We start from the raw sequence: 56,959 nt of genomic DNA, 5'->3' as shown, positions 1-56,959 counted from the left end.
GGCGCGCGGCATCGCCCATGCGCAGCGCGACGCGGCGCAGTTCGGCCTGGGCCGCCGCCAGGTCGGGGCGGCCGGCGGCCCAGCGCATGGCCAGCACCTGCTGCTGGTGGCGGCGCGCGGCCACGGTGTCGCGCAGCGCGCTGCGCAGGTGCCGCATCAGGTTGTCGACCTGCAGGCGGCGCTCCTGCAACTGCGCCTGCGGGCTGCGCAGGCGGCGCGCCAGCCAGTCCAGGCCCTGGGCGCGGCGGTCGAGCTGGCGCTGCATGCACTGGGCCAGCGCGTTGCGCGCGCGCAGGGCCTGCATCAGCATGTGGGCGCGGTCGGGGCTGACCAGCTCGGCGGCGCCGGTGGGGGTGGGCGCGCGCACGTCGGCGACGAAATCGGCGATGGTGAAATCGGTCTCGTGGCCCACGCCCGACACCAGCGGCACGGCGCAGCGCGCGATGGCCTGCGCCACGCATTCCTCGTTGAACGACCACAGGTCTTCGATGCTGCCGCCGCCGCGGCACAGGATCAGCACGTCGCATTCGTTGCGCGCGCTGGCGGTGTCGATCATCGCGGCGATCTTCTCGGCGGCGCCCGCGCCCTGCACCGGCACCGGATAGACCACCACCGGCACGTGCGGCGCGCGCCGGCGCAGGGTGCTGAGCACGTCGCGCAGCGCGGCGGCCTGCAGCGACGTCACCACGCCGATGGCGCGCGGATGGGCCGGCACCGGGCGCTTGCGCTCGGGCGCGAACAGGCCGGCCTGCGCGAGTTTCTCCTTCAGGCGCAGGAAGGCTTCGTAGAGATTGCCGAGGCCCGCGCGGCGCATGGCTTCCACGCCGAGCTGCAGCTCGCCGCGCGCCTCGTACATCGACACCAGCGCCCGGACTTCCACCGCCTCGCCCTCGCGCGGCACGAACCCGACATGCTGGTTGCGCCCGCGGAACATCACGCAGCGGATCTGCGCGCGCGCATCCTTGAGCGAAAAGTACCAGTGCCCGCTGGCGGCGCGGGTGAAATTGGAGATTTCTCCCCTTACCCAGAGCAGCGGGAAATTGCGTTCGAGCACCTGGGAAATGGCGTGGTTGAGCTCGCCGACGGGGATGGCTTCGCGGCCGCCCGCGGGCGCCGCAGGCTGGGATTCACGCGAAAAGTTCAGCGATTCAGACATGGGCGCAGCCGGGCATGCGGCGTGGAATTGACATGTCCACAGCATAACCGCTCTGTCAAGTCTCTTGGCGGGGGGCGGCCCGTCGACCCGCAAAGCCGCATGACTTGACACAAGCCTTTGATTCTTATGTAGTTTCTGCTGTCTTATTTTTTGAGCAATGTAAGCAAACCCCTTATGCGTCAACGACTTACCGGCTGCGCCCCCGGCTTGTTCACAAAGTTATCCACAGGAACTCTGGACAACCTTGCCGGACGGCCCGTGCCTGTGGATAGATTGGCGGCCGCCCGTCCGCCGGCTGTGGGTAAACCGTAAACACGATGTAAAGACCATCAAAAGTGGTGCATAAACCATATTCACTCGGAATCGCGCCGGGCACCCCGGAAACCGGCCTGCCCGGCTGCTGCCCATTTTTTGGGCATGCCGGATTCCGGCCTTTGTTATCAATGACTTAGCTCGCTTCTCCGGCAGTTGTCCACAACCCGTCCACAAGACTGTCCCGGACGAATGTGGAAAGCGGTCGACATGGCGGAAGTTTTTCGGATTCCTCCCCCTGACGGCGCGCCCAAGTGCTGCCGGGCTCTCTCTGCCCGTTTTTTGAGCAGCCACGGGAAGCCGCTGCCGAATCAATGACTTAGCTGTGTTTTCAGGCAACTGTCCACAACCGCTCCACAACACTGTCCTGCCTTTATGTGGACAGCCCGAAACCTGGCCGCGCGTGCCGGCGCGGCGCCGGCGGGTCGCCGGCGTCACAGGCGCGCTGCCCGTTTTTTAGGCTGGCGATTGTTTTCCCTTTCGAATCAAGACGTTGACCGGCTTGTCAGATAGCTGTCCACAATCCATCCACAACGCTGTCCCTGTCCTGTGTGGACATCCCGCGCGGCGCGGCGATGCGCCGCCGAGACACCGCGGCATGGCGTCTTGCCGCGCCGCCATGCCGCGGGTTAGAGTGGCGCCTGATTTTTCAATACAGAGCCAGCGCGCGTGCGGCTGCGGCGGCTGGCGTGCAGACAAGCCGTCGAATTTCGGGGTTCCACGTGTTTTCCATCATTCAAGCGGCCGGCTGGCCGATCTGGCCCTTGCTGATCGCCTCGGTCATCGCCCTGGCGCTGATCGTCGAGCGCTTCCTGAGCCTCAAGCGCAGCAAGGTGCTGCCGCCCAAGCTGTACGAGGAAGCGCTGACGGTGGCGCACCAGCGCCGCGCCACGCCCGAGGTGGTGAGCACCCTGGAGCAGAACTCGCCGCTGGGCCGCGTGCTGGCGGCCGGCCTGCGCCACGTCGTGCTGCAGCCCCACACCTCGCGCGACGCCGCCAAGGAAGTGGTCGAAGAAGCCGGCCGCGCGGTGGCGCACGAGCTGGAGCGCTATCTCAACGCGCTCGGCACCATCGCCTCGGTGGCGCCGCTGATGGGCCTGCTGGGCACGGTGATCGGCATGATCGAGATCTTCGGCAGCCAGGGCGGCGCCGGCGCCAGCCCCGAGCAGCTCGCGCACGGCATCTCGGTGGCGCTGTACAACACCGCCTTCGGCCTGATCATCGCGATTCCGGCGCTGATCTTCTGGCGCTATTTCCGCCGCCGCGTGGACGACTACGTGGCCGAGCTGGAATTCCGCGCCACGGCGTTCCTCGACGCCATCCTGCCGCAGCGCCGCGCCTGACGCCCGCCATGCACTTCCGTTCCCGCCAGCGACGCGAAGAGCCGGAGATCAACCTGATCCCGCTGATCGACGTGCTGCTCGTGATCCTGATCTTCCTGATGATCACGACCACGTATTCGCGCTACACCGAGCTGCAGATCCAGTTGCCGACCGCCGACGCCGAGAAGGCCCAGCAGCGCCCGGGCGAGATCGTGGTGTCGGTCTCGGCCAAGGGCGTCTACGCCGTCAACAAGCAGGTCATGGAGCAGCAGGACGTGACCAGCCTGGCCGCGCGCCTGCGCGAGGTGGCCGGCGGCGGCGAGGGCCAGCCGCCCGTGCTGATCGTCAACGCCGACGCGCAGGCCAGCCACCAGTCGGTCATCAACGTGATGGAAGCGGCGCGCCTGGCCGGCCTGCCGCGCCTGACCTTCGCCACGCAGAGCTCGCAGGCGCGCTGAGGCGACGCCGGAGCTCGCCGCGGCGCACGGCGGCCCGGGCCAGCCCCGGCTTGCCGCGGGCGCCGGAAGGTGCCCATAATGATCGGATAAGGCGGCCTCGCCGCGCCCGGCCCGCACCGGCCGGCCGCGGCAGTTGCCCCGCTCGTTGCGCGCCGTTCCCGGCGCGCTCCCGTATCCTTCGCCACCGTCCGCCGCTTTCCTGACGCTTTCCTGACGCCCCCCTCCGACGCTTCCCCAGACCCTCCCCCGACGCCCATGCCCGCTCCCCGCCACGCCCTCGCCGACTTCGTGACCGCCCAGTGGCAGCGCCGCAGCTGGTTCGCCTGGCTGATGCTGCCGCTTTCGTGGCTCTTCGGCCTGGTCAGCGGCTGGCGCCGGCTGGCCTACCGGCGCGGCTGGTACAAGTCCACGCGGCTACCGATGCCGGTGGTGGTGGTGGGCAACGTGACCGTGGGCGGCACCGGCAAGACGCCGGCCGTGATCGCGCTCGCGCACGCGCTGGCCGAGGCCGGCCTGCGCCCGGGCGTGGTCTCGCGCGGCTATGGCGTCACGCTGAAGCACCCGCGCCGGGTCAAGCCGACCTCGGAGGCGCGCGACGTCGGCGACGAGCCGCTGCTGATCGCGCGCGCGGCCGACGTGCCGGTGTGGGTCTTCCCCGACCGCGCGCTGTGCGCGCAGACCATGCTGGTGTCGCACCCCGGCGTCAACGTGCTGCTGCTCGACGACGGCCTGCAGCACTACAAGCTCCAGCGCGACTTCGAGATCGTGATGTTCGACACGCGCATGGGCGGCAACGGCTTCCTGCTGCCGGCCGGCCCGCTGCGCGAGCCGCTCTCGCGCCAGCGCGACGCCACCCTCATCAACGACCCGGACTTCCACGCCAGCCCCGCGCGGCCGGACGTCTACGGCATGCGCCTGGAACTGCAGGACGCCTGGCAACTGGCCGACCCTGCCCTGGCCAGGCCGCTGTCGGCGTTCGCCGGGCAGCGCGTGCTGGCCGCGGCCGGCATCGGCAACCCCGAGCGCTTCTTCGCCAGCCTGCGCGGCGCCGGCCTGCAGCCCGACACCATGCCGCTGCCGGACCACTACGACTTCGCCGAAGACCCGTTCGCCGACGATCCCGTCGCGCGCGCCGCCGACGCCATCCTGATCACCGAGAAGGATGCCGTAAAATGCGAGCGCCTGAGCGACCCGCTCGATCCGCGGATCTGGGTCGTCCCCACCCTGCCCGTGATCGACGCGGGCCTGATCGACAAGATTCGCCGCGCCGTCGCCGCGCACGCCCAGTCCGCGCCCGGCGCGGCGGGCGCCGCGGCCGCGGCCGGCCACACCAAGGAAACCCGAGATGGACAACCGGCTGCTTGAAATCCTGGTCTGCCCGCTGTGCAAGAGCAAGCTGGAATACGACCGCGCCGCCCAGGAACTGATCTGCCAGGTCGACAAGCTGGCCTACCCGATCCGCGACGGCATCCCCGTGATGCTGGCCGACGAGGCCCGCCAGACCGTGCCGGGCCGCCTGGTCTCGCCGGACTGACCCACGCATACCGAGCCCGCATCATGTCCCTGCCCGCCTTTACCGTGGTCATCCCGGCGCGCCTGGCCTCGACCCGCCTGCCCGACAAGCCGCTGGCCGACATCGGCGGCAAGCCCATGATCGTGCGCGTGGCCGAGCGCGCCCACGCCAGCTCGGCGCGGCGCACGGTGGTCGCCACCGACGCCGCCGAGGTCGCCGCGGCCTGCGCCGCGCACGGCATCGAGGCGGTGCTCACGCGCGCCGACCACCCGTCCGGCACCGACCGCCTGGCCGAGGTGGCCACGCTGCTGGGCCTGGCCGACGACGCCATCGTGGTCAACGTGCAGGGCGACGAGCCGCTGATCGAGCCGGGCCTGATCGACGAAGTGGCGCTGCACCTGGCGCGCCACGCCGACTGCGCCATCGCCACCGCCGCCCACCCGATCGGCGCGATCGCCGAGGTCTTCAACCCCAACGTGGTGAAGGTGGTGTGCGACGCGGCCGGCCGCGCGCTGTATTTCTCGCGCGCGCCGATCCCGTGGGCGCGCGACGCCTGGGCCGGCGTGCCGGCCCGCCCCGCGGCCGACGCGCGGGCGGCGCTGCCGGACATGCCGGTGCTGCGCCACATCGGCCTGTACGCCTACCGCGCGGCGTTCCTGCGGCGCTTTCCCACGCTGGCGGCGGCGCCGCTGGAACAGACCGAGGCGCTCGAGCAGTTGCGCGCGATGTGGCACGGCGAGCGCATCGGCGTGCTGCAGACCACCGCCGCGCCCGCGCCGGGCGTCGACACGCCGGCCGACCTGGAGCGCGTGCGCGCGCTGTGGGCACAAGGCATGGCGCAGGAAGGCCCCTGACGCCACCCCGGCGCGCGGTGCCGCGGTGCGCGCGCGCATCACCGGCACGGCTGTCATGACAGTTGTCACCGTGCCGGCAAGCCGGTTTTACGCCGCCTCATGGCATAATGCTTGACGATACAGAGCCGTCGGGCGTTCAGACGCCCGGCCAAGGCTCGGTGGGGAGATGAAAAGAGTGAGCCCGTCCGGTATCCGGGTCGCCGCCATCGGCAGCGAGCCGCGGCATGCCGGCCGTCGACAGACCAGACTCCGATCCGAGGCGCGCCGCCCCCGCGGCGCGGTAAGCCTCGCGTCAAGTTTCGGCGTTACCCTCCTTCCATCCCCCGCCTTACCAGATTCAAAACTCTGAGGACCCGTAAATGCGTTTGATCCTGTTGGGCGCGCCCGGCGCCGGCAAAGGCACGCAAGCCCAGTTCATCTGCGAGAAGTTCGGCATTCCGCAAATCTCCACCGGCGACATGCTGCGCGCCGCGGTGAAGGCGGGCACGCCGCTCGGCGTGGCGGCCAAGAAGGTGATGGACGCAGGCGGCCTGGTGTCGGACGACATCATCATCGGCCTGGTCAAGGACCGCCTGCAGGCGGCCGACTGCAAGGGCGGCTACCTGTTCGACGGCTTCCCGCGCACCATCCCGCAGGCCGAGGCCATGAAGGAAGCGGGCGTGGCGATCGATTTCGTGCTGGAAATCGACGTGCCGTTCGATGCCATCATCGAGCGCATGAGCGGACGCCGCGTGCACGTGGCGTCGGGCCGCACCTACCACGTCAAGTACAACCCGCCCAAGGCCGAAGGCCTGGACGACGTCACCGGCGAGGCGCTGATCCAGCGCGAGGACGACAAGGAAGAAACCGTCAAGAAGCGCCTGGACGTCTATTCCCAGCAGACCCGTCCGCTGGTGGACTACTACTCCAAGTGGGCCACCGAGGGCGACGCCAGCGCCAAGGTCGCGCCGCCGCAGTACCGCAAGATCGCGGGCGTGGGCAGCGTGGAAGACATCACGGCGCGCGTGTTCGGCGCGTTGAAGTAAGCGGCATTTGAATCAGCGACCGCGGCGGCAACGCCGCGCGGCGCACGCGAAAGGCGGCCTTCGGGCCGCTTTTTTCGTTTTGGGACCGGGGCGGAAGCCGCCCGCGCTGATCGGCCACTGATTGACGTTTACGTAAACGTTATGCCAACATGCCGATCCAACGGCAGCGCCGGTCCGGCATGCCCGCATCCCGGGGCAAGCATCCCGAAACGAGCATCCCGAAATCAAAGGAGAGAGACAAAGATGGAAATCCGCGACAACGTATTCATCGTCACCGGCGGCGCGTCGGGCCTGGGCGAGGGCAGCGCCCGCATGCTGGCCGCGGCGGGCGGCAAGGTGGTGATCGCCGACCTCAACGAGGCCGCCGGCGCGGCGCTGGCGGCCGAGCTGGGCGGGCGCTTCGTGCGCTGCGACGTCACCAGCGAGACCGACGGCCAGGCGGTGGTGGCCGCCGCCACGGCGCTGGGCCGCCTGGCCGGGCTGGTCAACTGCGCCGGCATCGCCACCGCCAGCAAGACCGTCGGCAAGAACGGCCCGCACCCGCTCGATGCGTTCGACAAGACCATCCGCGTCAACCTGATCGGCACCTTCAACATGATCCGGCTGGCCGCCGCGGCGATGGTGCAGAACACGCCCGACGCCGAGGGCGAGCGCGGCGTGATCGTCAACACCGCCTCGGTGGCGGCCTTCGACGGGCAGATCGGCCAGGCCGCCTACGCCGCCTCCAAGGGCGGCGTGGTGGCCATGACCCTGGCCATCGCGCGCGACCTGTCGCGCGACGGCGTGCGCTGCATGACCATCGCGCCGGGCATCTTCGAGACGCCGATGCTGCTGGGCATGCCGCAGGAAGTGCAGGACGCGCTCGGCCGGATGGTGCCGTTCCCGCCGCGCCTGGGCCGCCCGGCCGAATATGCCAAGATGGTCGCCGCCATCATCGGCAACACCATGCTCAACGGCGAGGTGATCCGCCTGGACGGCGCCATCCGCATGCAGCCCAAGTAAGCTCAGCCGCCGGCGCGCTGCGCCGGCATCAGCATCACCAGCGTCAGCCCCGGCGCGGCCGCCGGCACCAGCGTGAGCTGCTCGAAATGCAGCAGCCCGCGCCGCGGATGGCGAAAGCCGCGCCGGCCGCCCTGGCGCTCCTCCACGTCCTGCGACAGCCAGTCGGCGCGGAAGGCCGGGCTCTCGGCCAGCAGACCCTCGACCAGCGCGCGCGTGGGCGGGTCCTCGGCATGGCGGATGCTGTGCGCGCGGAATTCCGCCACCAGCCGCGCCGCCCGGTGCGGCCAGTCTTCCACCAGCGCCTGCAGGCCCGGCGACAGGAACATGCTGCGCAGCAGGTTGCGCTCGCTGCTGGCGCCGTCGAGCCAGCCCACGAACAGGTCCGCCGCCGCCGCGTTCCACGCCAGCGCGTTCCATTGCCGGTCGAGCAGGTAGGCCGGCCCGGCGATCGCTTCCACGCTCGCCATCACGGTGGCCGGCACGTGGCCGTCCTGCGCCTGCATCGGGTCGCGCCGGCCCGCCAGCTCGAACAGGTAGGCGCGCTCGGCGCGCGACAGCCGCAGCGCGCCGGCCAGCCCGGCCAGCGCGCGCGCGGACAGCGCCACCGGGCGGCCCTGCTCCAGCCACGTCACCCAGGTCGCGCTCAACCCCGCCAGTTGCGCCAGTTCCTCGCGCCGCAGGCCCGGCGTGCGCCGCCGGCGGCCCGGCGCGAGGCCGACCTCGGCCGGCGCCAGCCGCTCGCGGTGCGCGCGCAGGAAACGGCCGAGCACGGCTTCGCGGGTCAGTTCGTGCTCACTGGGGGTGTCGTTCGGGGCAGCGGTGGCGGCAAGGGGCGCGGCGTCGGTCATGTGCAATGGGCGGGCGGTGGCTCCCGGCCTGCCCAGCGGCGAAAACTGGTGCGTTTTATACCAGGATAAAACGGTGACTTGTACCGGGAAAACAGGCTGCTACAGTACGTCGAAGCCGGCGGGCGGGCAAGCCCCCCCGCCGCCCCGTCCCCTCACCAGAACCCACCGGCGGCGCGTGCCGCCAGGAGAGAGCCATATGCAGCAACAAGAACTCGTCGCCGCCCAGTTCGGCGCGACGGCCAGCGCCTACCTCACCAGCGCGGTCCACGCCCAGGGCGCCGACCTCCAGCAGCTCGCGCAGGCGCTGTCCGGCATCCCGAACGCCCGCGTGCTCGACCTGGGCTGCGGCGCCGGCCACGCCAGCTTCGCGGCGGCGAAGGTCGCGGCCGAAGTGACGGCTTACGATCTGTCGGCCGAGATGCTGGCCGTGGTGGACGCGGCCGCGCGCGACAAGGGCCTCGGCAACATCGTCACGCGCCAGGGCGCCGCGGAAGTGCTGCCGTTCGCCGATGCCGGCTTCGACGCCGTGATCTCGCGCATGAGCGCCCACCACTGGCGCAACGTGCCGGCCGCGCTGGCGGAAATGCGCCGCGTGCTCAAGCCGGGCGGCAAGGTGGTGCTGATCGACATCGCGGGCTCCGAGGACCCGCTGCTCGACACCTGGCTGCAATCGGTGGAGCTGCTGCGCGATCCGTCCCATATCCGCGACTACACCGGCCGCGCGTGGCTGGCAATGCTGGCGGCGGCCGGCTTCACGGCCAGCGTGTCGCCGGTGTGGCGCATCGAGCTGGAGTTCGCCACCTGGGTGCAGCGCATGCGCACGCCCGAGGTGGCGGTGGCCGCCATCCGCCACCTGTGGCAGCTGGCGCCGGCGGAAGTCCGCGACCACTATCTGGTGCAGGCCGACGGCAGCTTCGCGCTGGAGGCGGTGATGGTGACGGCGGCGCGCGCCTGAGCGTCCGCGGCGCCTACGGCATGGCCGGCTCGGCCGGCAGCGGCAGGCTGCGCACCATCTGCCAGACCGCCGCCGCCGACGGCGACAGCGAGCGGTCCTCGCGGCACACCATGACGATGCGCCGCTCCTCGCGCGGCGTGAGCGGGCGCCACACCAGCGGCGAGGCGGCCGGCAGCGGCAGCGAGAACGACGGCAGCACCGAGGCGCCGATGCCGGCCTCGACCATGCCGAACACGCTGGCCGAGTGGCCGAGCTCCTGCACCACGCTCGGCGTCACGCCGTGGCTGGCGAAGATGCGGTCGATCAGCGGCCGGCTGCCCGAGGCGAAATCCAGCAGCACCAGCGGCATGCCGTCCAGCGCGCGCCACGGCACCGACTCGGCGCCGGCCAGCGGATGGTCGCGCCGGCACACGAAGCAGAACGGGTCGGTGGCCAGCGGCGCGATGGTCAGCCCCTCGCGCGCGAGCGGGTCGATCAGCACGCCGAAATCCACCGCGCCGGCGCGGATCTGCTCCAGCCCGTCGGCCTGCACGTTGTCGCGCACGCTCAGGCGGATGTCCGGATACTGGCGCGCGCAGGTGGAGACGTAGAGCGGCATCAGCCGCGCCGAGATCGTGGGTGCGCTGGCAATCACAACGCGGCCGCGATAGCGCTCGCCCAGCTGGCGCGTCTCTTCCAGCGTGTCGTCGAGCTGGCCGAGCAGCCGCTCGATGGCCGGCGCCAGCGCCTGCCCCGCCTCGGTGACGAGCACCTCGCGCGTGGTGCGGTCGAGCAGGCGCACGCCAAGTGCCTCTTCCAGCTCCGCCACGCCGCGGCTCACGGCGGGCTGGGTCAGCCCCACGGCATCGGCGGCGCGGCTGAAACTGCCATGCCCGACCACGGCGAGAAAGACGCGCAACTGGCGCAAGGTGTAATTCATGCGTCTATGAGATCAATGGATGCGATAAATGAATTTGCATTCTAGGCTGGCGTAGCGTCCAATACTAGGCGAAACCCTAATCCAACCTGCTGTCATGTCCGCCATCCTCTCACCGTTCAAGAAACTCTACGACTTGATCGACGGCTTCGTCCTCATCATGCTCTCCGCCATCGGCATCTCGCTGCTGGCGCCCCAGATCGGCGCCGGCGACGGTCCGCTGCACCTCGGCATCGTCACCAACCTGGGCGTGGCGCTGGTGTTCTTCCTGCACGGCGCGGCGCTGTCGCGCGACCGGCTGGTGGCCGGCGCGCGCCACTGGCGCCTGCACGCCTTCGTGCAGAGCTTCACCTATATCGTGTTCCCGGTGGTCGGCCTGGCGCTGATGTTCGGCCTGCGCCATATGCTGCCCGCCGAGCTGCTGCTGGGCGTGTTCTACCTGTGCGCGCTGCCGTCCACGGTGTCGTCGTCGGTGGCCATGACCTCGATGGCGCGCGGCAACGTGCCCGGCGCGATCTTCAACGCCACCATCTCCGGGCTGATCGGCATGGCCGCCACGCCGCTGCTGATGGGGCTGGTGATCAGCGCCAGCGGCGCCTCCATGCCGCTGGGCAAGGCGCTCATGGGCGTGGCGCTGCAACTGCTGCTGCCGTTCGCGCTGGGCCAGGCGGCCCGCCCGCTGATCGGCAACTGGCTGGTCAAGAACAAGCAGATCACCAACAAGATCGACCGCGGCGTGATCGTGCTGATCGTGTATTCCTCGTTCTGCGACGCCACCGCCGCCGGCCTCTGGCACAAGTACAGCTGGGAGACCATCGGCGCGGTGATGGCGCTGGCCGCCGTGCTGCTGCTGGTGATCCTGGCCACCACCACCTTCACCGCGCGCCGCCTCGGCTTCTCGGTGGAAGACGAGATCACGGCGGTGTTCTGCGGCTCCAAGAAGAGCCTGGCCAACGGCATCCCGATGGCCAAGATCCTGTTCGCCGGCCACCCGGCGCTGGGCCTGCTGGTGCTGCCGCTGATGGTCTACCACCAGTTGCAGCTGATCGTCTGCTCGGTGATCGCCTCGCGCTACGCCAACCGCGACACGCTGCCCGGCACGGCCACCGCGCGCGCGTAAGCACCGCGCTCGATGCAGAACGGCCGGCATTTGCCGGCCGTTCTGCTTTGTGCTGCTGGTGTTCTCCCCTGTCAGGACATGGCGCAGCCTTGGGAGTCGCCGGGCGGTTCCTTATCAATGACTTCCGCCATACTCAGGTGCTGCAGGACGCGCGCCATCTCTTTCGTGTTCCGGCCCGTGTGCAAATACAGCCGCCAGCGGGGCGAAGGTCCGAAGTGCTGCAATGCCTTGAGTACCAGTTGCGCGCACTCACGTGCCGGGCGGCGGATGGTCATGGGCCAGTCGTAGATCGCATGGCGGTAGTGGAAGGTCCGTATCGTCATTGAGGCCGCCGCAAATGGCAGGAAATGAGGAGGCTCAAGGCCACGGATAGCGCTTCCAAATCGCTGGCATAGATCCGCACCTGGTCCTCGGTGAGCACCGCTAGTGCATCGGCGCCCGAGTCCCTTTCATGCCCGCGAAAGGTCGAGGCATACGCTAGAGCCTTCATCGCCAACGCGATGTATCCCTGCGCGCCGTTGGCGTTGTCGATAACGCGCAGAGCACGGTCGGCGGGATTGGATTGCGCTGGCACGCGCCCGATCCGGCCTGCTACCGTCTCCAACTGGTGCCGTATGAGCCAGACGTAGTACTGGGGGCGGCTCGCAACCGGTAGCGGCGGCGACACCCCACCCGGTGCGTAAGAAGCGAAGCGCCGTGCATCCGCCTCGCGCACAGTCGGCAATCTGGCCTTCAGCCGCAACGCACCTTTCACAATTTCAGCGGCACCACTGCTGATGACGCGGGCACAGAGTGCGGCTTCCTTTTCCGTCGAAGCGTTCGGTGCCGCATGCGAGAGTGACACGCACAGTACCGCGAGTACTGCCGCAGCTCCGATCCTCCCTGCGACCTTCATCATGCGCCTCCGCGCTTGGCCTTGCCTTTGTTCTTGACCGCAGGCGACGGCGCGACCACGGCAGCGCCATTCTTGCCGACCAGAAAAATGCGTGGTGCCACCTGCAGCCCCGGCAGCGCGAGCATGTCCAGCGGACCGGCGCCGGCCTCGGCGCGAATCAAGAACCGCATCATGAGAGGCTTGCGCTGTGGCAGGTCGGATTTGTCGTCCGGGTTGGCGCGCGTGTCAAGCACCGCCGGCCAACTGATCTGGTACGTCGCCGCATCAACCCGCTCGACGTCGCCGCGCGCCAGCATGCGCAAGAATGCGAAGCGCCCGTAATATTCGTAGTTCTTGTTGGTGCCGGCCGTCAGGGTCTGCCACTGCAGGATCGTGCCCGGCTCCTGCAGGGTGTTGGCGGGCCACGTCATGCGTTGCCAGGTTTCACGCTGGTTGTAATAGTGCAGCTTCTGTCCGTCGATGGTCAGCTTCGTATCGGTGAGTCCCGGCGTCGCGATCGGTTTGACTTCGAAGTGGTACTGCGGATCACCCTGAACCAGCATGTGGGTGGCGACATGTTGCAGCGCATTGAGGAACTTGAGGAACTGAGGATCGAAGGTGACCCCGTGCGCGCCGGCGGCAGGCACCCACTCATTACCCCGCAACTCCAGCACCCCCGCGAGTTCAGTAGCCAGGAAGGCAGGAATAACGCCGCCCTGCGGACGCATGAACCGCGCGAATTCTGGCAACGAGGCGTCGTTAGCCGTGTTGGCGAACGGATAGCGGCCCGCAAACGTCCTGTCCCAGTCTGGCACCACGAAGCGCTGCCAGGCCTCGTTCAGACTCGCCTGCGCGGGCAGCACGATAGTCTGCGTGGCCTGCACGACCGGCTGCACGAACAGCGCTTCGCCCATGTTCGCCCACTCCGCGCCGAGGCTAGCCGAGACCAATTGCCCGTAGGCTTGCGTGTCGGCCAGATCGGAACTCTTACCCTGGAACAGCGTCTGCGCCATCTGCCGCGCCTGCTCGGCCCCATCGGCGCCACTGTTGACTTGCTGCAGGTGCAGCCGCAAGGCGGTGATGCGGTCGAGATAGCGCTGCAGGCTCAGATCGCTGTTGCCGCCTTGCCCCGCTTGGGCAGCCTGTCCCATCAGGCGCAGCACCGGACCAAACGCCGCATCCAGCGGGGCAAGCGGGGCGGCCTTGGTGCTGTCGGGGGTGTCGTCCTTCTTGCCTAGGATATCCTTGGCCTTGTTCGCCAGCGTATCCGACAGCGAAGCCTTCTGCACCCCGGCGGCGCCCTGATAAGCAAGCGACTTCATCAGCGCGATCACCGGCGACTGGCGCGCGTCGGCCAACAGCCTGAGCTGGTCAATGGCGGCGGGCAAAGTGCCTGCCGATTCCCACTGCAGGTTGTTCATGAAGTCCTGCCAGCGCTGGGCGTAGTCGGCGAAGTACTGCTCGGTCAGGGCTGCGTGCAGCTCGGCGGCGGACTTGTCGGGGGCGGCGCTGGCCGCCTTGCCGCCAGCCAGTACCCAATCGGTGGACACGTCGCGACGCTTGGCGGCAGCGTCAATCGCATCGGCGACATAGCCCTCATAGGCCTGGCGTGTGAAGATGCCCGGCACCACCGTCGAGGACCGCAGCAGCCCACGCGCCTCCGTGCCAGCCGTGAGTGACGGCAGCGTCAAGTCGGGGTACTTGTTGCCAGCACCATTCACGATGCCCTGGTACAGCGTATCCTGCGCGTTGCGCGCACCGATCACCGCCAGCAGCGTCTGGCGTGCCCCGGCCACTAGCGCGGGGCGGGGCTCAATCCTCCAGTCCGGGTGGTCCTTCAGGTGCTGCGCGTAGAACTTGAACAGACGCTCGGCCAGGTCCTGTTTCTCTCCCCGCGTGATATGGGCCTCGGTGGACCAGTCCTGCGGAAGGCGCTTGGCAAGGAAACCGGGCTCAACCCGCTCCGGGTGGGCAAGCATCAGGTAGGCCTTGAGACCATCCCGCCCGGCAAGCGCCCACTGGCTGGTCTTGTCATCCAGCGTTGTGGTCTGCAACCGCGCGAGGTCCACCAGCGACGCTTCCTGATTCTGTTGGATCGGGATAATCAGTAGCCGGCGGGAGGCCTGCGCGTAGGGCTCCCACAGGGCGGCGAGTACTTCGGCGTCACGGTTCGGGCCGAAGCGGGTCAGCCACGGCGCGTGGTGCTGCGTGCGGTATTCATAGCGCTCTATCTGCTTCTGCAGGGCCAGCAATGCATGCAGACCCTGGGCAGGTTTGGTTGCCGTCTGGATGGCGTGAATCGCTTGCTGAGCCTCACTCAGGTCCGCACTATTGCGCAGACCGGACACGACCATGCCTGCGGTCCACAAACCAATCGATACGAAAGCCAGCACCGTCAGCACTAGCACCGGATGAATGCCAACCCGACGACTGCGATACTGGCCGGCATGCTCGCCAATCTGCCGCCAGGCGGGCAGTACCGATGCCGGCAGCAGGTGGTGAGCTTCCGATGCGTGCATAGCGACCGCCGAAGGCGCGGGCTCACCGGGCGCATCCTCGGCGGGCTCGGGCATCGGCAGGACGGCCCCGGCATAGATGGGGGCGAACATCACGCCGGCCAGCGGGCCGCGCCGCCAGTGCGACGTGTCCCAGGCCGCCCAACTGGCCGCGATGCGCGCGCGCTGTTTGCTGATGTACGCCGACATGTAGGCTACGAGCGGCTGGCGGGTGCCCTCGTAGCAGCGTTGAACCCCCAGTTCGACGGCGTGGGCCTCCAAGGACGCCAGCGCCGTGTCGATACGGCCACCAGCAGCCCCGGCACGCCGGCTGCCAGTGTCCGCGACAAAGGCCCCGAAGGCCTCGAACTGGTCAGGCCGCCGGCCCTGCACCGGAACCGGATGCAAGAACACGACCGGCGCGGCCCGGCCTAACGTGGCTTGCAGGGTGTTGATCGCGCGCAGCGGTTCCGTATCCGATGCGGCACCGACCTGCACAATGACATCGACCGGACGGCGGCATCGCAACTGGCGCAGTTGCTTGCGCCATAGGGCAGGCTCAATGCCTGTCGGCGACGAATGCACGAGGATGGCGTCATCGGTACGCCACACGCCCGCGTGCTGGAGGCCCGGTGCAACGGACTGAATGGCGGCATCCTCACCGCACAGCATCAGCCACGGCACGCGATTGCGCCACCGCCAGCCCAGCAGGAAGCGCAATTCCTCATACGCCTGCTGCAGACGCAGGTCTCGCTTGGGAGCCTTGGCCGTGACCGTCTTGTCGCCCGATTCCTTGGCAAAACGTCGGCGAGACATGGGGATAACCCCGAGGATCACGGCGGTGTAGAGCGCCAGCGAGATGCCGCATGCGCCGGCAATCCAGAGCAGCCAGGTGATCTTGGCCTCCAGCGTCGTGATACCAAGCACGTCCCCCTTCGTCCACACCGCGATAGCGAAGACCACGGCGACCACAAACACGAAGAGGGGGATGGCCCATGGCGTCAGCGCTTTGGGCGCCTCCTTGGAGCCGGAGGCGAGGGCCTGCAGATTATTGGTCGGTGTCGTCATGGACAGAAGGAAAGACGTAAAGAATGGCGGCCTGGTTGCCGTCCACGATGAGTTGGGGGCCTTGTGCGTGCGACTCGACGGCCGCCGCGATGGACATCCACGCATTGATGAGGCCAGCGTTTCCCACCAGCCGATCCAGACGGTGTTGAGCTTCGGTCTGCGCGATACGCTCAAGCGTAGCGGCCTTGCAAGCCGTCGGCCACGCCCTGTCGTGATCGCTGTCGGGGCTGGAAATCCAGGCCTGCTGCACCGCTGCCGACTCCGTACGTCCCCACTTCAGGGCATTCATGAGTAGATGGTCCAGGGCGCGGGCTTCGCCCTTCAGCGGACGATGGAGCTTCCCGAGAACCGTGACGGGCTCTGGCACCTTGTAGTAGCCGGCATTGAGCAGCACGGCGACGCAACCTTCGGTGCTGCCAGCCGGCGGGTCCTGCTCGTACCATTCGACCGCGACCACCAGCAGGGGGCGGCGGTCACGCGCGTCTAGCCAGGCATCGGCCACCATGAGGCGGTCGGAAACTGGCTCAGTCCGGCATTCGAGCTGAGACAAACCCGCTTGTGCCAGCGCGTCCCGCACCTGCTGCAACCGCAAGCTGGCCACCTCGTCGCGGGCAAGCACGCGGACGACCGGCGCGAATACTGGTCCATACTGCGATAGCGCCGTCAGACTTGCTGCGAGGGGGACCAGCGCTTCGCCGATCTTGAGCGTCACAGTAGCCACCTGCCGGCTTTCTGCTTCTTGAGCTTCGTTATCCGCAAAGGAATGGGCCACCGGGAGGTCTGACACATTACCCTCGTCAAACCGGCTGTGCACGACCATGCTTGGCCCTTTGCGCGCCTTCTGCGCCTTCTGCACGGACTGCCCAGCCGCGACGACGCTAGCGAGAGTCTGACCGCCGACGGGCAGGCAGTACCCGATCCCCAGCACTTGCAGCGGCTGTTGCGCCTGGACTTGTTTCTTGTCCTTCCACTCCTGCCGGACGACGTTGTCGCCATAAGCACGAAACCAGTGTAATTCGAAGGGAAGGCGAACCAGCGAGAGCGCCAGCAAGTAGGCCAGACTGGGGATGCCGGCGGCGCAGAACCAGAAACCGAACCCTTTGGCGGGCCAACTGACCGGCCAAAAGAGAATGACGAGTGCCGCCCCGAGCGTAGCGAACGCGACCCAGATAAGAAGCCATGGCACCAGTCGTGGGCCTTGCTTCGGGTAAGGCCTGGCCGCCGCCGCTGGCGTCAAATCAATCGGCATACATCAAGCGATATGGACATTCAGCAGCGACGAGATCAGGCGGCAACCACAGGCGCAGCAGTGGCGGTGCATCGCCACGGGCTTGCCATCCTGATCGGGAAAGCCGTCGTCGCCTTCGGCAATTGTGGTCGGACCGTGACGGGCGCATAGGGCAGCATCGCCCTTGCGGGCGAGCGGGCGACCCATGAATTCCATGGTGGGCGAGGCGCTGGTGACCTGGCCACCGTCTTCCAGGGCGTCACCGAGACGGATGGGGGATTTCATTTTCCGTTGTGGTTCTCTTGTGGATATGTGAAACACACTTTCGGCTCATTGTCAGCCCAATATGTGCTAATTAGCCTCCTATTTTTCTTGTCCACTTTCAGGTTAACAAACTCATCACCGCACGCCGGCAAGTACTCACCAAATCTCCCCGCACTTTTAGAAAAAAGAAATATCCTATGGATTGTATAGGTACCCTTCCCCTCATCCAGATACCATAGCGAAAAATCGGTATTACCGTCGAAATTATAATCGCCGACCCCCAAATTAACGCTACCTGGATTACCAACATAAAGGTTGCCCTCAGTATTATTGCATTTCCTTCCACCACAGATATTTATGGAGACCAGATTGCCATCGATAGCTATGACCGCGACTACTCCCGGGGTTGGGCTGAATTTAATCTCCTGCCCAGTTTTGGCATTGCAGCATGCGATTGATAGCCATAACATCCAAAATGATAGTATTTCTTTCATGATCTAGAGTGCCACCTCCATAATTGCGATTTCTGTTTTATTTTTCAATTTTTGTTACGCTAGATGTGGCACTGCCACCAGCCGGCAACGGGGTATCAACAAACTCGACAGACTCAAGAATTGCCTTGATCCGGTCAAGGTCATTGCGCCCTTTGCGGTCTGCCAGCCATTCGACAACCGTGTATCCACACAATGCACGGGCATCGCGGACAAGGCAGAAATGAAAAACACGAGCCTGCGTTCGTTCGTCACCCGTAGTGGCATCTTCGGTATAGGTAATTCCAGTCCAGTTTTTTTCCTTTAGTGGGATTGTTCGAGCCTTCGCCTGTTCCTCGTATGGAACAAATTCAGGGCCATCGACGGGTCCGTACGTCCACCAGCGACCATCAACATACTTCCCATTCAGGGAGGAAGTAATCCTCTCTTCATTGGCTTCCACACAGAATAAACCGAAGCCTCCAGTCAGAAAGGATGACGGTCCAGTTATCGGTAGGTAATATGAGCCCTGTTGGGGTGGAGAGCTATCAGGGTGAGCCTCCCGGAATTCCCCTCCAAACATGTTGGCAATCCTGAAGCGGCATGGGCCGACAACATGTTCTGCTGTCGTTGTTTGTTTGAGCAAATTCGGAGGCGAGTTCTCCACAGCGGCAGTACCGATTGATGGTGTGGCCATCAAGCCTGCAATACAAAGCCTAATAATCAATTTCGTCAATCGGATAGGCGAATGCATTGGAGATCAGTTCGAATTATTAATAATAATTTTTAAGTCTTCAAGTATATTGATAATACAAAAAACCTCATTCTTCGTGAGTCGATTAATATTTCCGATCTCCATTGAGAAACAGGAAAAACCAGGAACTTCCGGGCAGACAAGAAAATATTCTGGTATCGCGCTCTTTTCACCATCCCCGAAGAGACTGTTTACGTAAGCTATGGTCCCCGCAAAATTATCCGCACGATAATTTCGTTGCCATGAGACGATGCGCGCATATCTTCCCCCCAAGTCTTCGGCCTCTATTTCTTCTTTTGCTGTTAGGTTGTTATGTTTCTTGCTGTTGGCAGTTGAATTAACTTCACCTGATTCAATATTCTCGATCGATGTAGCCTTATGGCACCCGAAACTAAGATGTCCATGGATTTTCCGACCAGCGTCATCAATCAACAAGTTAAAATCAAAAACCGATGATTTCTCAAGCTCCTTTATGTCGAAAGAATGGATTCTTGAGATGATTGATGGACCGACCTCATAACCGCAGCTATCCCTAAGTTTAGCTATCGCCTTTCTTGAATCATTGCCTGTTTGCGCCCCCGAAATTCCAAAGATCAAGGCGAGCACTGAAAAAATAAATAACCTAATCATAGATCACTTCTCCTTTCAAAAATTTCAGGAGTTAAATTTTGTGCGCCATCTTGTGCCGGAAACGGGTGGCCATCGCACAGAATCACCACTGCATTCGCGAAAGAGGTAGATCGATCAATCAAGCCATTCATGTTGGGTGGATTTTGCCCGGTTGCGCCAGGGTAATTCACTGCTGTAGCACAATTCGTAAATAACTGATTGTAGTACCAAATTTTGGGCCCATGATCTGTATTCACGGTGCGACGCTGGTTGCCCATAACGATGGCGACATCATCGGCGTAAGTGTTAGCACTGTCCACTTGAGGTCGATTGGGATTTTGCTCGGTAGGTGCTGATTTTTTTGACCAAATCCAATAGGCGCCAGCACTTTGGCTTGCGTGGAATGAATTTACTCCAAGTTCATCTCTCCACGCAATCTCTTGCACATTTGCAGGAGTTTCCGGATGGCGCCCCATGAATTTAAAATATTTATAGTAGTTATTATTTCCACCATTTAAATTTCCATTTGGATTGGTTAACTGCAAAAATCCACGACCATACCATCCAGCGTGAAGATTTGGGGTTGCCCCACCGGATTCCCTGAGATCTCGAAACCATCCTGTTTCTTGCGTGGAATTCCCAAAAAAACAAGCCTGCCTTATTGATGATGTTATTAAATATTTTCGCAATGCATTATTAAGTTCAGTGTAGTGCTTGTTAATAAAAGGCCTGTTAAGCGGTACGGTCTCGAAATAACTTTGACTTGGGAAATTATGCGACCCAGGTTTTCGGACGATTTTTGCCGGAACTAATTGATAGATCTCCCGCTTCGCCAGCCAACTACACTTCCTGAAATGCCCGATGAACGCCAGAGGGTGGAAGAACCAGAATTTCTTGCCGCCGCCCAGTGCGGTCTTCTCCAGAAACTGCAATTGCGTGTGAAACGCGATGAATTTGTCGTACCCGTTGGGGTCGATGTCCTTGCGCTTGCCAAAGAAGCCATCCGGATCCTTCAGACGCCTGTAACGCACCTCGTTGCCGGTGGCATCCCACTCGCTGGGGGCAAGGCAAACAAAGCCCCTGAGCGCCTTGCGCACTGAATCGTTGCCCTGAACGTAGGCGGAAAGGATATCTTCATGCTTATACTCAGTCGCCTCGTGTTGCTGCTGTGGCGTCTCCTGGTCTTCCACATCATTGACGATCTTGCGCAGCGCATCGTAATCGCACAGACCATCTTCACTGAATGGTGTATTTCCCTCCTCGATCTTCTGCCAGCCCATGAAGAACGGGAAATCCGCATCGGACAACTTCTGCACCGCATCCTGGCTGATATCGATATAGCCCTGTTTGCCTGATTCGAACGTCACTGCCATCCATGTCGTTTGGGGCGCAACTGGAAGGGATGAATGGTCGCTCAAAATGCGGCCGAAACGCATCAACTCATAGCCATCGCTCGGGCGTGCCGGATATAAGGTGGTCGCCCGGTCATACAGCGTGTACTCGTAATTTTGAAACGGGTCTTGAACCGGCTGGTCGCCGGTCAAGCAGGTCAGCGAACCGTCCTTTTCTAGCCAGGAGCGCGTGTAGCGCTGGCCCTTGTGGAAGTACGCCTCGACATACAGATTTCCCTCCGTAAGTATTCCCGACTGCTTCTCGGGAAAATAGGCAGCATGGGCTACCTGGTCGGGTGGCGTACTGTAAAAGGTCTGCCCGGTTGGAATCACAAAGTAACTGTGCCCCCAGTAGTCTTTCGAATCCGGTGTCGCGGGGGTCTGGTTGCCCAGTTGAACGGTGTGCCCGATCTGATCGAACCACGCAGTGAAATCTTCCTCCGTCATGAAGATTTCGAAGTGCAGGTGCGACTGACCGTGGCATTTTCCGTAGTAACCGAGGATGTCCTTTCGATATACCTTCTTATTGACGGGAGTTTGCACGCCATTGGTGTCATCCGCCAACCACTTGGCCATCGCGGATGAAGACCCGACTTCCGGGAGATTTGGTGCCCCTATCACAGGCTGGAGACTATCGACATCCAGCAAGTGCATATACAAGGAATAGAAGGTAAGGCTCCGTCCTTCCCCCGTCTCGGTCTTGTGCTTGAGCAGCACAAAGCCCGTATTGGAATTCAATGCATCGGCACCGTGATCGTCCGTTTGTCCGTCGCAAATCGCTTTTTGCGCAACCCTGTAGGCCACCACCTCCCCATCGGCAATGGCACGCACCGCCTCATTCTGATAGTTGGGCATAAGATGAACACCGCAGTGCCAGCGACGGTCAAAGGCAACCGGATAGACGCCGTGATGGGGCAATTCAAAGCCATCGACTGCGTCCATCATCGGATCGGGCTTGAGTGGATCGTCGGATGTCAGACCATTGGCGGGCAAGAACGGAGGACTGATGATCATGGTTAGTTCGACGAGATGTACTGATTGGGGACCTTCAGGCGGCTTTTCGGCAGCGACGGCACTGGCAGAGACTGATTGCCTGGACCTTCGAACTTGAAGGAAGCGGCCTTGATCTTGAAGTTGCCCGGACAGATGATTTCAACACTACCGTTCTCGATCTTCACGCAGGCGCCGCCGCTCGCCAGAACGGCCTTCTTGCTCGCGTTGATCAGCACATCCGCGTTGGCGCTGGCGATATGCACCTGCTTGTCCGCATAGAGATCCAGACCATCGGTCTGCGCCTGGATTTCGACATTGCCCTTCGCGGCCAAGATCTTGATCCCGAGTCTTGAGGCAAACAGCGACAACGCATCGCCAGCAGCAATCGCAATCTTTGCAATGGCGCTGACGTTGAAGCCCGCCTTGGTGGCAACGTTCACATCTCGCCCGGCAGCAAGCGATACCCGGTCCGGTGTCGTGATGGCCACCCCATTTGGGGCCGCCAGCATCATGACTGCCTGTTTGAGGTCGTTGAGACTATCGCGCAACCATGCGTTCTCCGCCTTCAAGTCGGCGATCTCCGCTTTGGATTGACTGGCCGCGTTCCCCAATCCCTGCGCCTGAGCCAAGATCGAGCGCATTTCGTTCATGGCCGCCACCATTTCCGTCTGCGGGGTGCTGGCTGGCTGCGTCCAAGCTGTGAACAGCAAGCCGCGTCCGCCCCGGACCGTCCCTTTCAGATTGCTGCGGAGCTCAAAGCCTTCCCCGCGCTGCTTCTTCTTGCTGTCAACCAGATGACCGAGGTTCAACTGGGTCTTGCCACCGTACTCGGTGGACAGCTTGATGCCTTCCTGGCCCTCCCAGTCCTCGAAGCGCAGCTTGTTATTGCTCTGCGTATGTATGACGTTGCGCGACAGCCACCGATCCTGATTGGTGATCAGGTCCGTGTGCTGACTGTTGTGCTGGACGTGCGCGATATACGGCTTGTTCGGGTTCCCGTCGCGAAAGGCCACGTCCACGTAGGTACCGTCGATCAGCGGGAAGTGAAATCCCGTCTGCTGCGCCCCCGCGAACGGCTTTGCGAGCCATAGCGGCACGCTCTCGCCGCCGTTGGGCCATTCGTCAAAGTCAAAATCGAAGCGGACGATGTACTGACCCTGCTGCGTTAGGTAGGCATACTTGTACTCCCCCGGCGAGGTGATGCGGGCACTTAGCGTGCCGGCAATACGCGGCCAGTTGGCCTCGTTCAGCGGCAAGCGGAAACGCCGGTCGGACGGAATGGCCTTGTAGGTATTGCGGTAGGCGGCGTCGCGGGCGCCCGTGTGGATGACCTCGGTGATGACGTGGCCGTTGGGCGCGTCGGGCAGCGCCAGATCCACGCGCAGGATGCATGCCGGACACAGCGCCAGCACGTTGCTCTCGCCCGCGTAAACTAGCTGTTCGGCGTACTTCGCCTCATGGCGCAACCCCGCTTCCCACTTGGCATCATCGAAGTCTAGGTGGTGCGTGCCGTAGACATAGGACTGGCCGTAAGTGGTCTTCTCCTGGCGTGCGACGTTGGCCTCGCCGGTGGGGCGCTCCCACGCCTTGTCGGGATTGAAGTCCGCCACCCGGAACGATTCGGGGATCGTCTTGGCATGGGTCTTGATTGAGAACAACGTCTCCTGGCCCGACTCCAGTCCCGCCGTCTCGCGGTACAGCACGCGCAGTTCCGGCTGGTAGAGATAGTGGTCGATGTCGTCGCCGAACACGATCATCTCGCCGAACTTCCCCGGGGTGAAATAGCAGTACAGGCCCTCCTGCTCCATCAGCAGCCGGATATAGTCCCAGTCCGAGGCACCATATTGCATGCGGAAGGCGTGCTGCGGATACTTGCGTCGCGTCTTGAAGACGAACTGATGGCCCTTGAGGTCATGGCGGCGCAAGATTGCCTCGATGATCTGCGGCGCGGTCTGCTGCTGGTAGATACGGCTGGCACGTGTGAGCTTGAGGCGTGCAACCAGCGGCTCGACTACGATCTCGTAGCCGCAAAAGTCGCGGGTCTGCCGGGTTTCGCTGAAGTGCGTGATACAGCCGGCGAACTTGCGCGGCTCGCTGCCATCGGCGGGGTCAATCAGGAAAGTGGCGTCGCGGTTGAGGTAGTCGGCTCGGTCGAGTACCAGCGGGTGCGTGAGCTGGATGGTGACAGTGTAGGGCTCGCCCATCCGCTCCACCGCCTCAAAGGACACCACCGACAGCACGGCGGCACTTGCGGTCCCTGGTACTTCGATGTGATACGCTTGGCGCCCCGTGGTCAGCACGTTAAGCGTCTGAGCACCGATTGCCTTGAATTCAGCAAAACCCTCTGCCATCGTTGTTCACTCCGTTTCGCCAGACCGTTAGGCTTGGTGCTTCGTGCCAGGTTGGACATTCGCGGTCGCAGTCAGTCAATGACCGGCTATCTTGCGAGGCTATCGTTGTGCTCGCAATCACGATGTATCAATACGTGTGGAATGCTACGAAAAGGGCGTCTGGCGGTAAATCAGACGATTCCTGAAATGCGCGATGAAATTCAGGAATCGGAATTAAAAGAAATTGAATTCATGCCAGGATGCCCAATGGTAAGGACATGCGCGTCGAATGAGTGCATAGGGAATGCCGCCACACGTTGCAGTTTTTCACAATGCGTGGGGTGCAAACGACAGTCGCTCAGTGCGCCCGGCACTCGCACAGGTAGCCCAGTACGTCCCAGGGCTCGACGTTGACGGAGTCGCCTTCGAGCGTAACCTGGATGCAGGCGCACATCGCGTCGGCGTAACCGATGCGGTACGGTCACACACCATCAATCAGATAGAGGGAAGGCGCCACGCGATGTGTTCCATCGGGCAGGTGCGGTATTGGCGTTCAGTCAGGTTCTTCATCGGGTAGGCTCCCGACTTGTCTACAAACCGTGGGACAATTTTTCGACACTGCGTTTTACAGCGGTTGCAATGACGTTCACTATAAATCCATATAAATCAATAAATTACAGTGCCTGCAACCCTGATAATAGGCCAAATTTGCGGGCTACTCTCTCCCGCAAGCGGGAGAGAGTAGCAAACCCTCGTCACCGGAAAACTCGTCAGCGACCCGCGGCCGGCATTTGCCGGCCGTTCTGCTTTCCGGGGGGACGCCGCCTTACACCGACGGGTTCTTCGACAGCGGCGGATTGCGCGCGAAGTAGTTGCGGATGCCGCGCAGGATGGCGTTGGCCAGTTGCTCCTGGTGGGCTTCGTCGTTGAGCTTGCGCTCTTCCTCCGGGTTGCTGATGAAGGCGGTCTCGACCAGGATCGAGGGGATGTCCGGCGCCTTCAGCACGGCGAAGCCGGCCTGCTCCACGCTGCCCTTGTGCAGGCGGTTGATGCCGCCGATCTCCGACAGCACGGCCTTGCCGACCTGCAGGCTGTCGTTGATCTGCGCGGTGGTCGACAGGTCCAGCAGCACGCGCGCGACCTGGGCGTCCTTGTTGCCCATGTTGGCGCCGCCGATCAGGTCGGAGGCATTTTCCTTGTTGGCCATCCAGCGCGCGGCGCTGCTCGAGGCGCCGCGCTCGGACAGCGCGAACACCGACGCGCCCTTGGCCTCCGGTGACAGGAAGGCATCGGCGTGGATCGACACGAACAGGTCGGCCTGCACGCGGCGCGCCTTCTGCACGCGCACGTTGAGCGGCACGAAGAAGTCCGCGTCGCGCGTCATCATGGCGCGCATGTTGGGCTGGGCGTCGATCTTGGCGCGCAGGCGGTGGGCGATCTGCAGCACCACATCCTTCTCGCGCGAGCCGGCCGCGCCGGTGGCGCCCGGGTCCTCGCCGCCGTGGCCCGGGTCGATGGCCACCGTCAGCAGGCGGCGCATCTTGAACGGGCGGTCGACGGGCGGATTGTTGGCGGGCAGCGCCGGCGGCGCGCCGTTCTGCGCCAGCGGCGGCGCGGACTGGGCGGACGGCGCGGCCTGAGGCGCGGGCGGCCGGGGCCGGATCGCGGCCATCGGCGGCATGGCCGGCACCGGGTTGGCGCCCTTGTCCTCGAACCGGCGCACCAGCGCGCCGATGGCGTCTTCCTCGCCGGTGGCGGGCGCGCCGGAGACGGTGTCGGCGCGGTCCGCGCCGGCCGGCGGCTGCGCCGCGGCGAAGCGGCGCTGCTTGTCCTCGGTGTCGCGCACCAGCTTCCACAGCGGGTCGGGCGGGTTGACCGGGTAGAGGTCGAACACCAGGCGGTTGCGGTAGTTGCCGATCGGCGCCAGCGTGAACACCTGCGGCGAGACGTCTTCCTTCAGGTCGAACACCAGCCGCACCACGCGCGGCCGGTTCTGGCCCACGCGCACGGTCTGGATGTACGGGTCGTTGGAGGTGATCTTGGCCACCAGCTCGCGCAGCGTGGGCGACAGGTCGAGGCCGTCGATGTCCACCACGAGGCGGTCGGGGCCGTGCACCATCTGGTGCACCGCGGCCAGCGGCGCGTCGGACTCGATGGTGACGCGGGTGTATTCCTCGGCGGGCCAGACCCGCACGGCGACGATGCCGGCGCCGAAGGCGATCTGCGGTCCCGCCAGCGTCAGCACCACGGTGCCGGCGCCGGCCTTGAGGCACTGCGCCAGCCATTTGCGGCGGGCCAGCAGCAGTTCATCGGGGCGGTCGGTGGCGAGTCGCTTGATCAGCATGCGCAAAGCAGGGTAAGTCCAGTCTGAGTATAGGCACGAAGCGTGACCGTCCGGCGCTCCGCGGCATCGTCGGCGTCGCCCGTGTCCGATTGGAGCAACAGATGAAGGTCCGGTTCCCCGAGCAGGCGGCCGGCCTTCTCCGGCCATTCGACCAGGTTGAGGGCGGGTTCGGCAAAGCAGTCGCGAAAACCGGCATCGGCCCATTCCTCCGGGTCGGCGAAGCGGTACAGGTCGAAGTGGTAGACGGTCAGCGGCGAGCCGTCGGCGCGCGCGACCTGGTACGGCTCGCACAGCGTGTAGGTCGGGCTGCGGACCTTGCCCGGGTGGCCGAGCGCGCGCAGGATCGCGCGCGACAGCGTGGTCTTGCCCGCGCCGAGATCGCCCGAGAGCTGCACGTGCACGGTTTGCGGCGGCAGCACGCGCACGGCGCCGGCCAGCGCCGCGCCGAGCCGCGCGGTGGCGGCTTCGTCGGGCAGGGTCAGGGTGCGTTCTTCGAGCAGGGGCATTGCGTACAATTCGGGAATGATCGACCGAGCCACCGGCGCGCCCGCCACCTCACCCCTTCCTGCCAGCGGCGGCGCCGGCCTGGCTACGCTGGTGCGCTCGATCCGGGCGTGGGGCGCGGAGCTGGGCTTCGACGCGGTCAGCATCGCCGACGTGGACCTGAGCCGGGCGGAAGCGGGGTTGATGGCGTGGCTGGCGCAGGGCTACCACGGCGACATGGATTATATGGCGAACCACGGCCCGCGGCGCGCCCGCCCCGCGGAACTGGTGCCCGGCACCGTGCGCGCGATCGTGGCCCGCATGCCCTACCTGCCGGCCGCCGGCGCCGACGACTGGCGCGCGCGCGAGCTGGCCCGGCTCGACGACCCCGCCACCGCGGTGGTCTCGCTCTATGCGCGCGGACGCGACTATCACAAGGTGCTGCGCAGCCGCCTGCAGCAGCTGGCCAGCCGCATCGAGGCCGCCATCGGCCCGTTCGGCTACCGCGTGTTTACCGATTCGGCGCCGGTGATGGAGGTCGCGCTGGCCACGCAGGGCGGCCTGGGCTGGCGCGGCAAGCACACGCTGCTGCTCGACCGCGAGGGCGGCTCGATGTTCTTCCTCGGCGAGATCCTGGTCGACGTGCCGTTCCCGGCCGACCCGCCCGCGGAAGCCCATTGCGGCAACTGCCGCCGCTGCATCGACATCTGCCCCACGCAGGCCATCCTCGCGCCCTACCGGCTCGACGCGCGCCGCTGCATTTCCTACCTGACCATCGAGCACAAGGGCGCCATCCCCGAGCCGCTGCGCGCGCCGCTGGGCAACCGCGTGTACGGCTGCGACGACTGCCAGCTCGCGTGCCCGTGGAACAAGTTCGCCCACCGCGCCACGCTGCCGGACTTCGACGTGCGCAACGGCTTCGACGCGCCCGACATGGCGGCGCTGTTCGGCTGGACCGAGGCGGAATTCAGCCAGCGCCTGGAAGGCAGCCCGATCCGCCGCATCGGCCACGAGCGCTGGCTGCGCAACCTCGCGGTGGGGCTCGGCAATGGCCTGCGCGCGGCCTGCGAGCGCGGCGACGCGGCGCTGGCCGCGCGCATCCGCGCCGCGCTCGGCGCGCGCCAGGCCACGGCCAGCCCGCTGGTGCGCGAGCACATCGACTGGGCGCTGGCGCAGGAAGTGGGCGCCGCGGCGCCGGCCTGCGCCGCGGACTGAAACCCGCTTGAGCATGCCGGATCGGACCGAAGCCGCCGGCGGGCCGCGCCGGCGCCGTCCACGCTAGCCGCGCGCGCTAGCTGACCACGGCCAGCCAGAACGGCGTGGTGACGATGGCCACCACGGTCATGACCGAGATGGTGGCCGCCACCATCGGCCCGTTGCCGCCCATGCGCACGGCCAGGATGTAGGTGCTCGAGGCGGTCGGCAGCGAGGCGTACAGCACCACGATCTGCGCCTGCAGCTCGGTCAGCGGCAGCAGCCGCGCCAGCAGCCACGCGAAGCACGGCATCGCCACCAGCTTGACTGCGCTCCACCACGCCATCGGCCCGGCCGCGCCGGTGGCGCCGCTCATCTGCAGGCCGGCGCCCACGGTCATCAGCCCCAGCGCGGTCGAGGCCGAGCCGAGCCGGTTCAGCGTCATCGCCAGCACCTCGGGCGGATGCAGGCCGAGCAGGTTGGTCAGCAGGCCGCCCGCGGTGGCCAGGATCAGCGGGTTGCGCGCCAGCTCGCGCCACACGCGCGCGTCGCCGTGGCGCGCCAGCGCCCACACCGCCACCACGTTGCACAGCGGCACCGTGCAGCCGACGATCACCGCCATCATGGCGAGGCCCTCGCTGCCGCCCAGGCGCGCGGCCAGCGCCAGCGCGATGTAGGAATTGAAGCGGAAGGCGGTCTGCAGGCCGGAGGCGAAATCGACCGGCGCGGGCCGCAGCACCCACTTGACGGCGTAGCCGCCGGCCATGCCGAACGCGGTGGTCGCCAGGGCCAGGCCGAGCATGGCCGAGGTGGAGGAAAAATCGAACTTCGCGCTGTTGGTGGACTGCAGCAGCAGCGCCGGGAACAGGACGAAATACACCAGGCGCTCGACGCCGGCCCAGAACGCGCGGTCGAACGGCGTATAGCGCACCAGCAGCCAGCCGATCAGGATCAGGCTGAAATCCGGCACCAACAGCAAGGCGAAAGACATTGTCTCGTTTGTTTTAACTGCTTTCTTTGTTTTATTTGTCTTATCTGCAGAAACTGCCTCGCGTAGCGCAATTTCGGCAAAGTGCAACAAAGTGCGGACTAGGGCCGATACCGATAGGTATTGTTGCAGAAATCCCTCAATATGACACGTTCCGTCGTTCCGCCTGTCCTTCATGCTGCCCCGTCGTACCCCGTCCGCGCGCGCGCCGTTGCCGCGCCGCGCCTGCCAGCTGGCGCTCATCGCGAGCGCGGCCGCGGCCCTGTCCCTGCCTGGCGGGCACGCCCGCGCCGGCGAGATCGAGGGCATGCGTATCGACGACGCGACCCGGGTCGGCGGCAAGGAACTGCAGCTCAACGGCATGGGCCTGCGCTCGGTGTTCGTCATCAAGGGCTACGTGGCCGCGCTCTACCTGCCCGAGAAGGCCCGCAACGCCACCGTGGTGCTGGGCGCGCCGGGCCCCAAGCGCCTGCAGATCCGGCCGCTGCGCGAGGTCGGCGCGGACAGCTTCATCAAGGCGCTGGACGAGGGCATCCGCGAGAATCACAGCGAGATGCAGGTGCGGCGGCTGTCCGAACGCCTGCTGCTGCTGCACCGGACGATGGAACAGATGGGCACGGCCCGCAAGGGCGACGTGATCGATTTCGACTTCTCGCCCGACGGCGGCACCGTGGTGGCCATCAACGGCACCCCGCGCGGCAAGCCGATCCCGGGCGAGGATTTCTACCAGGCGGTGCTGCGCATCTTCCTGGGCGACCATCCGGTCGACCGGGACCTCAAGCGCGGCCTCCTGGGCGGCTGACCGGCGAGACGCGGGCCGCAGCGCACGGCCCCGCCCGCCAGAACTCACGCCGCCGGCCTCGCCGCGCCCGCCACCGCGGGCGCCTGGCCGGCGTTCTTCACCTTGGGCGGACATCCCCGCCCGGTCTTTGATGGGAGACACGATCTCATGCACAAGAGCAAGATTGCACTGGCCCTCGGCCTGGCCGCCGCCGCGTCGGTCGCGCAGGCGCAAAGCTTTCCGACCAAGCCGATCCGGCTGATCATCCCGTTCGCCCCGGGCGGCACCACCGACATCGTCGGGCGCGGCGCGGCCGACCAGATGAGCCGCATCCTGGGCCAGCCCGTGGTGGTGGAAAACCGCGCCGGCGGGGGCGGCTCGATCGGCGCCGACGCCATCGCCAAGGCCGCGCCCGACGGCTACACCATCGGCATCTCCACGGTGTCGACGATGGCGGTCAACCCCGCCTGCAACCCCAAGCTGTCCTACGACCCGATCAAGGACTTCAAGCCCATCACCAACCTGGCCAACGTGGCCAACGTGATCGCGGTCAACCCGAACTTCCCGGCCAAGAACTACCAGGAATTCCTCGCGGTGCTCAAGGCCAACCCGGGCAAGTACTCGTTCGCCACGTCCGGCACCTGCGCGTTCGGCCACATGCTGGGCGAGCAGTTCAAGGTCTCGACCAAGACCTTCATGGTCCATATCCCGTACCGCGGCGCGGGCCCCGCGCTGAACGACGTGCTGGCCGGCCAGGTGCCGATCATGGTGGACAACCTGCCGTCGTCGATGCCCTACATCAAGGCCGGCAAGCTGCGCGCGATCGTGGTGGCGTGGAACAAGCGCCTGGATTCGCTGCCCGACGTGCCGACCTTCGGCGAGATGGGCCTGAAGGAGCCGAACGACCCGGCCTGGTACGGCCTGGTGGCGCCGGCCGGCACGCCCGACGACGTCATCAAGAAGCTCAACGAGGCCGCCGTCAAGGCCCTGCAGGACAAGGACTTCCAGCAGCGCCTGCGCACCGCCGGCGCCGAGCCGTCGGGCAACTCGCCGGCGCAGCACGCGGCGGAGATCAAGAAGGAGTTCGACAAGATGAAGAACCTGGTCAAGGTGCAGAACATCAAGCTCGAGCAGTAAGCGCGGAGCGGAACTGCGCCGCCGAAGGTTTGCTCCCCTCTCCCATGAAATGGGAACGGGGGAGAACACCGGCGGCAAGCCAGCCTCGCCGGCAATCGGCAATCCGGAAGGCCTCCCGCGGGAGGCCTTTTTCGATCGCCGCGCCGCCATGCACTAGAATCCGGATTTACCGGCCCGGCCGTTGCGCCGGCCTTTCGCGCCAACCGCTGCCCGTTTCCCGCACTCCGCCCGCCATGCATTCCCGCTTCGACGCCATCCTCCCCGCGCCCTTCGGCAAGGTCGGCGTGCGCACCGCGGGCGACATGATCCGCGAGATCGTCTACCTGCCCGGCAGCGTGCCGCCCGTCGCGCCCGCCAGCGCGGTGGCGCGGCGGCTGGCGCGGCAGCTCGAGGCCTATTACGCCGATCCCGACGCGCCGCTGGACGTGCCGCTGGCGCCGACCGGCACCGATTTCCAGCGCCGCGTGTGGCGCGCCATCGCCGCCGTGCCGCGCGGCAAGGTCACCACCTACGGCGCGATGGCGCGCGAGATCGCCAGCGTGCCGCGCGCGGTCGGGCAGGCCTGCGGCTCCAACGCGTTTCCGCTGGTGATCCCGTGCCACCGCGTGGTGAGCGCGGGCGGCCTGGGCGGCTTCGCCCATCACAGCGAGGACGGTTTCCTGCTCGACACCAAGCGCTGGCTGCTGCGCCACGAAGGCGTGATGCTGATATGAGCCGCGCCGCAGCCACAGCCGCCCTCCCCGACCCCGACGCGGCGCCCGACAGCGCCGCGCTGCTGGCCGACCTGGACCTGGTCGGCCGCTTCTGCGACGCGCTGTGGCTCGAGGACGGCCTCTCGCAGAACACCATCGACGCCTACCGGCGCGACCTCACGCTGCTCGCGCGCTGGCTGCACGCCGACGCCCCGCGCGCGCTGCTCGAGGTCGACGACGCCGCCCTCAACGGCTACTTCGCCGCGCGCCACCCCGAGACGCGCGCGTCGTCGGCCAACCGGCGGCTCACGGTGTTCAAGCGCTTCTTCCAGTGGGCGCTGCGCGAGCGCATGATCACCGCCGACCCCTGCCTGCTGCTGCGCCCGGCCAAGCAGCCGCCGCGCTTTCCCAAGACGCTGAGCGAGGCGCAGGTCGAGGCCCTGCTCGCCGCGCCCGACACCGCCACCGCGCTGGGCCTGCGCGACCGCACCATGCTGGAGCTGATGTACGCCAGCGGCCTGCGCGTGTCCGAGCTCACGCAGATGAAGACCATCGAGATCGGCCTCAACGAGGGCGTGGCGCGCGTGGTCGGCGGCAAGGGCAACAAGGAGCGGCTGGTGCCGTTCGGCGCGGAAGCCGGCGACTGGCTGCGCCGCTACCTCGCGCAGGGCCGCCCCGCGCTGCTCGGCGAGCGCGCCTGCGACGCGCTGTTCGTCACCCAGCGCGGCGAGGGCATGACGCGCCAGGCCTTCTGGCACCTGATCAAGCGCCACGCGCGCGAGGGCGGCATCCACGCCCCGCTGTCGCCGCACACGCTGCGGCATGCCTTCGCCACTCACCTGCTCAACCACGGCGCCGACCTGCGCGTGGTGCAGCTGCTGCTCGGGCATGCCGACATCTCCACCACGCAGATCTACACCCACGTGGCGCGCGAGCGCCTGCGCGAACTGCACCAGCACCACCATCCGCGCGGCTGAGCGCCCCGCCGCGCGCACCCGTCACAGCAGCATTCATCATGAGCAAGCCCAGACACGTTTCCGAGACCCCGGCCACCCAGTTCCTCAAGCAGCACGGCGTGGCCTACGGCGAGCATGCCTACGAGTACGTCGAGCACGGCGGCACCGGCGAATCGGCCCGCCAGCTCGGCGTGCCCGAGCATGCCGTGGTCAAGACGCTGGTGATGGAAGACGAGAAGGCGCAGCCGCTGATCGTGCTGATGCACGGCGACTGCTCGGTTTCCACCAAGAACCTCGCGCGCCAGACCGGCCGCAAGAGCGTGCAGCCGTGCAAGCCCGAGGTCGCGCAGCGCCACAGCGGCTACATGGTCGGCGGCACCTCGCCGTTCGGCACGCGCAAGCGCATGCCGGTCTACGTGGAGGCGAGCGTGCTGGCGCTGGACACGATCTACATCAACGGCGGCCGGCGCGGCTACCTGGTGAGCATCGCGCCGGGCGTGCTGCCCGGGCTGGTCGGCGCCGTGGCGGTGGAGTGCGCGCTGCCCGACTGAGCGGCGCCCGCGCGCGCCGTCCCGCAAGAACGGCGGCGCGGTATTGGGGAAGTCACGGGGAAATCACGGCGCAGCCGCGGCACTGCGCCGGGCTGGCCCGCGCTACAATCCGGCCAGCCTCAAATTCCCGTTCCCCACATGGCCAACCTGATTCTCGCTATCCTCGCCTACCTGATCGGTTCCCTCTCCTTCGCCGTCGTGGTCAGCAAGGCGATGGGCCTGCCCGATCCGCACACCTACGGCTCCGGCAACCCCGGCGCCACCAACGTCCTGCGCAGCGGCAACAAGAAGGCGGCGGTGCTGACGCTGATCGGCGACGGCCTCAAGGGCTGGCTGGCGGTCTGGCTGGCGCGGCATTTCGGCCCGGCCTACGGCATCGGCGACAGCGGCGTGGCGCTGGCGGCGGTGGCGGTGTTCCTCGGCCACCTGTTCCCGGTGTTCTTCGGTTTCGCCGGCGGCAAGGGCGTGGCGACCGCGGCCGGCATCCTGTTCGCCATCGACCCGCTGCTGGGCCTGGGCACGCTGGCCACGTGGCTCATCATGGCCTTCTTCTTCCGCTACTCGTCGCTGGCCGCGCTGGTGGCGGCGGTGTTCGCGCCGTTCTTCTACGTGCTGATGTCGGGAGTGGACGTGATCGCCGGCGCGGTGTTCGTCATCAGCGTGATGCTGGTGGTGCGGCACCGGGCGAACATCGGCAACCTGCTGGCCGGCAAGGAAAGCCGGATCGGTGAAAAGAAGAAGGCGGGCTGAAGGTCTGCGCCGGAAGCGGCGCGGCCCGCTTCCGCGCGCTACACGCCAGACGAGGCCTGAGCGCCCTGCCGCATCGCATCCGTGATACTCGAAGTCGTCTCCCGCACATGAGCGCGCATCAATGCCTCCATGACGGCGGGGTCGCCGTCCCTCAGCGCCTGCATCAATTCCTCGTGGACGGACTGGATGCTGTCCAGCGAAGGCGAGTTCTCCAGCCAGATGCGCATCAGCGGCTCCACCACCGAATGCAGTGAGGATATCTGGCGCATCAGCCTGGGCGCGTCGCTGATGGAACACAGCCGTTCGTGGAACTGCCGATGCACGGTGATCCAGTCCGAGAGGCTGGGCTGACAGCTTTCCATCCGCACGAGCAGCTGTTCCAGATCCTGGATATCCGCCTCCGTGGCCCGCTCGGCCGCCATCGCCGCGGCCAGCCCCTCCAGCACCGCGCGCATCTCGAAGACCTCGCTGACCTCCTTCTCGGTCAGGCCCCGGACCACGACACCGCGGTTCGGCCGGATGACAAGCAGGCCCTCGCCCGCCAGCCGGCTGAACGCCTCGCGGACCGGCATGCGGCTCATGCCGATGGCAGCCGCGATTTCCTCGGGAACGAGGCGATCGCCGGGCCGCATCTCCCCCATCCGGATCCCGTGGAGGATGTGTTGGTACGCCTCTTCCTGCGCGCTTGCGGGGCGAGGCTCGAACGGTGACTGACGCATTCTGTGTCCTGATGTTTGGGGAGCAATTATAGAGAGCGCGCTCCCCCGCGCATGTTCGTGACACGAACATGCGCGGGCACGGCACATCCGCGCCATCCCGATGTGCGCTTCCGGTGCAGCGCAGACGCCGGAATCGTTGCCCGCGACACACAAACGGCACTGCAAGGGTGCGCGCAAGCCTCACCCTCCCAGGCACAACTCTTGCTCCATTATATTTCGCCATCTGGAATTGGATACACGTATTCGTGTATACGCGGATTCAAAATCCGGGGCGCCTGCGTATCATTGGCTTCTCGCGCCCCGGGCAGACGGCTCCAGGACGGAGGCAACCCCTCCGCTGCCAAGACGACCTTTCTACGGAGTGATGATGAGTCTCTTTCGACGAATCTGCTGTGGATTCACCCTGCTGGCCCTCGGGACCACCGCCCTTGCGCAAACCAGCTCCTGGCCGGCCAGGCCGGTACGCCTCGTGGTTCCGTTCCCGGCCGGAGGCGGCGTCGACATCGTGAGCCGCTACCTGGGCGAGAAGCTGTCGGCCGAGCTCAACCAGTCGTTTGTCGTCGAGAACCGCCCCGGCGCGGCGACGCTGATCGCGTCCGAGGCCGTGTCGAATGCCACGCCCGACGGCTATACGCTGCTGGTGGCCACCACGTCGTCGCTCGTATCGAATCGCTTTCAGTACAAGAAGCTGCGCTACGACCCGGATGCGTTCGAGCTGGTGTCGCTGGTCTCGTATCAGCCGCTGGTCCTGCTGGCAAACCAGACGCTCCCGCTCAAGAACGTCAAGGGACTGATCGGCCAGGCGAAGCAACACCCCGACGCGCTCAGCTATGGCTCATTCGGAACCGGGACGTTTTCCCATCTCGCCGTGGAGCTGCTCGACACCCGTGCCGGCATCAAGATGACCCATGTCCCCTACAAGGGCGCCGCCGAGGCGCTTCCGGCATTGATCGGAAACCAGGTCCAGATCTATGCGGACACGATCTCGAGCAGCATCTCGTACATCCGGAACGGCAACCTGAAACCCCTCGCCGTCACGAGCGCCGCGCGCACGGCGGCGCTGCCGGACGTTCCCACCATCGCAGAGCAGGGATTCCCCGGATTCGACATGTCGTCGTGGGCTTCCATCGTCGCGCCGAAAAATACCCCGAAGGACATCGTCGGCAAGCTGCAGGCGGCGCTGACCAAGGTCCTGAAGTCGAAGGAATACAGGGAACGCCTGTCCGAAGTGGGCCAGGAACTCCCGCCGGAAAAGATCGGCCCCGCGGCATTCGCCGAACAGATCAAGTCGGACATCCCGAAGCTGCGCGATGTCATGAAGGAGGCGGGGGTGGAGCCCATCTGACCCCGCCGGTAGCCATGCAATCCAAACGCGAGTAGAACAATGAAACAGGCAACGAATCTCTCATCGGCGGATATCGCCAATCAACTGCATCCCTACACGAACCTGGGGGTGCACGAAACGACTGGCCCCATGATCATCACGCGCGGCGAAGGCGTGTATGTGTACGACGACAAGGGAAACCGCTATCTGGAGGGGCTTGCCGGCCTGTTCTGCGCGTCGCTCGGTTTCAGCAATGACCGCCTGGCGGATGCGGCGGACAGGCAGATGCGCAAGCTGCCCTTCTATCACGCATTCGGGCACAAGGCGTCCGAGCCGTCCATCCGCCTCGCCGAGCGGCTGATCGGGATGGCCCCGGCACCGATGTCGAAAGTCTTCTTCGCCAACTCCGGCTCGGAAGCCAACGACACCGCGATCAAGCTCGCGTGGTACTACAACAATGCGCTGGGCCGGCCCGACAAGAAGAAGATCATCTCGCGGAAGCGGGCATACCACGGCGTCACGATCGCCTCGGCGAGCCTCACCGGATTGCCGAACAATCACCGGGATTTCGATCTGCCGATCGCCGGCATCCTGCACACCGACTGCCCGCACCACTACCGCAACGCGCTCGCCGGCGAAAGCGAGGAGGCCTTCGCGACTCGCTGCGCCGACTCGCTGGAGCGGCTCATTCTCGCCGAAGGCCCGCAGACCATTGCCGCCTTCTTCGCCGAGCCGATCATGGTGTCCGGCGGCGTCATCGTTCCGCCCGCGACGTACTTCGAAAAGATCCAGAAGATCCTCAGGAAGTACGACATCCTCCTTATTGCCGACGAGGTGATCTGCGGTTTCTACAGAACGGGAGAGACGTTCGGCTCGCAGCTCTACGATCTGCAGCCCGACATGATTGCCTGCGCCAAGCAGCTCTCCGCCGGCTTCCTGCCCATTTCGGCGCTGATGGTCAACGACAAGGTGTATCGGGCGATGGTCGACGAGAGCCGCAAGATCGGCACCTTTGGCCACGGCTTCACATACACGGGCCACCCAGTCGCGGCCGCGGTCGCCCTGGAGACCCTCGATATCTACGAGGACGAGCGGATTCTCGACCACGTGCGCGAAATCATCCCCCATTTCCAGGCGCGGCTGGCCGCGCTGGCCGGCCATCCGCTCGTCGGGGAGGCCCGGGGCGTCGGGCTGCTCGGGGCCGTCGAGGTGGTGGCGGACAAGCAGACCAAGGAAGCCTATCCCGTGGAAACCGGGGTCGCGGCCAAAGCCGGGACCTTCGCGCTGTCGCGCGGCGTCATCACGCGGGCGCTCGGGGACACGGTCAACATGTGCCCGCCGTTGATCATCTCCAGGAGCGAGATCGAACAGCTGTTCGACGGCATCGAAGGCGCGCTCGACGATACCTATAGCTGGGCCAGGGCCCGCCACCAGGAACCGGCCTGAAGGTGCGCCGGGTCCGCTGCCGGACCCGCGCCACGCGGAGTCGCCCGACCCTGAATCTTCGGGCGGGCGCTCAGGGCATCTTGCCGAGGATCTTTTCCATCTCGTCCGCGGAGAAGGCCGGCAGCGTCTGCGTGCGGACGTTGCCGGCCGCGCCGATCGACAGGCCGAACGCCGTCATCGTGGCTTCGTCGGGCGCGGAAAAGGTCGCCACGAGGTCGTATTGCCCGAGCGTCCAGTAGATGTCTTTCATCTCGATGCCGCATGTCTTCGCCATTTCGCGGACGATTGCGGCACGCCGGGTCGTATCCTTTACGGTACGGATTCCCTGGTCGGTGAAGTTCAGTAAGGTGACAAAGGTTGCCATGATGCGTCTCCTGATCAACTGGCACGGCACGGTGCGTCGCCGAAACACATGGAGAAGCCAGGCGCCGCAATCTGCGTACCACGCGAGGCGGCACGCGGCACGCATGGCGATGGCAAGGGAAGACGGGCGCGCCGGCGCGCCGATCCGGCCAAAACTGCTTCAGGATTGATACGCCCTGCCGCGCGGACCCGCGCGGCGGAGTCGCTCAGGCCGCCTGCGCCAGCGCCGCGAACGGGAAGATCATCTCCACCCGCAGGCCGCCTTCGGCGCGGTTTTCCAGCACCAGGCGGCCGCCCGACTGGCGCACCAGGCGGTCGACGATGGCCAGGCCGAGGCCCGAGTGGGCGTTGCCGCCGCGCGCCGGGTCCAGCCGCACGAATGGCAGCGTGACCTTTTCCATCGCCTCGGGCGGAATGCCGCTGCCTTCGTCCTCCACCACCATGTGCCAGCCGTCGGCCTGGCGCGAGGTGGACAGCCGCACCGGCGGCGCGCCGTAGGCGTAGGCGTTGTCGATCAGGTTGCCGACGATGCGGTCGAGCTGGGTGGCGATCATGCGAAAGCCTTCGCCGGCGGCCAGCGACAGCTCGATGGTCTTGTCCTGCTCGGCCAGCGAGGCGGCCAGCTCGGCGATGCGGCGGTCGACCGGCACCGGGCGCGCGGCCGGCTCGCCGCTCTGGGCGAAGGTGAGGAACTGCTCGACGATGGCGGACATCGACTCCACGTCGCGCGTCACGCCGGCGGCCGACTTGGGATCGGCCAGCATCTCGGCGCGCAGGCGCAGCCGCGCCAGCGGCGTCTTCAGGTCGTGGGCGATGCCGGCCAGCATGGTGTTGCGCTCCTGGTCGATGCGCGTGAGGTCGGCCATCATGCGGTTGAAGCGCTCGATCAACTGGCGCAGCTCGTGCGGGCCGCGCTCGCGCAGCGGCTCCACCGCGTGCTGGCGCGAGAGCTGCTCGGCCGCGGCGGCCATGTCGCGCACCGGGCGCTGGATCTGCCAGGCGATCAGCAGCGCCACCGCCATCGCCACGCCCACCACCAGGATCACGCCCGGCAGCAGGCGGTTGTCGGGCGGCGGGTTGACCACCCACAGCACCGGCATGGCGATCCAGTCCTCGCGATGCGGCAGCTTGACCCAGATGCGCGAGGTCTCTTCCTCCTCCAGCCGCACCTGGCTGCCGGCCGGCAGGCGCTGGGCGAACTGGTCGACCAGGCGGCGCGCGCGGCCCTTGGCGGTCACGGTGTGCTCGACCGCGCTGGCCTCGCTGGCCACCTCGACCAGGCTCGGCAGCGGCGCCGGCGGCTTGGCCGCCAGCGCGCGCTGGATGCTGTCGAACTGGAACAGCATCTGCTCGACCGAATAGTCCACCTGCTGCTGGCGGCGGTCCATGCGCAGGATCGCCAGCCACGAGAAGTGGCTCAGCACCAGCACCGCGGCAATCAGCAGCGCGATGCGGCCGAACAGCGTGTCGATGCGCAGTTTCATTGCGGTATGTCGTCGGCTTCGTCGGGCACGAAGGTGTAGCCGCGCCCGCGCACGGTCTGGATGTAGCGGGGCCGCTGCGCGTCTTCGTCGAGCAGGCGCCGCAGGCGCCATATCTGCACGTCGATGCCGCGGTCGCTGATGCCGCTCGCGGAGCCGTACATCAGCTCCACGATGCGCTCGCGCGAGAGCACTTCGAGCGGATGCGTGAGCAGCAGCTTGAGCAGCGCGAATTCGGTGTCGCTGATCGGCACCGCGTCGCCCGCGCGCACCAGCGAGCGCTGGCGGAAATTCACCCGGAACGGCCCGAACGCGAGCCCTTCGCGGTCTTCCGGCGCAGCCGCCGGGCGCGCCAGCTTGCGCCGCAGCACGGCGTTGATGCGGGCCAGCAGCTCGCGCGGCGAGAACGGCTTGCCGAGGTAGTCGTCGGCGCCGATCTCCAGGCCCACGATGCGGTCGATCTCGTCGCTGCGCGCGGTCAGCAGGATGACCGGGATGTCGTCGTTCTTGGCGCGCAGGTTGCGCAGCGCGGTGAGGCCGTCCACCTTCGGCATCATCAGATCCAGCACGATCAGCGCCGGGCGCTCTCGCTCCAGGCGCGCATGCAGGCCTTCGCCGTCGTGCAGGACGGAGACCGCAAAGCCTTGCTGGCTCAGGTATTCGCGCAGCAGGTCGCGGAGTTCTGGATCGTCGTCGACGACCAGGATCTGGGTGGGCTGATTGGCTCGCATAGGCAGATGATAGCTAGGCTGGGCGCGGCAATCCGGGCGAATTGTTTCAGGGCATTACACCCGGGCCACTGGTAATGAACTGTAAGAATGGGCGTCGGCGGTGAAACATCCGCGCCGCCAGGGCGCATTATGCTTCGCTTATGTTTGCTGCCCCCGGCGCCGCCGGAGAGCGCGGCACCGATCCGAAGCTGCCCGGCACGATGTGCCGTCGCGTGCTGCCCGCGGCTCGCGCGGATGGCATTACGGCATACTTCTGCCTCTCCCACCCCGAAAACCCGATTTACGCGTTTTGTCGCGTCGCATCCCAGGAACCGGTCATGGCCAACCCCGAAGAAAACCAACAGGCTAAACAGCCAACGTCCGGCAAGGCGGCCTCGCACCGCCCCAGACTGATCGCCGCCGCGCTGGCCGTGCTGCTGGCGGGCGGCGGATGGTACTGGTACCACCATCGTAGCGCGGCCGCGCCGGACGCGCAGGGCGCCGCGGCCGGCGCCGGCGCGCGCGCGCCCGGCGCGAGTGGTCCGGGCGGACGCGGCGGCCCCGGCGGCCCCGGCGCGCAGCGCTCGCCGGTGGTGGTCAGCACGGTCGCCAGGCGCAACATGGACGTCATCCTCAACGGCCTGGGCAACGTCACGCCGGTGGCCAACGTGACCGTGCGCGTCCAGGTGTCCGGGCCCATGCTCAAGGTCCTGTTCAAGGAAGGCCAGATGGTCAAGGCCGGCGACGTGCTCGCCGAGATCGACCCGCGCCCGTTCCAGGCCGCGCTCGACCAGGCCGTGGGCACGCTGGCGCGCGACCGCGCGCTGCTCGAGAACGCCCGCCTGGACCAGAAGCGCTACCGCACGCTGCTGGCGCAGGATTCGGTTTCCAGCCAGCAGGTGGACACCCAGGACGCGCTGGTGCGCCAGTACGAGGGCACCGTCAAGACCGACCAGGGCAACGTCGACAACGCGCGCCTGCAACTGGGCTACACGCGCGTGCTGGCGCCGGTGTCCGGGCGCATCGGCCTGCGCCAGGTGGACCCCGGCAACATCGTCAGCACCACCGATACCAACGGCATCGCGCTGATCACCCAGGTGGCGCCGATCGCGGTGCTGTACACGATTCCCGAGGACAACCTGCCGTCGGTGCTGCGGCGCCTGAACGCCGGCGAGCAGCTGCCGGTGATCGCGCTGGACCGCCAGGCGCGCAACAAGCTGGCCGAGGGCACGCTGCTGACCACCGACAACCAGATCGACACCACCACCGGCACGGTCAAGCTCAAGGCCATCTTCCCCAACGCCGACGGGATGCTGTTCCCCAACCAGTTCGTCAACGTGCGCACCCGCGTGGACACGCTCGAGGACGCCACCGTCATCCCGGTGGCGGCGGTCCAGCGCGGCCAGCAGGGCACCTTCGTCTACGTGGTCGACGACAACAACCAGGTCAAGGTGCAGAACGTCACGCTGGGCCCGGGCGACGAGAACCGGGTGTCGGTCGCCAAGGGCCTGGAGCCGGGCCAGCACGTGGTGGTGGACGGCGCCGACCGGCTCAAGGAAGGCATGACGGTGGAAACCGTGGACCCGGCCGCGCGCGCCTCGCAGCTCGTGCCGGCCAGCCAGCCGCGCGGGCGCGGACGCCGCCGCGAAGGCGGCTGGGGCGGTGCCAGCGGCTCGGGCGCCGCCGGTGCCTCCGGTGCCTCCGGCGCCGGCGGCGAGGGCCGCCGCCACCACAACGGCGCCAGCGCGGCGGCGGCCGGCGGCGGCGCCCCGGCGGGCGCCGCGCCGCAGCGGCCGCAGTAAGGACCGATACATGAACCCGTCACGCCTCTTCATCGAGCGGCCGGTCGCCACCGCGCTGCTGATGCTCGCCATCCTGCTGTCCGGGCTGGTGGCTTTCCGCCTGCTGCCGCTGTCCGCGCTGCCCGAGGTCGACTACCCGACCATCCAGGTCACCACGCTCTACCCCGGCGCCAGCCCCGACGTGATGACCTCGTCGATCACCGCGCCGCTGGAGCGCCAGTTCGGCCAGATGCCGGGGCTCAAGCAGATGTCGTCCTCGTCGTCGGGCGGCGCCTCGGTGATCACGCTGCAGTTCGAGCTGACGCTGTCGCTCGACATCGCCGAGCAGCAGGTGCAGGCGGCCATCAACGCCGGCAGCAACCTGCTGCCGGCCGACCTGCCGATGCCGCCGGTCTACAGCAAGGTCAACCCGGCCGACGCGCCCATCCTGAGCCTGGGCATCACCTCCGACACCCTGCCGCTGCCCAAGCTGCAGGACATGGTCGACACGCGCGTGGCGCAGAAGATCTCGCAGATCCAGGGCGTGGGCCTGGTCACGCTCAGCGGCGGGCAGCGCCCGGCCGTGCGCGTGCAGGCCAACCCCACCGCGCTGGCCTCGCTCGGCATGTCGATCGACGACCTGCGCACCGCCATCGGCAACGCCAACGTCAACGGCTCCAAGGGCAGCTTCGACGGCCCGGCGCGCGCCTCGACCATCGACGCCAACGACCAGCTCAAGTCGGCCGACGAGTACAAGCAGATCATCATCGGCTACCAGAACGGCGCGCCGATCCGCATCACCGACGTCGCCAACATCGTCGACGGCGCGGAAAATTCGCGGCTGGCGGCCTGGTCCAACGACAAGCCGGCCATCATCATGAACATCCAGCGCCAGCCCGGCGCCAACGTGATCGAGGTGGTGGACCGCATCAAGACGCTGCTGCCGCAGCTGGAGACCGCGCTGCCGGCCGCCGTGCACGTGCAGTTGCTGACCGACCGCACCACCACCATCCGCGCCTCGGTGCGCGACGTGGAGTTCGAGCTGCTGCTGGCCGTGGCGCTGGTGGTGATGGTGATCTTCGTGTTCCTGCGCAACGTGCCGGCCACCATCATCCCGGGCGTGGCGGTGCCGCTGTCGCTGGTGGGCACCTTCGGCGTGATGTACCTGGCCGGCTTCTCGATCAACAACCTAACGCTGATGGCGCTGACCATCGCCACCGGCTTCGTGGTGGACGACGCGATCGTGATGATCGAGAACATCATGCGCTACATCGAGGACGGCGAGAGCCCGATGGCGGCGGCGCTCAAGGGCTCGAAGCAGATCGGCTTCACCATCATCTCGCTGACCTTCTCGCTGGTGGCGGTGCTGATCCCGCTGCTGTTCATGGGCGACGTGGTGGGCCGGCTGTTCCGCGAGTTCGCCATCACGCTGGCGGTGTCGATCCTGATCTCCGCGGTGGTCTCGCTCACGCTCACCCCGATGATGTGCGCGCGCCTGCTGCACCACGTGCCGGAAGAAAAGCTGTCGCGCTTCCACCGCGCCACCGGCCGCTTCTTCGATGACGTGATCGCGCGCTACGGCCGCGCGCTGGACTGGGTGCTCGACCGCCAGAAAAGCACGCTGCTGGTGGCGGTGGGCACGCTGGTGCTGACCGTGCTGCTCTACCTGCTGGTGCCCAAGGGCTTCTTCCCGGTGCAGGACACCGGCGTGATCCAGGCCATCACCGAGGCCTCGCAGAGCACCTCGTTCCCGGCCATGCAGCTCAAGCAGGAGGCGGTGGCCAAGGTGGTGATGCAGGACCCGGCGGTGGAAAGCCTGTCGTCGTTCATCGGCGTGGACGGCACCAACACCACGCTCAACGCCGGGCGCATGCTGATCAACCTCAAGCCCAAGGACCAGCGCAGCGAGACCATCGAGGAGGTCACGCACCGCCTGCAGGCCTCGGTCGAGAAGCTCGGCGGCATCGCCATGTACATGCAGCCGGTGCAGGACCTGACCATCGAGGACCGCGTGGCGCGCACGCAGTACCAGTTCACGGTGCAGGACCCGGACCCGGCCACGCTGGCCACCTGGGTGCCGCGCCTGGTCGAGCGGCTCAAGCAGGAGCCGGAGATGCGCGACGTCGCCAGCGACCTGCAGAACAACGGCCTGCGCGCCTACGTGGAGATCGACCGCGACTCGGCCGCGCGCTTCGGCATCACCACCGCGGTGATCGACAGCGCGCTGTACAGCGCCTACGGCCAGCGCCTGGTATCGACCATCTTCACGCAGTCGAACCAGTACCGCGTGGTGCTGGAGGCCATGCCCAACTTCCGCACCGGCCCGCAGTCGCTGGCCGAGCTGCGCCTGCCCTCCTCGTCCGGCGGCCAGGTGCCGCTGGGCGCGGTGGCGCGCATCTCCGAGCGCACCGGCCCGCTGGTGATCAACCACGAGGGCCAGTTCCCGGCCTCGACGATCTCCTTCAACCTGGCGCCGGGCGCGTCGCTGGGCGCGGCGGTCGACAAGATCACCAAGGTGGAGCAGGAGATCGGCCTGCCGATCTCGATGCAGACCGAGTTCCAGGGCGCCGCGCTGGCGTTCCGCGCCTCGCTGTCGAACACGCTGTGGCTGATCCTGGCCGCGGTGGTGACCATGTACATCGTGCTCGGCGTGCTGTACGAGAGCACCATCCACCCGGTCACCATCCTGTCCACGCTGCCCTCGGCCGGCGTGGGCGCGCTGCTGGCGCTGCTGGTGTCGGGGCAGGACCTCGGCATCATCGCCATCATCGGCATCATCCTGCTGATCGGCATCGTCAAGAAGAACGCCATCATGATGATCGACTTCGCGCTCGAGGCCGAGCGCGAGGGCGGCATGAAGCCGCGCGACGCCATCCACCAGGCCTGCCTGCTGCGCTTCCGCCCGATCCTGATGACGACGATGGCCGCGCTGCTGGCGGCGCTGCCGCTGATGCTGGGCACCGGCATCGGCTCCGAGCTGCGCCGCCCGTTGGGCATCACGATGGTGGGCGGCCTGCTGGTCAGCCAGGTGCTGACGCTGTTCACCACGCCGGTGATCTACCTCGCCTTCGACCGCATCGCCGCGCGCCTGGCGGCTTGGCGGCGCAGGCACATCGGCGATCCGCACGATCCGCACGACCCGGGCAAGCCCGATGACGAAGGCGACGGCGGCTGGGGCGGCGGCAAGCCGGCACCCGCGGAGCCGCGATGAACCTGTCCGCCCTCTTCATCCACCGGCCGGTCGCCACCGCGCTGCTCACGCTCGGCATCCTGCTGGCCGGCGTCGCGGCGCTGCGCACGCTGCCGGTGTCGCCGCTGCCGCAGGTGGACTTCCCCACCATCTCGGTATCGGCCTCGCTGCCGGGCGCCAGCCCCGAGACGATGGCCGCCACCGTGGCCACGCCGCTGGAGCGCGCGCTCGGCGCCATCGCCGGCGTCACCGAGATCACCTCCAGCAGCTCGCTGGGCTCGACCCGCGTGACCATGCAGTTCGACCTGTCGCGCGACATCGACGGCGCCGCGCGCGACGTGCAGGCGGCCATCAACGCCGCGCGCGGCACGCTGCCCACCAGCCTGCCCAACAACCCGACCTACCGCAAGGTCAACCCGGCCGACGCGCCGATCATGATCATCGGCCTGACCTCGCCGACCATGACGCGCGGCCAGCTCTACGACGCGGCCTCCACCATCCTCGCGCAGAAGCTGTCGCAGGTCGAGGGCGTGGGGCAGGTCACCATCGGCGGCGCCTCGTTGCCGGCGGTGCGCGTGGAGCTCAACCCGACCGCGCTCAACAAGTACGGCATCGCGCTCGAGGACGTGCGCAACACCATCAGCGCCACCAACGCCAACCGGCCGCTGGGCTCGGTCGAAAGCGCGGCCAAGAACTGGCAGGTGTACGCCAACGACCAGGCCCGCACGGCGGCGGAATACATGCCGCTGATCATCCGCTACGCCACGCCCGGCACGTTCTCGTCGACCTCGGCCGGCGCGCTGATCGCCAGCACCGCCAACGCCACCGCGGGCGGCGGCGTCAGCACCAAGACCGTCAACGGCGTCACCGTCACCACCATCACCACCAGCAGCGGCACCACCACCATCAGCACGGGCGCGACCGGCGGCAACGCCGGCGGCGCGGGCCCGAACTCGTTCGCGGTGCCGGTGCGGCTGTCCGACGTGGCCAACGTGGTCGATTCGGTCGAGGACATCCGCAACGCCGGCTCGGCCAACGGCAAGCCCTCGGTGCTGCTGGTGCTCAACCGCTCGCCCGGCGCCAACATCATCGAGACCGTGGACCGCGTCACCGAGATGCTGCCGCAGCTGCAGAAGATGATCCCGGCGGCGATCTCGATGGACGTGATGATGGACCGCACGCCCACCATCCGCGCCTCGCTGCGCGAGGTCGAGTACACGCTGATGATCTCGGTGGCGCTGGTGATCATGGTGGTGTTCCTATTCCTGCGCAACGTGCGCGCCACGCTGATCCCGAGCGTGGCGGTGCCGGTCTCGCTGGTCGGCACCTTCACGGTGATGTACCTGGCGGGCTTCTCGCTGAACAACCTGTCGCTGATGGCGCTGACCATCGCCACCGGCTTCGTGGTGGACGACGCCATCGTGGTGCTGGAGAACATCTCGCGCCACATCGAGGAAGGCATGACGCCGATGGCCGCCGCGCTCAAGGGCACGCGCGAGGTCGGCTTCACGGTGCTGTCGATGAGCCTGTCGCTGATCGCGGTGTTCATCCCGCTGCTGATGATGGGCGGCATCGTCGGGCGGCTGTTCCAGGAGTTCGCCGTCACGCTGTCGGTGGCCATCATGGTGTCGCTGGTGGTGTCGCTGACCACCACGCCGATGATGTGCTCACGCCTGCTCAAGCCGATGCCCCCCGAGCAGGCGCAGGGACGCTTCTTCCGCGCCAGCGAGCGCGTGTTCCAGTGGCTGCACGACGGCTACGCGCGCTCGCTGGCGGTGGCGCTGCGCCACAGCCGGCTGGTCTGGCTGGTGCTGCTGTGCACGGTCGGGCTCAACGTGTGGCTCTACGTGATCGTGCCCAAGGGCTTCTTCCCGCAGCAGGACACCGGGCGGCTGATCGGCTTCATCCGCGCCGACCAGGCCACCTCGTTCCAGGCCATGCGCGTCAAGCTCGACAACTTCACCCGCATCGTGCAGTCGGACCCGGCCGTGGTCAACGTGACCGGCTTCACCGGCGGCTCGCAGCGCAATACCGGGCAGATGTTCGTCACGCTCAAGCCGCTGAGCCAGCGCGACGAATCGGCCGACCAGATCATCGCGCGGCTGCGCGGCAAGCTGGCCAAGGAGCCCGGCGCCAGCCTGTTCCTGCAGTCGGTGCAGGACATCCGCATCGGCGGGCGGCAGAGCAGCTCGCAATACCAGTTCACGCTGCAGTCCGACGATCTCGAGGTGCTGCGCGAATGGGAGCCCAAGGTGCGCGCCGCGCTCTCCAACGTCAAGGGGCTCGAGGACATCGACACCGACACCAACGACAAGGGCCTGCAGACCTCGGTCATCATCGACCGCGACACCGCCTACAAGCTCGGCATCACCGCGCAGCAGATCGACGCCGTGCTCAACGACGCCTTCGGCCAGCGCCAGGTGGCGACCATCTACAACCCGCTCAACCAGTACCGCGTGGTGATGGAGCTGAGCCAGGAATACCTGCAGGGGCCGAACGCGCTCAAGGACATCTACGTGGTCGCCGGCAACGGCCACCGCGTGCCGCTGTCGGCCTTCGCGCGCGTGACGCCGACCAGCACGCCGCTGGGCGTGAACCACCAGGGCCAGTTCGCCGCGTCCACCATCTCGTTCAACCTCGCCGACGGCTTCTCGCTGTCGCAGGCGACCGCGGCGATCCAGGACGCGATGGCGCGCATCGGCGCGCCGGAGACGCTGCGCGCGAGCTTCCAGGGCAGCGCGCGCGCGTTCCAGGACTCGCTCAAGAGCCAGCCGCTGCTGATCCTGGCCGCGCTGATCACGATCTACATCGTGCTGGGCATGCTGTACGAGAGCTACGTGCACCCGCTCACCATTCTCTCGACGCTGCCCTCGGCCGGCGTGGGCGCGCTGCTGGCGCTGCTGGGCACGCACACCGACTTCACCATCATCGCGCTGATCGGCGTGATCCTGCTGATCGGCATCGTCAAGAAGAACGCCATCATGATGATCGACTTCGCCATCGACGCCGAGCGGCGCGAGGGCCTGGCGCCGCAGGACGCGATCTACCGCGCCTGCCTGCTGCGCTTCCGCCCCATCATGATGACCACGATGGCGGCGCTGCTCGGCGCCATCCCGCTGGCGATCGGCCACGGCGACGGCGCCGAGCTGCGCGCGCCGCTGGGCATCTCCATCGTGGGCGGGCTGGTGGTCAGCCAGTTGCTGACGCTCTACACGACGCCGGTGGTGTACCTGACCCTGGACCGCTGGCGCCTCAAGGTGAAGGCGTGGCGCAGCCGCCGCGCCGCGCTCGCCACGGGCCGCCCCGGCCTCGAATCCTGAATGCGACCCATGAACGCCATTTTCCGCTCCTCTTCCGTGCCCGCCCCGCTGGCCCTGGCCTGCGCCCTGCTGCTGGGCGGCTGCGCCGTCGGCCCCGACTACCAGCGCCCGGACGCGCCGGCCGCGCCCGCCTTCAAGGAAGCCCCCGCCGACAGCGCGCAGTGGGGCGAATGGAAGCCGGCCGAGCCGCAGGACGCCAGCGCGCGCGGCCGCTGGTGGGCCATCTTCGGCGATGCCGACCTCGACGCGCTGATGTCGCAGGTGCAGATCTCCAACCAGAACATCAAGGCGGCCGAGGCCCAGTACCGGCAGGCGCAGGCGCTGCTGCAGTCGGCGCGCGCGGGCTACTACCCGACCGTGGGCGCGTCCGCCTCGGCCGGCCGCTCCAGCTCCGGCACCACCACCACCGGCGCCGCGCGCATCGCCAACAGCCAGGGCGCCTCGCTGACGGCGAGCTGGGAGCCCGACCTGTGGGGCAAGGTGCGCCGCCAGGTGGAAAGCAGCGAGGCCAGCGCGCAGGCCAGCGAGGCCACGCTGGCCTCCACGCTGCTGTCGACCCAGGCCACGCTGGCGCAGACCTACTTCCTGCTGCGCATCACCGACCAGCAGCGCGCGCTGCTCGAGCGCACCGTGGCCGACTACACGCGCTCGCTGCAGCTGGTGCGCAACCAGTACGCGGTCGGCACCGCGCAGCGCTCCGACGTGCTGCAGTCGGAAACCCAGCTCAAGAGCGCCCAGGCCCAGCAGATCGACATCCAGATCACGCGCGCGCAGTACGAGCACGCCATCGCCATCCTGATCGGCCAGGCGCCGGCCTCGTTCTCGGTCGCGGCGCACGACTTCGCCTCGCGCGTGCCGCGCGTGCCGGCGGCGCTGCCGTCCGCGCTGCTCGAGCGCCGCCCCGACATCGCCGCCGCCGAGCGCCAGATGGCGGCCTCCAACGCCCAGATCGGCGTGGCGCAGGCGGCGTTCTATCCCACGCTGTCGCTGTCGGCCTCGGGCGGGCTGTCCGCGGCCACGCTGGCGCGCTGGCTGGCGCTGCCCGACCGCGTGTGGTCGATCGGCCCGGCGCTGGCCGGCACGCTGTTCGACGGCGGCCTGCGCAGCGCGGCCAAGGCGCAGGCGGTGGCCGCCTACGACCAGTCGGTGGCCGAGTACCGGCAGACCGTGCTGGCCGCCTTCCAGGAGATCGAGGACAACCTCGCCGCGGCGCGCCTGCTGGAGCAGGAAGCCGTGGTGCAGGACGACGCGCTGCGCTCCGCGCGCGAGGCGCTGGCGCTGGTCAACAACCGCTACCGCGCCGGCACCGCCGCGCTGCTCGACGTGCTGACCGCGCAGACCACCGCCTACCAGGCCGAGGTCACGGCGCTGTCGATCTACGGCCGCCAGTTCACTGCCAGCGTGGTGCTGATGCGCGCGCTGGGCGGCGGCTGGCATGTGGAGGGCGGCGACGTGGCGCGCGGCGGCCAGCCCGGCGCGGCGGCGCCGGCAGCGCCCGCAATGAACGCGGCCGAAGCGACGCCGGCCGCCGTGCCCGCGTGGACGCCGCTGTCGGCGCCGGCCGCCGCGAACCTCGCGCGCGCGCCGGCAGCGCCGGCGCCGGCGGGCGGCAGGACGGGCACGCCGGTGCAGGCTATCGCCGAGGAAACGCCGGGCAGCACGCGCGCGCGCTGACCGGCGCCGGTCCGCGCCCGGCCGCGCTCAGGCGGCCGCGAAGCTGACCCGCACCAGCAGCCCGCGGCCTGCGGCGCCGGACAGCAGCGCCAGCGTGGCGCCGTGCGCGCCGGCGATGTCGCGCGCGATGGTCAGGCCCAGCCCGCTGCCGCCCGGCCCCGCGCCCTTGCCGCGGTAGAACGGCTCCAGCACGGCGGCGCGCTCGTCCGGCGCGATGCCGGGGCCGTCGTCCTCCACCTCCAGCAGGCAGGCCGCGCCGTCGCGGCGCGCGCGCACGGTCACGCGGCCGCCGCGCGGCGTGTAGCGCAGCGCGTTGTCGACCAGGTTCACCACCAGCTCGCGCAGCAGCTCGGTGCCCGCCACGCGCGCCGCGCCGTCCGCCTCCACTTCTGCTTCGAGCCCCAGGTCGATGCCGCGCGCGCGGGCGTCGGGCATCAGCTCCACGCACACCTCGCGCGCCAGCGCGTCCAGCGCCAGCGGCCGCGCCGGCGCGGTGCCGCCATGCGCGGCGCGCGCCGTGGACAGCAGGCGCTCGGCCAGCGCGGCCATGCGCGCGGTGCTGTCGGCCAGCTCGCGCGCGATGCGGCGCTGCTCGGCCGGATCGTGCTCGCGCGCGGCCAGCTGCGCCTGCGTGTGCAGCACCGCCAGCGGCGTGCGCAACTGGTGCGCGGCGTCGGCGATGAAGCGCCGCTGCGCCGCCAGCACCTGCTCCAGCCGCGCCATGTAGCCGTTCATCGCCGCCACCAGCGGCGCGGCCTCGCGCGGCGCGCTGTCCAGCGCGAGCGGCGTGGTGGCGCCGGGCTGGCGCCGCGCCACCTCGTCGCGCAGCGCGTCCAGCGGCGCCAGCGCGCGCCGCGTGAACAGCCAGATCACCAGCACCACGGCCAGCACCAGCACGGCCTGCCCCCACAGCACGTCGAACAGGATGTTGCGCGTGAGCGCCTGGCGCGAATCGAGCGTCTCGCCCACCTCGATCAGCGCCATGCCGCCGCGCGTGCCGCTGGCATCCATGACCGGCTGGCGCAGCGCGGCGATGCGGATCGGCCGGCCGCGGTAGGTGCGGTCGTAGAAGCTCACCAGCGCCGGATAGAGACGGGTGCGCGGCTGGCTGGCGTCGAACGGCGGCAGGTCGTCGTAGCCGGAGACGAACTCGCCATGCACGCCGCTCACGCGGTAGAACATGGTGGCGTTCATGCCGACCTCGAAGGTGTCCAGCGAGATGTAGGGCGCGTCCACGCGCACGCCGTCGGGCGTGAGCGTGATGCGCTCGGAGATGTTGCGCGCCGACGCCAGCAAGGTGCGGTCGTAGGCCATGTCGGCCGAGGCCAGCGCGTTCGAGTAGGCCACCACGCCGTAGGCCGCCTGCAGCGCCAGCATCGGCGGGATCAGCCACCACAGCAGGCGCGCGCGCAGGCTGGCGGGCCGCTGCCGGCCGGCCGGCGTGCCCGGCTCAGCCACCGGCCGGCTCCAGCATGTAGCCCAGCCCGCGCAGCGTCACGATGGCCGCGCCCGAGCCTTCGAGCTTGCGGCGCAGCCGGTGCACGTAGACTTCGATCACGTCGGGCTGGGCCTCGTCGGCCAGCGTGAAGATGTTGGCGTAGATGCGCTCCTTGCTGACCGCCCTGCCGGGCGGCGTCATCAGGATCTCCAGCACCGCGTGCTCGCGCGGCGTCAGCGCCAGCGGCACGCCGCCCACCTGGAAATGCCGCGCCACGGTGTCGAAGCCGAGGCCGCCGCACAGCACCAGCGGCGCCTCGGTCTGCCGCGCGCGCCGCAGCAGCGCCTTGACGCGCGCCTCGAACTCGGCGAGGTCGAAGGGCTTGGCCATGTAGTCGTCGGCGCCCAGGTCGAGGCCGCGCACGCGGTCGCCCACCTCGCCGCGCGCGGTCAGGATCATCACCGGCACGCGGTAGCCGCGCTTGCGCAGATGCGCCAGCAGTTCCAGGCCGTCGCGGTCCGGCAGGGTCAGGTCCAGCAGCACCAGCGCGTAGTCGCCGCCGGCCGCGCCGGCGTGCGTGCTGAACAGCAGCGATTCGGCGCTGGCCGCGTCGGCCGCGCGCTCCACCGTGAAATGCATGGCGCGCAGCGCCTGCGTCACCCAGGTGGCCAGTTCGTCGTGGTCCTCGACCAGCAGCACTCTCATCCGCGCTTCTCCTCCTGCTTTTTTTGCTTTTTCCTGTCACCGGGCGATGCGTCCCGAGATACGTCATGCCGTGCGACGATTTGCTCCCCTCTCCCCGCCCCTCTCGCCGTGAGGGGAAAGGGAGCGGAAAACGTCGTCGTCTTGACCGGCGCTGGCGCGTCTTGCCGGGCTTCCCGCGCCCCCGGGGCGCGCCATGATGCCGTATTCTCGCATCCCGCGTTTGCCGTTATGCTGTTGCCGCCTTCCGCCGCCGCGGCGGCATTTCCTGGGAGAACCGATGGGCCAAGTCCCCGCCGCCGCGCATGTTGTGCGTATTGTGCGTATTGCCTGCGCCGCGCTGGCCGCGTCCTGCGCGCTGCCGGCCGTGGCCGCGCCCGAGTGCATCGTGCCCGCCAAGCCGGGCGGCGGCTTCGACCTGACCTGCAAGCTGGCGCAGCGCGCGCTGCAGGAGGCCGGCATGGCCGAGCCGATGCGCCTCGCCTACCTGCCCGGCGGCATCGGCGCGGTGGCCTACAACACCGTGGTGGCGCAGCGCCCGGCCGAGCCCGACACGCTGGTCGCCTTTTCCAGCGGCTCGCTGCTGGCGCTGGCCGAAGGCAAGTTCGGCAAGTATGGCGCGGCGGACGTGCGCTGGGTCGGCGCGCTGGCCGCCGACTACGGCATGATCGCGGTGCGCGCCGACTCGCCCTACCAGACCCTGAAAGACCTCGTGGCCGCGCTCGCGGCCGATCCCGACCGGGTGCTGTTCGGCGCCGGCGGCACCATCGGCAACCAGGACTGGATGAAGGCCGCGCTGGTGGCGCGCCAGGCCCGCGTGGGCTACAAGCGCATGCGCTTCGTCGGCTTCGAGGGCGGCGGCGAGGCCTTCACCGCGCTGCGGGCCGGCGACGTGCAGGCGGTCTCGGGCGACGCCTCGGAGGCGGCCATGCAACTGGCCACCGGCAACATCCGCATCCTCGCGGTGCTGGCCGAACAGCGCCTGCCGGGCCGGCTGGCCGGCGTGCCGACCGCGCGCGAGCAGGGCTACGACATCACCTGGCCCGTGGTGCGCGGTTTCTACATGGGCCCCAGGGTCGCGCAGGCCGACTACCAGCGCTGGGCGGCGCGCTTCGAGCGCCTGCAGGCCAGCCCGGACTTCGCCCGCCTGCGCGCCGCGCAGGGCCTCTACCCGGTAGGCCCTGCCGCGATGAATGCCGCCGCGCTCGACGCCTACGTCCGGCAGACGGTGCAGCGCTACGCCGCGCTGGCCAGGGAATTCGGCCTGGCCCGCTAGCCTTCGCCGCCGGGGCGCGGCAGCGGCTGCTTGCTGACGCGCTCCTTGAGCCAGGCGGCGGCCTTGCCGAGCGGGCGCTGCTTGTGCCACACCAGCTCCATCGCCACCGGCCAGTCCTGGTCGTCGAACTCCAGCACCGGCGACACCAGTTGCGCCGCCGCCGGCGAATTGGCCGCCACGTGCCACGGCACGAAGGCCCAGCCCAGACGCCGCTTGACCAGCTCCACGATCACCCACTGGCTCTCCACCCACCACACCTCGGCCGCCACGCGCAGGCGTTTTTTCTCCTCGCTGTCGCTGCTGCGCACCGCCACCATCAACTGGCGGTAGCGCTTGAGCTCCTCCCAGCCGACGCGCTGGTCGGCCAGCGGATGGTCCGGCGCGCAGATGATCCGCATCGGCACCCAGCCCAGCGCGCGAAAGCCCAGCTCCGGCGGCAGCACCTCCTGGCGCCACATCAGGCCGAGGTCGGCGCTGCCTTCCAGCACCAGCCGGCTGACGTCCTCCATCAGCGGGAACAGCAGTTCCAGCTCCACCGCCGGGAAGCGCGCGGAGAACTCCTCGAGCATCACGCCCAGCGTCTCCTCCGGGTAGAGCTCGTCGACCGCCAGCACGAGGCGGCTCTCGACGCCCTCGCCCAGGCTCTTGGCCACGCCGCGGAAATGCTCGCAGCGTTCCAGGATCACGCGCGCCTCGGCCAGCAGGCGCTCGCCGGCGGCGGTCAGCGCGGGGTAGCGCCCGGCGCGGTCGAACAGCTGGTTGCCGAGGTCGATCTCCAGGTTGGACACGGCGGTGCTGACCACCGACTGCGCCTTGCCGAGCCGGCGCGCGGCGGCGGAGAACGAGCCGCATTCGGCGGCGGCGGCGAAGGCCTGCAATTGTTCGAGGGAAAGGCTCATGGGCGCTCCGGCCGGCAGCGCGAATGCAGCCGGCATCTATCTGATAAATCGATGGATACCAACTTTACCACTGGCGGATTCTCGATAGAATGGCCGCTGTGTTTCACCAGACAGGAAAGATCATGCGCACCACGAAGGACCGGATCCGCCACACCATCGGCTTCGAGGTCATCGGCCTGTGCCTCTTCGCGCCGCTAGGCAGCCTCGTGTTCGGTTTCGCGCTGCACCAGATGGGCATCCTCGCGGTGGTCGCCTCGGTCATCGCGGCCGGCTGGAACTACCTCTACAACCTGCTGTTCGACAAGGCCATGCTGCGGCTCACCGGGCAACTGCGCAAGCCGGTGGCGGTGCGCGTATTGCACGCGCTGCTGTTCGAAGGCGGCCTGCTGGTGGTGTTCCTGCCGATGGTGTCGTGGTACCTCGGCATGAGCCTGCTCGACGCCTTCCTCATGGACATCGCGGTGGCGGCCTTCTACGTGGTCTATGCCTTCTTCTACAACTGGGCATACGACGCGGCGTTCCCGCCCGGCAAGGCCGCCGCGGATCCGAAGCCGGCGGCGCTGCCGGAGCCGTGCGGCCGGTAGGCGCGGCGACGGCGCAATAAAAAACGGATGCCGCGGCATCCGTTCTTGTTCGCGCGCCGCGCCGGCGCGCCACGCTCAGCGCCGCTCCGGCGTGGCCACGTTGCCCACCACGCCGCCCAGCGCCGCGCCGCCGATGGTCGCGGCCGGGCCGCCGATCAGGGCCGCGCCGGCCACGCCGCCGACGCCGGCGCCGATCGCGGTGTTGCGCTGCTTGGGCGTCATGTCGGCACAGCCCGCCGCGGTCAGCAGGGTGGCCAGCACGAGAGTCAGGGTCACGGTACGCATGATGGGGCTCCTTGTCGGATTGCCGCGCCGGGCGCAAACCCGGGCACGATGCATACAGACAGTATGGCGGCTGGAAAGGCACTTCGCGAGCGGGCGGAGGCCGAACCTGCTGTCAGCGGATTCCCACAAACGCGGCCCTGGCAAGCGCGCCGATGCCGATCGCCAACACCGGCCGAAATCTGAAAGCGGCGTCATCCGTGGCGCCGTGTCCGTGCGTTAACATGGGCACCATGCCGAAACGCCGCCCCCCCTTTGCCCGCCGCCTGCCGCTTCTCTGCGCCGCGGCGCTGCTGTTCCTCAACGGCCTGCCGGCCGCCGATGCCAGACCCGCCGCCAAGGCGGTCCGCGCCAGCACCCACGCCGCGAAGCACGAGGCCGCCGAAAGCGCGCCGGCCGCGCCGCGCTCGGGCCTCCCGGCCGGCGTGACCGCCGCGCTCAGGCACGCCCACATCCCGCTGGCCGCCACCAGCTTCTACGTCATCAAGGTCGGCGCGCCGGCGCCGCGCGCGAGCTGGAACGCGCAGGCGCCGATGAACCCGGCGTCGACCATGAAGCTGGTGACCACCTTCGCCGGCCTGCAGCTGCTCGGGCCGGCCTACCGCTGGCAGACCTCGCTCTACGCCGACGGCCAGCCCGGCCCGGACGGCACCATCAACGGCAACGTCTACCTGCGCGGCCAGGGCGACCCCAAGCTGGTGCCGGAGGAAATGGCCAAGCTGGTGGCCAGCGCGCGCAGCGCCGGCGCCGCCACCATCAACGGCGACCTGGTGCTGGACCGCAGCTTCTTCGACACCGCCATCGACAACGGCAGCACCATCGACGGCGAGACCCAGCGCGCCTACAACGTCAGCCCCGACGCGCTGCTGTACGCCTTCAAGACGCTCTCGTTCACGCTCACGCCGGACCCCGCCAGCGAGACCGTGGCGGTCTCGGTCACGCCGGCGCTGGCCCAGCTCAAGCTCGACAACCGCCTGGCGCTGTCGCGCGGCAAATGCGGCGACTGGCGCGCGCGCGCCAACCCGCTGATCACGCCGCAGCCGGACGGCACCGTGCTGGCCTCCTTCGACGGCAGCTACGCGGCCGACTGCGGCGAGCACGTGGTCAACATCGCCGCGCTCTCGCACAATGAATTCGCCTGGGGCGGCTTCGTCGCCGAATGGCAGGCCGCGGGCGGCCACTTCACGCACCTGCCCGCGCTGCGCATGGGCCGCGCGCCGCGCGGCGCCTTCCTGCTGGCGCGCCACTACGGCCAGCCGCTGTCGGAAATCGTGCGCGACATCAACAAGTATTCGAACAACGTGATGGCGCGCCAGCTCTACCTCACCATCGGCGCCGAAGTGGACCGCGGCGGCCCCGCCAGCACGGCACGCTCGGCCAAGGTGGTGCAGCGCTGGCTGAGCCGCCAGGGCCTGGACATGCCGGACCTCGTGCTGGACAACGGCTCGGGCCTGTCGCGCGAGGAGCGCATCAGCGCCTACGACATGTCGCGCCTGCTGCAGCAGGCGCTGGCCAGCGACGTGGGACCGGTGCTGATCGACTCGCTGCCGATCCTCGGCGTGGACGGCACGCTGCGCAACCGCCTCACGCGCGCGGGCGCCGCCGGCAATGCCTACATGAAGACAGGCACGCTGTCGGACGTGCGGGCGCTGGCGGGATATGTGGATGCGCTCAACGGCGAGCGATATGTGGTGGTCAGCTATATCAATCATGCGAATGCTTCGGCTGGGCAGCAGGCGCATGATGCTTTGTTGCAGTGGGTTTATCAGGGGGCGCCCTGAGGTTCGATTTTTTAACGTCAAGATCAAAGTCAACGGCTGAACGTCAACGGCTGAACGTCAAAGTCAACTGCTGAACGTCAAAGTCAAAGGCTTTCGCTCCCCCGGAGCGACCTACTTTCTTTTCCCCGAAAAGAAAGTAGGCAAAGAAAGCGGGCT

Annotated in this window: 49 protein-coding genes (1 of these 49 cut by a window edge); 25 read left to right on the top strand and 24 right to left on the bottom strand. The window is 67.4% G+C overall.

The window, feature by feature from the left end:
• Nucleotides 1–1,156 carry the 5' portion of an exodeoxyribonuclease VII large subunit gene (gene xseA / locus KF708C_RS02420; RefSeq protein ID WP_059410638.1) on the bottom strand. 230 nt of this gene lie to the left of the window's left edge, so only the first 1,156 of its 1,386 coding nucleotides appear in the window; the start codon lies at nt 1,154–1,156; its stop codon lies off the left edge, out of view.
• A gap of 1,034 nt (nt 1,157–2,190) precedes the next feature.
• On the opposite strand from xseA, the gene KF708C_RS02415 reads away from it, so the two are divergent.
• The 7 genes from KF708C_RS02415 to KF708C_RS02385 all read left to right on the top strand — a co-directional run bounded on the left by KF708C_RS02415 (nt 2,191) and on the right by KF708C_RS02385 (nt 7,642).
• Nucleotides 2,191–2,811, top strand: a complete 621-nt coding sequence (locus KF708C_RS02415; protein ID WP_020202133.1) for a MotA/TolQ/ExbB proton channel family protein — start codon at nt 2,191–2,193, stop codon at nt 2,809–2,811.
• An 8-nt stretch (nt 2,812–2,819) separates the two neighbouring features.
• Nucleotides 2,820–3,248, top strand: coding sequence for an ExbD/TolR family protein (locus KF708C_RS02410; RefSeq protein WP_020202134.1), 429 nt, complete (start codon nt 2,820–2,822; stop codon nt 3,246–3,248).
• A 255-nt stretch (nt 3,249–3,503) separates the two neighbouring features.
• Entirely contained in the window at nt 3,504–4,613 is a 1,110-nt protein-coding gene (gene lpxK / locus KF708C_RS02405) for a tetraacyldisaccharide 4'-kinase (protein WP_059410637.1), read from the top strand.
• Nucleotides 4,594–4,782 carry a Trm112 family protein gene (locus KF708C_RS02400; RefSeq protein ID WP_020202136.1) on the top strand — a complete coding sequence of 63 codons (189 nt, stop codon included), beginning with the start codon at nt 4,594–4,596 and terminating at the stop codon, nt 4,780–4,782. Before lpxK ends, KF708C_RS02400 begins: the two co-directional genes overlap by 20 nt.
• Before the next feature lie 23 nt (nt 4,783–4,805).
• The gene (gene kdsB / locus KF708C_RS02395) at nt 4,806–5,615 is read left to right on the top strand and encodes a 3-deoxy-manno-octulosonate cytidylyltransferase (protein WP_059410636.1); all 810 of its coding nucleotides are present in this window, start codon (nt 4,806–4,808) and stop codon (nt 5,613–5,615) included.
• 359 nt (nt 5,616–5,974) lie between these two features.
• Nucleotides 5,975–6,640 carry an adenylate kinase gene (adk, locus tag KF708C_RS02390; protein ID WP_059410635.1) on the top strand — a complete coding sequence of 222 codons (666 nt, stop codon included), beginning with the start codon at nt 5,975–5,977 and terminating at the stop codon, nt 6,638–6,640.
• A 243-nt stretch (nt 6,641–6,883) separates the two neighbouring features.
• Nucleotides 6,884–7,642, top strand: a complete 759-nt coding sequence (locus KF708C_RS02385) for a 3-hydroxyacyl-CoA dehydrogenase (RefSeq protein WP_020202139.1) — start codon at nt 6,884–6,886, stop codon at nt 7,640–7,642.
• A gap of 2 nt (nt 7,643–7,644) precedes the next feature.
• Here the strand turns inward: KF708C_RS02385 and KF708C_RS02380 are convergent, their stop codons facing one another.
• A complete protein-coding gene (locus KF708C_RS02380; RefSeq protein WP_231586363.1) occupies nt 7,645–8,490 on the bottom strand; it encodes an MmyB family transcriptional regulator in 846 nt (281 codons plus the stop codon).
• Between the two features lie 196 nt (nt 8,491–8,686).
• Between KF708C_RS02380 and KF708C_RS02375 the strand changes: the two genes are divergently transcribed.
• Nucleotides 8,687–9,445 carry a class I SAM-dependent methyltransferase gene (locus KF708C_RS02375; RefSeq protein WP_059410633.1) on the top strand — a complete coding sequence of 253 codons (759 nt, stop codon included), beginning with the start codon at nt 8,687–8,689 and terminating at the stop codon, nt 9,443–9,445.
• A gap of 13 nt (nt 9,446–9,458) precedes the next feature.
• On the opposite strand, the gene KF708C_RS02370 is transcribed toward KF708C_RS02375, so the two are convergent.
• Nucleotides 9,459–10,364: a LysR family transcriptional regulator gene (locus tag KF708C_RS02370; protein WP_020423721.1), complete on the bottom strand. Its 906-nt coding sequence runs from the start codon at nt 10,362–10,364 to the stop codon at nt 9,459–9,461.
• 94 nt (nt 10,365–10,458) lie between these two features.
• On the opposite strand from KF708C_RS02370, the gene KF708C_RS02365 reads away from it, so the two are divergent.
• Nucleotides 10,459–11,481, top strand: a complete 1,023-nt coding sequence (locus tag KF708C_RS02365) for a bile acid:sodium symporter family protein (protein ID WP_059410632.1) — start codon at nt 10,459–10,461, stop codon at nt 11,479–11,481.
• Nucleotides 11,482–11,552: 71 nt separating this feature from the next.
• Here the strand turns inward: KF708C_RS02365 and KF708C_RS02360 are convergent, their stop codons facing one another.
• The 12 genes from KF708C_RS02360 to tsaE all read right to left on the bottom strand — a co-directional run bounded on the left by KF708C_RS02360 (nt 11,553) and on the right by tsaE (nt 26,807).
• Complete coding sequence (locus KF708C_RS02360) at nt 11,553–11,804, bottom strand: hypothetical protein (RefSeq protein WP_059410631.1); 252 nt, start codon at nt 11,802–11,804, stop codon at nt 11,553–11,555.
• Complete coding sequence (locus tag KF708C_RS35420) at nt 11,801–12,379, bottom strand: hypothetical protein (protein ID WP_156173713.1); 579 nt, start codon at nt 12,377–12,379, stop codon at nt 11,801–11,803. Before KF708C_RS35420 ends, KF708C_RS02360 begins: the two co-directional genes overlap by 4 nt.
• Nucleotides 12,376–15,918: an ImcF-related family protein gene (locus KF708C_RS02350; protein WP_059410629.1), complete on the bottom strand. Its 3,543-nt coding sequence runs from the start codon at nt 15,916–15,918 to the stop codon at nt 12,376–12,378. Before KF708C_RS02350 ends, KF708C_RS35420 begins: the two co-directional genes overlap by 4 nt.
• Nucleotides 15,899–17,167 carry a hypothetical protein gene (locus KF708C_RS02345; RefSeq protein WP_059410628.1) on the bottom strand — a complete coding sequence of 423 codons (1,269 nt, stop codon included), beginning with the start codon at nt 17,165–17,167 and terminating at the stop codon, nt 15,899–15,901. Before KF708C_RS02345 ends, KF708C_RS02350 begins: the two co-directional genes overlap by 20 nt.
• Before the next feature lie 3 nt (nt 17,168–17,170).
• Nucleotides 17,171–17,431 carry a PAAR domain-containing protein gene (locus KF708C_RS02340; RefSeq protein WP_059410627.1) on the bottom strand — a complete coding sequence of 87 codons (261 nt, stop codon included), beginning with the start codon at nt 17,429–17,431 and terminating at the stop codon, nt 17,171–17,173.
• Nucleotides 17,428–17,904 (bottom strand): XAC2610-related protein, encoded by a 477-nt coding sequence (locus KF708C_RS35415; RefSeq protein WP_156173711.1) that lies wholly within the window; start codon nt 17,902–17,904, stop codon nt 17,428–17,430. Before KF708C_RS35415 ends, KF708C_RS02340 begins: the two co-directional genes overlap by 4 nt.
• Nucleotides 17,905–17,941: 37 nt before the next feature.
• The gene (locus KF708C_RS35410; protein WP_156173709.1) at nt 17,942–18,634 is read right to left on the bottom strand and encodes a hypothetical protein; all 693 of its coding nucleotides are present in this window, start codon (nt 18,632–18,634) and stop codon (nt 17,942–17,944) included.
• A 6-nt stretch (nt 18,635–18,640) separates the two neighbouring features.
• Complete coding sequence (locus tag KF708C_RS35405; RefSeq protein ID WP_155888014.1) at nt 18,641–19,264, bottom strand: hypothetical protein; 624 nt, start codon at nt 19,262–19,264, stop codon at nt 18,641–18,643.
• Nucleotides 19,261–21,648, bottom strand: a complete 2,388-nt coding sequence (locus tag KF708C_RS34295; protein WP_082079413.1) for a hypothetical protein — start codon at nt 21,646–21,648, stop codon at nt 19,261–19,263. The genes KF708C_RS35405 and KF708C_RS34295 overlap by 4 nt, the downstream gene beginning before the upstream one ends.
• Nucleotides 21,649–21,650: 2 nt before the next feature.
• Entirely contained in the window at nt 21,651–23,978 is a 2,328-nt protein-coding gene (locus tag KF708C_RS02330) for a type VI secretion system Vgr family protein (RefSeq protein WP_059410626.1), read from the bottom strand.
• Between the two features lie 805 nt (nt 23,979–24,783).
• Nucleotides 24,784–26,301 carry an N-acetylmuramoyl-L-alanine amidase gene (locus tag KF708C_RS02325; RefSeq protein WP_059410625.1) on the bottom strand — a complete coding sequence of 506 codons (1,518 nt, stop codon included), beginning with the start codon at nt 26,299–26,301 and terminating at the stop codon, nt 24,784–24,786.
• A complete protein-coding gene (gene tsaE / locus KF708C_RS02320) occupies nt 26,295–26,807 on the bottom strand; it encodes a tRNA (adenosine(37)-N6)-threonylcarbamoyltransferase complex ATPase subunit type 1 TsaE (protein WP_059410624.1) in 513 nt (170 codons plus the stop codon). The genes KF708C_RS02325 and tsaE overlap by 7 nt, the downstream gene beginning before the upstream one ends.
• Before the next feature lie 16 nt (nt 26,808–26,823).
• Between tsaE and queG the strand changes: the two genes are divergently transcribed.
• Entirely contained in the window at nt 26,824–27,999 is a 1,176-nt protein-coding gene (queG, locus tag KF708C_RS02315) for a tRNA epoxyqueuosine(34) reductase QueG (protein WP_020202154.1), read from the top strand.
• A 76-nt stretch (nt 28,000–28,075) separates the two neighbouring features.
• Here queG and KF708C_RS02310 read toward each other — a convergent pair whose 3' ends face one another.
• On the bottom strand, nt 28,076–28,969 hold the full coding sequence (locus KF708C_RS02310; RefSeq protein ID WP_059410623.1) for an AEC family transporter: 894 nt from the start codon (nt 28,967–28,969) through the stop codon (nt 28,076–28,078).
• 172 nt (nt 28,970–29,141) lie between these two features.
• Here KF708C_RS02310 and KF708C_RS02305 point away from each other — a divergent pair, with 172 nt between their 5' ends.
• The 6 genes from KF708C_RS02305 (at nt 29,142) to plsY (ending at nt 33,833) form a co-directional block, all read left to right on the top strand.
• Complete coding sequence (locus KF708C_RS02305; RefSeq protein ID WP_081651364.1) at nt 29,142–29,768, top strand: chalcone isomerase family protein; 627 nt, start codon at nt 29,142–29,144, stop codon at nt 29,766–29,768.
• 147 nt (nt 29,769–29,915) lie between these two features.
• The gene (locus KF708C_RS02300) at nt 29,916–30,884 is read left to right on the top strand and encodes a tripartite tricarboxylate transporter substrate binding protein BugE (protein ID WP_020202157.1); all 969 of its coding nucleotides are present in this window, start codon (nt 29,916–29,918) and stop codon (nt 30,882–30,884) included.
• 233 nt (nt 30,885–31,117) lie between these two features.
• Entirely contained in the window at nt 31,118–31,597 is a 480-nt protein-coding gene (locus KF708C_RS02295; protein ID WP_059410622.1) for a methylated-DNA--[protein]-cysteine S-methyltransferase, read from the top strand.
• Nucleotides 31,594–32,553, top strand: a complete 960-nt coding sequence (gene xerD, locus KF708C_RS02290; RefSeq protein ID WP_059410621.1) for a site-specific tyrosine recombinase XerD — start codon at nt 31,594–31,596, stop codon at nt 32,551–32,553. The genes KF708C_RS02295 and xerD overlap by 4 nt, the downstream gene beginning before the upstream one ends.
• Nucleotides 32,554–32,591: 38 nt before the next feature.
• The gene (ybaK, locus tag KF708C_RS02285; protein WP_020202160.1) at nt 32,592–33,083 is read left to right on the top strand and encodes a Cys-tRNA(Pro) deacylase; all 492 of its coding nucleotides are present in this window, start codon (nt 32,592–32,594) and stop codon (nt 33,081–33,083) included.
• Nucleotides 33,084–33,221: 138 nt separating this feature from the next.
• Entirely contained in the window at nt 33,222–33,833 is a 612-nt protein-coding gene (plsY, locus tag KF708C_RS02280; RefSeq protein ID WP_020202161.1) for a glycerol-3-phosphate 1-O-acyltransferase PlsY, read from the top strand.
• A gap of 38 nt (nt 33,834–33,871) precedes the next feature.
• Here plsY and KF708C_RS02275 read toward each other — a convergent pair whose 3' ends face one another.
• Nucleotides 33,872–34,552 carry a GntR family transcriptional regulator gene (locus KF708C_RS02275; protein WP_059410620.1) on the bottom strand — a complete coding sequence of 227 codons (681 nt, stop codon included), beginning with the start codon at nt 34,550–34,552 and terminating at the stop codon, nt 33,872–33,874.
• 364 nt (nt 34,553–34,916) lie between these two features.
• Between KF708C_RS02275 and KF708C_RS02270 the strand changes: the two genes are divergently transcribed.
• A complete protein-coding gene (locus KF708C_RS02270; protein WP_063826822.1) occupies nt 34,917–35,897 on the top strand; it encodes a Bug family tripartite tricarboxylate transporter substrate binding protein in 981 nt (326 codons plus the stop codon).
• Nucleotides 35,898–35,936: 39 nt separating this feature from the next.
• Nucleotides 35,937–37,322 (top strand): aspartate aminotransferase family protein, encoded by a 1,386-nt coding sequence (locus KF708C_RS02265; RefSeq protein ID WP_029043410.1) that lies wholly within the window; start codon nt 35,937–35,939, stop codon nt 37,320–37,322.
• A 70-nt stretch (nt 37,323–37,392) separates the two neighbouring features.
• Here the strand turns inward: KF708C_RS02265 and KF708C_RS02260 are convergent, their stop codons facing one another.
• The 3 genes from KF708C_RS02260 to KF708C_RS02250 form a co-directional block, all read right to left on the bottom strand.
• Nucleotides 37,393–37,686, bottom strand: coding sequence for a GYD domain-containing protein (locus tag KF708C_RS02260; RefSeq protein ID WP_029043411.1), 294 nt, complete (start codon nt 37,684–37,686; stop codon nt 37,393–37,395).
• A gap of 205 nt (nt 37,687–37,891) precedes the next feature.
• Complete coding sequence (locus KF708C_RS02255; RefSeq protein ID WP_020202166.1) at nt 37,892–39,169, bottom strand: ATP-binding protein; 1,278 nt, start codon at nt 39,167–39,169, stop codon at nt 37,892–37,894.
• Nucleotides 39,166–39,897 carry a response regulator gene (locus tag KF708C_RS02250; protein WP_020202167.1) on the bottom strand — a complete coding sequence of 244 codons (732 nt, stop codon included), beginning with the start codon at nt 39,895–39,897 and terminating at the stop codon, nt 39,166–39,168. Before KF708C_RS02250 ends, KF708C_RS02255 begins: the two co-directional genes overlap by 4 nt.
• A gap of 317 nt (nt 39,898–40,214) precedes the next feature.
• On the opposite strand from KF708C_RS02250, the gene KF708C_RS02245 reads away from it, so the two are divergent.
• Genes KF708C_RS02245 through KF708C_RS02230 form a run of 4 tightly spaced genes read left to right on the top strand, consistent with a single transcriptional unit; the run spans nt 40,215 to nt 49,841 of the window.
• Nucleotides 40,215–41,678: an MdtA/MuxA family multidrug efflux RND transporter periplasmic adaptor subunit gene (locus KF708C_RS02245; RefSeq protein ID WP_059410619.1), complete on the top strand. Its 1,464-nt coding sequence runs from the start codon at nt 40,215–40,217 to the stop codon at nt 41,676–41,678.
• 10 nt (nt 41,679–41,688) lie between these two features.
• Nucleotides 41,689–44,868 carry an MdtB/MuxB family multidrug efflux RND transporter permease subunit gene (locus KF708C_RS02240; RefSeq protein WP_059410739.1) on the top strand — a complete coding sequence of 1,060 codons (3,180 nt, stop codon included), beginning with the start codon at nt 41,689–41,691 and terminating at the stop codon, nt 44,866–44,868.
• On the top strand, nt 44,865–48,167 hold the full coding sequence (locus KF708C_RS02235; protein WP_020206559.1) for an efflux RND transporter permease subunit: 3,303 nt from the start codon (nt 44,865–44,867) through the stop codon (nt 48,165–48,167). Before KF708C_RS02240 ends, KF708C_RS02235 begins: the two co-directional genes overlap by 4 nt.
• Entirely contained in the window at nt 48,168–49,841 is a 1,674-nt protein-coding gene (locus KF708C_RS02230; RefSeq protein ID WP_082079412.1) for an efflux transporter outer membrane subunit, read from the top strand. It abuts the gene before it with no gap.
• Between the two features lie 27 nt (nt 49,842–49,868).
• Here the strand turns inward: KF708C_RS02230 and KF708C_RS02225 are convergent, their stop codons facing one another.
• Together KF708C_RS02225 and KF708C_RS02220 are read right to left on the bottom strand one after the other, a co-directional pair.
• Nucleotides 49,869–51,299: a sensor histidine kinase gene (locus KF708C_RS02225; RefSeq protein WP_059410618.1), complete on the bottom strand. Its 1,431-nt coding sequence runs from the start codon at nt 51,297–51,299 to the stop codon at nt 49,869–49,871.
• Nucleotides 51,292–51,984, bottom strand: a complete 693-nt coding sequence (locus KF708C_RS02220) for a response regulator (RefSeq protein WP_020206556.1) — start codon at nt 51,982–51,984, stop codon at nt 51,292–51,294. Before KF708C_RS02220 ends, KF708C_RS02225 begins: the two co-directional genes overlap by 8 nt.
• A gap of 277 nt (nt 51,985–52,261) precedes the next feature.
• On the opposite strand from KF708C_RS02220, the gene KF708C_RS02215 reads away from it, so the two are divergent.
• Entirely contained in the window at nt 52,262–53,257 is a 996-nt protein-coding gene (locus KF708C_RS02215; RefSeq protein ID WP_059410617.1) for a Bug family tripartite tricarboxylate transporter substrate binding protein, read from the top strand.
• On the opposite strand, the gene KF708C_RS02210 is transcribed toward KF708C_RS02215, so the two are convergent.
• Entirely contained in the window at nt 53,254–54,156 is a 903-nt protein-coding gene (locus KF708C_RS02210; protein WP_029044364.1) for a LysR family transcriptional regulator, read from the bottom strand. The genes KF708C_RS02215 and KF708C_RS02210 overlap by 4 nt on opposite strands.
• Before the next feature lie 122 nt (nt 54,157–54,278).
• Here KF708C_RS02210 and KF708C_RS02205 point away from each other — a divergent pair, with 122 nt between their 5' ends.
• Nucleotides 54,279–54,740, top strand: a complete 462-nt coding sequence (locus KF708C_RS02205) for a PACE efflux transporter (RefSeq protein ID WP_059410616.1) — start codon at nt 54,279–54,281, stop codon at nt 54,738–54,740.
• A gap of 75 nt (nt 54,741–54,815) precedes the next feature.
• On the opposite strand, the gene KF708C_RS02200 is transcribed toward KF708C_RS02205, so the two are convergent.
• The gene (locus tag KF708C_RS02200; protein ID WP_020424007.1) at nt 54,816–55,025 is read right to left on the bottom strand and encodes a hypothetical protein; all 210 of its coding nucleotides are present in this window, start codon (nt 55,023–55,025) and stop codon (nt 54,816–54,818) included.
• Nucleotides 55,026–55,246: 221 nt separating this feature from the next.
• Here KF708C_RS02200 and dacB point away from each other — a divergent pair, with 221 nt between their 5' ends.
• Nucleotides 55,247–56,803 (top strand): D-alanyl-D-alanine carboxypeptidase/D-alanyl-D-alanine endopeptidase, encoded by a 1,557-nt coding sequence (gene dacB, locus KF708C_RS02195; RefSeq protein ID WP_059410615.1) that lies wholly within the window; start codon nt 55,247–55,249, stop codon nt 56,801–56,803.
• Nucleotides 56,804–56,959 lie beyond the last annotated feature (156 nt).

It is taken from the genome of Cupriavidus basilensis (assembly GCF_000876015.1).
GTDB classification, from domain to species: domain Bacteria; phylum Pseudomonadota; class Gammaproteobacteria; order Burkholderiales; family Burkholderiaceae; genus Cupriavidus; species Cupriavidus basilensis_B.
Note: the sequence above shows the minus strand (reverse complement) of the source record. Positions and strands in the feature narration are given on the sequence as shown.

Coding starts and splice junctions, on each gene's coding strand:
- KF708C_RS02410 (WP_020202134.1), top strand. CDS start 2,820: ATGCACTTCCGTTCCCGCCAGCGACGCGAAGAGCCGGAGATCAACCTG.
- lpxK (WP_059410637.1), top strand. CDS start 3,504: ATGCCCGCTCCCCGCCACGCCCTCGCCGACTTCGTGACCGCCCAGTGG.
- KF708C_RS02400 (WP_020202136.1), top strand. CDS start 4,594: ATGGACAACCGGCTGCTTGAAATCCTGGTCTGCCCGCTGTGCAAGAGC.
- kdsB (WP_059410636.1), top strand. CDS start 4,806: ATGTCCCTGCCCGCCTTTACCGTGGTCATCCCGGCGCGCCTGGCCTCG.
- adk (WP_059410635.1), top strand. CDS start 5,975: ATGCGTTTGATCCTGTTGGGCGCGCCCGGCGCCGGCAAAGGCACGCAA.
- KF708C_RS02385 (WP_020202139.1), top strand. CDS start 6,884: ATGGAAATCCGCGACAACGTATTCATCGTCACCGGCGGCGCGTCGGGC.
- KF708C_RS02380 (WP_231586363.1), bottom strand. CDS start 8,490: ATGACCGACGCCGCGCCCCTTGCCGCCACCGCTGCCCCGAACGACACC.
- KF708C_RS02375 (WP_059410633.1), top strand. CDS start 8,687: ATGCAGCAACAAGAACTCGTCGCCGCCCAGTTCGGCGCGACGGCCAGC.
- KF708C_RS02370 (WP_020423721.1), bottom strand. CDS start 10,364: ATGAATTACACCTTGCGCCAGTTGCGCGTCTTTCTCGCCGTGGTCGGG.
- KF708C_RS02365 (WP_059410632.1), top strand. CDS start 10,459: ATGTCCGCCATCCTCTCACCGTTCAAGAAACTCTACGACTTGATCGAC.
- KF708C_RS02360 (WP_059410631.1), bottom strand. CDS start 11,804: ATGACGATACGGACCTTCCACTACCGCCATGCGATCTACGACTGGCCC.
- KF708C_RS35420 (WP_156173713.1), bottom strand. CDS start 12,379: ATGATGAAGGTCGCAGGGAGGATCGGAGCTGCGGCAGTACTCGCGGTA.
- KF708C_RS02350 (WP_059410629.1), bottom strand. CDS start 15,918: ATGACGACACCGACCAATAATCTGCAGGCCCTCGCCTCCGGCTCCAAG.
- KF708C_RS02345 (WP_059410628.1), bottom strand. CDS start 17,167: ATGCCGATTGATTTGACGCCAGCGGCGGCGGCCAGGCCTTACCCGAAG.
- KF708C_RS02340 (WP_059410627.1), bottom strand. CDS start 17,431: ATGAAATCCCCCATCCGTCTCGGTGACGCCCTGGAAGACGGTGGCCAG.
- KF708C_RS35415 (WP_156173711.1), bottom strand. CDS start 17,904: ATGAAAGAAATACTATCATTTTGGATGTTATGGCTATCAATCGCATGC.
- KF708C_RS35410 (WP_156173709.1), bottom strand. CDS start 18,634: ATGCATTCGCCTATCCGATTGACGAAATTGATTATTAGGCTTTGTATT.
- KF708C_RS35405 (WP_155888014.1), bottom strand. CDS start 19,264: ATGATTAGGTTATTTATTTTTTCAGTGCTCGCCTTGATCTTTGGAATT.
- KF708C_RS34295 (WP_082079413.1), bottom strand. CDS start 21,648: ATGATCATCAGTCCTCCGTTCTTGCCCGCCAATGGTCTGACATCCGAC.
- KF708C_RS02330 (WP_059410626.1), bottom strand. CDS start 23,978: ATGGCAGAGGGTTTTGCTGAATTCAAGGCAATCGGTGCTCAGACGCTT.
- KF708C_RS02325 (WP_059410625.1), bottom strand. CDS start 26,301: ATGCTGATCAAGCGACTCGCCACCGACCGCCCCGATGAACTGCTGCTG.
- tsaE (WP_059410624.1), bottom strand. CDS start 26,807: ATGCCCCTGCTCGAAGAACGCACCCTGACCCTGCCCGACGAAGCCGCC.
- queG (WP_020202154.1), top strand. CDS start 26,824: ATGATCGACCGAGCCACCGGCGCGCCCGCCACCTCACCCCTTCCTGCC.
- KF708C_RS02310 (WP_059410623.1), bottom strand. CDS start 28,969: ATGTCTTTCGCCTTGCTGTTGGTGCCGGATTTCAGCCTGATCCTGATC.
- KF708C_RS02305 (WP_081651364.1), top strand. CDS start 29,142: ATGCTGCCCCGTCGTACCCCGTCCGCGCGCGCGCCGTTGCCGCGCCGC.
- KF708C_RS02300 (WP_020202157.1), top strand. CDS start 29,916: ATGCACAAGAGCAAGATTGCACTGGCCCTCGGCCTGGCCGCCGCCGCG.
- KF708C_RS02295 (WP_059410622.1), top strand. CDS start 31,118: ATGCATTCCCGCTTCGACGCCATCCTCCCCGCGCCCTTCGGCAAGGTC.
- xerD (WP_059410621.1), top strand. CDS start 31,594: ATGAGCCGCGCCGCAGCCACAGCCGCCCTCCCCGACCCCGACGCGGCG.
- ybaK (WP_020202160.1), top strand. CDS start 32,592: ATGAGCAAGCCCAGACACGTTTCCGAGACCCCGGCCACCCAGTTCCTC.
- plsY (WP_020202161.1), top strand. CDS start 33,222: ATGGCCAACCTGATTCTCGCTATCCTCGCCTACCTGATCGGTTCCCTC.
- KF708C_RS02275 (WP_059410620.1), bottom strand. CDS start 34,552: ATGCGTCAGTCACCGTTCGAGCCTCGCCCCGCAAGCGCGCAGGAAGAG.
- KF708C_RS02270 (WP_063826822.1), top strand. CDS start 34,917: ATGATGAGTCTCTTTCGACGAATCTGCTGTGGATTCACCCTGCTGGCC.
- KF708C_RS02265 (WP_029043410.1), top strand. CDS start 35,937: ATGAAACAGGCAACGAATCTCTCATCGGCGGATATCGCCAATCAACTG.
- KF708C_RS02260 (WP_029043411.1), bottom strand. CDS start 37,686: ATGGCAACCTTTGTCACCTTACTGAACTTCACCGACCAGGGAATCCGT.
- KF708C_RS02255 (WP_020202166.1), bottom strand. CDS start 39,169: ATGAAACTGCGCATCGACACGCTGTTCGGCCGCATCGCGCTGCTGATT.
- KF708C_RS02250 (WP_020202167.1), bottom strand. CDS start 39,897: ATGCGAGCCAATCAGCCCACCCAGATCCTGGTCGTCGACGACGATCCA.
- KF708C_RS02245 (WP_059410619.1), top strand. CDS start 40,215: ATGGCCAACCCCGAAGAAAACCAACAGGCTAAACAGCCAACGTCCGGC.
- KF708C_RS02240 (WP_059410739.1), top strand. CDS start 41,689: ATGAACCCGTCACGCCTCTTCATCGAGCGGCCGGTCGCCACCGCGCTG.
- KF708C_RS02235 (WP_020206559.1), top strand. CDS start 44,865: ATGAACCTGTCCGCCCTCTTCATCCACCGGCCGGTCGCCACCGCGCTG.
- KF708C_RS02230 (WP_082079412.1), top strand. CDS start 48,168: ATGCGACCCATGAACGCCATTTTCCGCTCCTCTTCCGTGCCCGCCCCG.
- KF708C_RS02220 (WP_020206556.1), bottom strand. CDS start 51,984: ATGAGAGTGCTGCTGGTCGAGGACCACGACGAACTGGCCACCTGGGTG.
- KF708C_RS02215 (WP_059410617.1), top strand. CDS start 52,262: ATGGGCCAAGTCCCCGCCGCCGCGCATGTTGTGCGTATTGTGCGTATT.
- KF708C_RS02210 (WP_029044364.1), bottom strand. CDS start 54,156: ATGAGCCTTTCCCTCGAACAATTGCAGGCCTTCGCCGCCGCCGCCGAA.
- KF708C_RS02205 (WP_059410616.1), top strand. CDS start 54,279: ATGCGCACCACGAAGGACCGGATCCGCCACACCATCGGCTTCGAGGTC.
- KF708C_RS02200 (WP_020424007.1), bottom strand. CDS start 55,025: ATGCGTACCGTGACCCTGACTCTCGTGCTGGCCACCCTGCTGACCGCG.
- dacB (WP_059410615.1), top strand. CDS start 55,247: ATGGGCACCATGCCGAAACGCCGCCCCCCCTTTGCCCGCCGCCTGCCG.